Source organism: Halococcus thailandensis JCM 13552 (assembly GCF_000336715.1).
Classification (GTDB): Archaea; Halobacteriota; Halobacteria; order Halobacteriales; family Halococcaceae; genus Halococcus; species Halococcus thailandensis.
The window spans coordinates 1-51,204 of sequence record NZ_AOMF01000150.1; the positions used below are offsets into that span (position 1 = coordinate 1).

57 protein-coding genes are annotated in these 51,204 nt (G+C 65.7%); 22 read left to right on the forward strand and 35 right to left on the reverse strand.

Translation table 11 applies throughout. The features are described from left to right. Positions 1–126: 126 nt before the first annotated feature. Positions 127–480, reverse strand: a complete 354-nt coding sequence (locus C451_RS08700; protein ID WP_152420452.1) for a hypothetical protein — start codon at positions 478–480, stop codon at positions 127–129. Between the two features lie 117 nt (positions 481–597). On the opposite strand from C451_RS08700, the gene C451_RS08705 reads away from it, so the two are divergent. Both C451_RS08705 and C451_RS08710 read left to right on the forward strand, forming a co-directional pair. Beyond that, complete coding sequence (locus C451_RS08705; RefSeq protein ID WP_007739783.1) at positions 598–990, forward strand: DUF5611 family protein; 393 nt, start codon at positions 598–600, stop codon at positions 988–990. Positions 991–1,392: 402 nt separating this feature from the next. Then, on the forward strand, positions 1,393–2,076 hold the full coding sequence (locus tag C451_RS08710) for a hypothetical protein (protein WP_241431222.1): 684 nt from the start codon (positions 1,393–1,395) through the stop codon (positions 2,074–2,076). An 87-nt stretch (positions 2,077–2,163) separates the two neighbouring features. On the opposite strand, the gene C451_RS08715 is transcribed toward C451_RS08710, so the two are convergent. Continuing rightward, positions 2,164–2,529: a cell division protein SepF gene (locus C451_RS08715; RefSeq protein ID WP_007739788.1), complete on the reverse strand. Its 366-nt coding sequence runs from the start codon at positions 2,527–2,529 to the stop codon at positions 2,164–2,166. Positions 2,530–2,593: 64 nt separating this feature from the next. On the opposite strand from C451_RS08715, the gene rimI reads away from it, so the two are divergent. Further along, positions 2,594–3,091, forward strand: a complete 498-nt coding sequence (gene rimI / locus C451_RS08720; RefSeq protein WP_007739790.1) for a ribosomal protein S18-alanine N-acetyltransferase — start codon at positions 2,594–2,596, stop codon at positions 3,089–3,091. 98 nt (positions 3,092–3,189) lie between these two features. On the opposite strand, the gene C451_RS08725 is transcribed toward rimI, so the two are convergent. The 6 genes from C451_RS08725 to trpC all read right to left on the reverse strand — a co-directional run bounded on the left by C451_RS08725 (position 3,190) and on the right by trpC (position 9,516). Further along, positions 3,190–4,239: a S8 family peptidase gene (locus C451_RS08725; RefSeq protein WP_007739793.1), complete on the reverse strand. Its 1,050-nt coding sequence runs from the start codon at positions 4,237–4,239 to the stop codon at positions 3,190–3,192. 98 nt (positions 4,240–4,337) lie between these two features. Then, positions 4,338–5,525, reverse strand: coding sequence for a 3-dehydroquinate synthase II (locus C451_RS08730; RefSeq protein ID WP_007739794.1), 1,188 nt, complete (start codon positions 5,523–5,525; stop codon positions 4,338–4,340). Between the two features lie 364 nt (positions 5,526–5,889). After that, positions 5,890–6,684 carry a 2-amino-3,7-dideoxy-D-threo-hept-6-ulosonate synthase gene (locus C451_RS08735; protein ID WP_007739798.1) on the reverse strand — a complete coding sequence of 265 codons (795 nt, stop codon included), beginning with the start codon at positions 6,682–6,684 and terminating at the stop codon, positions 5,890–5,892. 23 nt (positions 6,685–6,707) lie between these two features. After that, positions 6,708–7,520, reverse strand: coding sequence for a tryptophan synthase subunit alpha (gene trpA / locus C451_RS08740; protein ID WP_007739800.1), 813 nt, complete (start codon positions 7,518–7,520; stop codon positions 6,708–6,710). Next, positions 7,517–8,761 (reverse strand): tryptophan synthase subunit beta, encoded by a 1,245-nt coding sequence (gene trpB, locus C451_RS08745; protein WP_007739802.1) that lies wholly within the window; start codon positions 8,759–8,761, stop codon positions 7,517–7,519. Before trpB ends, trpA begins: the two co-directional genes overlap by 4 nt. Beyond that, positions 8,758–9,516 (reverse strand): indole-3-glycerol phosphate synthase, encoded by a 759-nt coding sequence (gene trpC, locus C451_RS08750; protein WP_007739804.1) that lies wholly within the window; start codon positions 9,514–9,516, stop codon positions 8,758–8,760. The genes trpB and trpC overlap by 4 nt, the downstream gene beginning before the upstream one ends. Before the next feature lie 94 nt (positions 9,517–9,610). Between trpC and C451_RS08755 the strand changes: the two genes are divergently transcribed. Then, on the forward strand, positions 9,611–10,072 hold the full coding sequence (locus C451_RS08755) for an MGMT family protein (protein WP_007739806.1): 462 nt from the start codon (positions 9,611–9,613) through the stop codon (positions 10,070–10,072). Between the two features lie 320 nt (positions 10,073–10,392). Here C451_RS08755 and C451_RS08760 read toward each other — a convergent pair whose 3' ends face one another. The 6 genes from C451_RS08760 to htpX all read right to left on the reverse strand — a co-directional run bounded on the left by C451_RS08760 (position 10,393) and on the right by htpX (position 15,775). After that, positions 10,393–11,445 (reverse strand): aldo/keto reductase, encoded by a 1,053-nt coding sequence (locus tag C451_RS08760; RefSeq protein ID WP_007739808.1) that lies wholly within the window; start codon positions 11,443–11,445, stop codon positions 10,393–10,395. A 394-nt stretch (positions 11,446–11,839) separates the two neighbouring features. Continuing rightward, positions 11,840–12,874: a DNA repair and recombination protein RadA gene (gene radA / locus C451_RS08765; protein ID WP_007739811.1), complete on the reverse strand. Its 1,035-nt coding sequence runs from the start codon at positions 12,872–12,874 to the stop codon at positions 11,840–11,842. Positions 12,875–12,948: 74 nt separating this feature from the next. Then, positions 12,949–13,548 (reverse strand): PspA-associated protein PspAB, encoded by a 600-nt coding sequence (gene pspAB / locus C451_RS08770; protein WP_007739812.1) that lies wholly within the window; start codon positions 13,546–13,548, stop codon positions 12,949–12,951. A gap of 238 nt (positions 13,549–13,786) precedes the next feature. Next, on the reverse strand, positions 13,787–14,404 hold the full coding sequence (locus C451_RS08775) for a tetratricopeptide repeat protein (RefSeq protein WP_007739814.1): 618 nt from the start codon (positions 14,402–14,404) through the stop codon (positions 13,787–13,789). A gap of 76 nt (positions 14,405–14,480) precedes the next feature. Continuing rightward, positions 14,481–14,861 (reverse strand): SHOCT domain-containing protein, encoded by a 381-nt coding sequence (locus tag C451_RS08780; RefSeq protein ID WP_007739815.1) that lies wholly within the window; start codon positions 14,859–14,861, stop codon positions 14,481–14,483. Between the two features lie 41 nt (positions 14,862–14,902). Continuing rightward, on the reverse strand, positions 14,903–15,775 hold the full coding sequence (gene htpX, locus C451_RS08785; protein WP_007739816.1) for a zinc metalloprotease HtpX: 873 nt from the start codon (positions 15,773–15,775) through the stop codon (positions 14,903–14,905). 145 nt (positions 15,776–15,920) lie between these two features. Here htpX and C451_RS08790 point away from each other — a divergent pair, with 145 nt between their 5' ends. Together C451_RS08790 and C451_RS08795 are read left to right on the forward strand one after the other, a co-directional pair. Further along, a complete protein-coding gene (locus tag C451_RS08790; protein ID WP_007739817.1) occupies positions 15,921–17,018 on the forward strand; it encodes a 60S ribosomal export protein NMD3 in 1,098 nt (365 codons plus the stop codon). 154 nt (positions 17,019–17,172) lie between these two features. Next, positions 17,173–18,843, forward strand: coding sequence for a Na+/H+ antiporter NhaC family protein (locus tag C451_RS08795; RefSeq protein ID WP_007739818.1), 1,671 nt, complete (start codon positions 17,173–17,175; stop codon positions 18,841–18,843). Between the two features lie 27 nt (positions 18,844–18,870). Here C451_RS08795 and C451_RS08800 read toward each other — a convergent pair whose 3' ends face one another. The 3 genes from C451_RS08800 to C451_RS08810 form a co-directional block, all read right to left on the reverse strand. Then, positions 18,871–20,178, reverse strand: a complete 1,308-nt coding sequence (locus tag C451_RS08800) for a dicarboxylate/amino acid:cation symporter (RefSeq protein WP_007739820.1) — start codon at positions 20,176–20,178, stop codon at positions 18,871–18,873. A 120-nt stretch (positions 20,179–20,298) separates the two neighbouring features. Next, positions 20,299–22,056 carry a helicase C-terminal domain-containing protein gene (locus C451_RS08805; protein ID WP_007739822.1) on the reverse strand — a complete coding sequence of 586 codons (1,758 nt, stop codon included), beginning with the start codon at positions 22,054–22,056 and terminating at the stop codon, positions 20,299–20,301. Positions 22,057–22,126: 70 nt separating this feature from the next. Continuing rightward, positions 22,127–22,336 carry a DUF7561 family protein gene (locus C451_RS08810; RefSeq protein WP_007739824.1) on the reverse strand — a complete coding sequence of 70 codons (210 nt, stop codon included), beginning with the start codon at positions 22,334–22,336 and terminating at the stop codon, positions 22,127–22,129. A gap of 334 nt (positions 22,337–22,670) precedes the next feature. Between C451_RS08810 and C451_RS08815 the strand changes: the two genes are divergently transcribed. Together C451_RS08815 and C451_RS08820 are read left to right on the forward strand one after the other, a co-directional pair. Beyond that, entirely contained in the window at positions 22,671–23,597 is a 927-nt protein-coding gene (locus C451_RS08815) for an NAD(P)H-binding protein (RefSeq protein WP_007739825.1), read from the forward strand. Beyond that, a complete protein-coding gene (locus tag C451_RS08820) occupies positions 23,597–24,322 on the forward strand; it encodes a DUF7530 family protein (protein ID WP_007739826.1) in 726 nt (241 codons plus the stop codon). Before C451_RS08815 ends, C451_RS08820 begins: the two co-directional genes overlap by 1 nt. On the opposite strand, the gene C451_RS22765 is transcribed toward C451_RS08820, so the two are convergent. Further along, positions 24,309–24,482: a DUF5786 family protein gene (locus C451_RS22765; protein ID WP_241431223.1), complete on the reverse strand. Its 174-nt coding sequence runs from the start codon at positions 24,480–24,482 to the stop codon at positions 24,309–24,311. The two genes, C451_RS08820 and C451_RS22765, sit on opposite strands and share 14 nt — an antisense overlap. Before the next feature lie 121 nt (positions 24,483–24,603). Between C451_RS22765 and C451_RS08825 the strand changes: the two genes are divergently transcribed. Further along, positions 24,604–25,602, forward strand: coding sequence for a DUF5784 family protein (locus tag C451_RS08825; protein WP_007739828.1), 999 nt, complete (start codon positions 24,604–24,606; stop codon positions 25,600–25,602). A gap of 19 nt (positions 25,603–25,621) precedes the next feature. On the opposite strand, the gene C451_RS08830 is transcribed toward C451_RS08825, so the two are convergent. Further along, on the reverse strand, positions 25,622–25,909 hold the full coding sequence (locus C451_RS08830; RefSeq protein WP_007739829.1) for a DUF5789 family protein: 288 nt from the start codon (positions 25,907–25,909) through the stop codon (positions 25,622–25,624). 122 nt (positions 25,910–26,031) lie between these two features. On the opposite strand from C451_RS08830, the gene C451_RS08835 reads away from it, so the two are divergent. Both C451_RS08835 and C451_RS22895 read left to right on the forward strand, forming a co-directional pair. Further along, positions 26,032–26,844: a PHP domain-containing protein gene (locus C451_RS08835; RefSeq protein WP_007739831.1), complete on the forward strand. Its 813-nt coding sequence runs from the start codon at positions 26,032–26,034 to the stop codon at positions 26,842–26,844. 78 nt (positions 26,845–26,922) lie between these two features. Then, positions 26,923–27,090, forward strand: a complete 168-nt coding sequence (locus C451_RS22895) for a DUF6757 family protein (protein WP_004054369.1) — start codon at positions 26,923–26,925, stop codon at positions 27,088–27,090. Between the two features lie 3 nt (positions 27,091–27,093). Here C451_RS22895 and C451_RS08840 read toward each other — a convergent pair whose 3' ends face one another. Continuing rightward, on the reverse strand, positions 27,094–27,720 hold the full coding sequence (locus C451_RS08840; RefSeq protein WP_007739834.1) for a hypothetical protein: 627 nt from the start codon (positions 27,718–27,720) through the stop codon (positions 27,094–27,096). 183 nt (positions 27,721–27,903) lie between these two features. Here C451_RS08840 and C451_RS08845 point away from each other — a divergent pair, with 183 nt between their 5' ends. Genes C451_RS08845 through C451_RS08855 form a run of 3 tightly spaced genes read left to right on the forward strand, consistent with a single transcriptional unit; the run spans position 27,904 to position 29,103 of the window. Next, positions 27,904–28,392, forward strand: a complete 489-nt coding sequence (locus C451_RS08845; protein ID WP_007739836.1) for a cupin domain-containing protein — start codon at positions 27,904–27,906, stop codon at positions 28,390–28,392. A 58-nt stretch (positions 28,393–28,450) separates the two neighbouring features. Further along, a complete protein-coding gene (locus tag C451_RS08850; RefSeq protein WP_007739838.1) occupies positions 28,451–28,687 on the forward strand; it encodes a hypothetical protein in 237 nt (78 codons plus the stop codon). 47 nt (positions 28,688–28,734) lie between these two features. Beyond that, positions 28,735–29,103: a DCC1-like thiol-disulfide oxidoreductase family protein gene (locus C451_RS08855; RefSeq protein WP_007739840.1), complete on the forward strand. Its 369-nt coding sequence runs from the start codon at positions 28,735–28,737 to the stop codon at positions 29,101–29,103. Positions 29,104–29,133: 30 nt separating this feature from the next. Here C451_RS08855 and C451_RS08860 read toward each other — a convergent pair whose 3' ends face one another. After that, positions 29,134–30,090, reverse strand: a complete 957-nt coding sequence (locus C451_RS08860; protein ID WP_007739845.1) for a nucleoside hydrolase — start codon at positions 30,088–30,090, stop codon at positions 29,134–29,136. Positions 30,091–30,127: 37 nt separating this feature from the next. Beyond that, the gene (locus C451_RS08865) at positions 30,128–31,303 is read right to left on the reverse strand and encodes an acyl-CoA dehydrogenase family protein (protein ID WP_007739847.1); all 1,176 of its coding nucleotides are present in this window, start codon (positions 31,301–31,303) and stop codon (positions 30,128–30,130) included. Positions 31,304–31,388: 85 nt separating this feature from the next. Between C451_RS08865 and C451_RS08870 the strand changes: the two genes are divergently transcribed. Further along, positions 31,389–32,000 carry an SCP2 sterol-binding domain-containing protein gene (locus tag C451_RS08870; RefSeq protein WP_007739848.1) on the forward strand — a complete coding sequence of 204 codons (612 nt, stop codon included), beginning with the start codon at positions 31,389–31,391 and terminating at the stop codon, positions 31,998–32,000. 7 nt (positions 32,001–32,007) lie between these two features. On the opposite strand, the gene C451_RS08875 is transcribed toward C451_RS08870, so the two are convergent. The 6 genes from C451_RS08875 to C451_RS08900 all read right to left on the reverse strand — a co-directional run bounded on the left by C451_RS08875 (position 32,008) and on the right by C451_RS08900 (position 37,002). Further along, positions 32,008–32,685: a type 1 glutamine amidotransferase gene (locus tag C451_RS08875; protein ID WP_007739849.1), complete on the reverse strand. Its 678-nt coding sequence runs from the start codon at positions 32,683–32,685 to the stop codon at positions 32,008–32,010. 101 nt (positions 32,686–32,786) lie between these two features. After that, entirely contained in the window at positions 32,787–33,944 is a 1,158-nt protein-coding gene (locus C451_RS08880; protein WP_007739850.1) for a glutamate-cysteine ligase family protein, read from the reverse strand. A gap of 103 nt (positions 33,945–34,047) precedes the next feature. Beyond that, the gene (gene phaC / locus C451_RS08885) at positions 34,048–35,445 is read right to left on the reverse strand and encodes a class III poly(R)-hydroxyalkanoic acid synthase subunit PhaC (protein WP_007739851.1); all 1,398 of its coding nucleotides are present in this window, start codon (positions 35,443–35,445) and stop codon (positions 34,048–34,050) included. Continuing rightward, positions 35,446–35,988 (reverse strand): poly(R)-hydroxyalkanoic acid synthase subunit PhaE, encoded by a 543-nt coding sequence (locus tag C451_RS08890; protein ID WP_007739853.1) that lies wholly within the window; start codon positions 35,986–35,988, stop codon positions 35,446–35,448. A 40-nt stretch (positions 35,989–36,028) separates the two neighbouring features. Beyond that, positions 36,029–36,697: a hypothetical protein gene (locus C451_RS08895; RefSeq protein WP_007739854.1), complete on the reverse strand. Its 669-nt coding sequence runs from the start codon at positions 36,695–36,697 to the stop codon at positions 36,029–36,031. Continuing rightward, positions 36,694–37,002: an AbrB/MazE/SpoVT family DNA-binding domain-containing protein gene (locus C451_RS08900; protein WP_007739855.1), complete on the reverse strand. Its 309-nt coding sequence runs from the start codon at positions 37,000–37,002 to the stop codon at positions 36,694–36,696. Before C451_RS08900 ends, C451_RS08895 begins: the two co-directional genes overlap by 4 nt. 220 nt (positions 37,003–37,222) lie before the next feature. On the opposite strand from C451_RS08900, the gene C451_RS08905 reads away from it, so the two are divergent. Further along, positions 37,223–37,798: a MaoC family dehydratase gene (locus C451_RS08905; RefSeq protein ID WP_007739856.1), complete on the forward strand. Its 576-nt coding sequence runs from the start codon at positions 37,223–37,225 to the stop codon at positions 37,796–37,798. Here C451_RS08905 and C451_RS08910 read toward each other — a convergent pair. Beyond that, positions 37,795–38,640: an alpha/beta fold hydrolase gene (locus C451_RS08910; RefSeq protein WP_007739857.1), complete on the reverse strand. Its 846-nt coding sequence runs from the start codon at positions 38,638–38,640 to the stop codon at positions 37,795–37,797. The two genes, C451_RS08905 and C451_RS08910, sit on opposite strands and share 4 nt — an antisense overlap. 174 nt (positions 38,641–38,814) lie before the next feature. On the opposite strand from C451_RS08910, the gene C451_RS08915 reads away from it, so the two are divergent. Then, positions 38,815–39,147, forward strand: coding sequence for a DMT family transporter (locus tag C451_RS08915; protein ID WP_007739866.1), 333 nt, complete (start codon positions 38,815–38,817; stop codon positions 39,145–39,147). Between the two features lie 77 nt (positions 39,148–39,224). Here C451_RS08915 and cgi121 read toward each other — a convergent pair whose 3' ends face one another. Further along, the gene (gene cgi121, locus C451_RS08920) at positions 39,225–39,722 is read right to left on the reverse strand and encodes a KEOPS complex subunit Cgi121 (RefSeq protein WP_007739867.1); all 498 of its coding nucleotides are present in this window, start codon (positions 39,720–39,722) and stop codon (positions 39,225–39,227) included. A 25-nt stretch (positions 39,723–39,747) separates the two neighbouring features. Further along, positions 39,748–41,979, reverse strand: a complete 2,232-nt coding sequence (locus C451_RS08925) for an ATP-dependent DNA helicase (protein ID WP_007739869.1) — start codon at positions 41,977–41,979, stop codon at positions 39,748–39,750. 81 nt (positions 41,980–42,060) lie between these two features. On the opposite strand from C451_RS08925, the gene C451_RS08930 reads away from it, so the two are divergent. Beyond that, positions 42,061–42,303 (forward strand): ferredoxin, encoded by a 243-nt coding sequence (locus C451_RS08930; protein WP_007739871.1) that lies wholly within the window; start codon positions 42,061–42,063, stop codon positions 42,301–42,303. Here C451_RS08930 and C451_RS08935 read toward each other — a convergent pair whose 3' ends face one another. Continuing rightward, entirely contained in the window at positions 42,304–42,807 is a 504-nt protein-coding gene (locus C451_RS08935) for an FxLYD domain-containing protein (protein WP_007739873.1), read from the reverse strand. Next, a complete protein-coding gene (locus C451_RS08940) occupies positions 42,804–43,823 on the reverse strand; it encodes a hypothetical protein (RefSeq protein ID WP_007739874.1) in 1,020 nt (339 codons plus the stop codon). The genes C451_RS08935 and C451_RS08940 overlap by 4 nt, the downstream gene beginning before the upstream one ends. A gap of 85 nt (positions 43,824–43,908) precedes the next feature. Here C451_RS08940 and C451_RS08945 point away from each other — a divergent pair, with 85 nt between their 5' ends. Beyond that, positions 43,909–44,232, forward strand: a complete 324-nt coding sequence (locus C451_RS08945; RefSeq protein ID WP_007739875.1) for a nuclear transport factor 2 family protein — start codon at positions 43,909–43,911, stop codon at positions 44,230–44,232. Here C451_RS08945 and serS read toward each other — a convergent pair whose 3' ends face one another. Beyond that, positions 44,233–45,612: a serine--tRNA ligase gene (gene serS / locus C451_RS08950; protein ID WP_007739876.1), complete on the reverse strand. Its 1,380-nt coding sequence runs from the start codon at positions 45,610–45,612 to the stop codon at positions 44,233–44,235. It abuts the gene before it with no gap. 80 nt (positions 45,613–45,692) lie between these two features. Here serS and C451_RS08955 point away from each other — a divergent pair, with 80 nt between their 5' ends. From C451_RS08955 to C451_RS08965, 3 genes are all read left to right on the forward strand, one after another. Next, positions 45,693–46,595 carry an MBL fold metallo-hydrolase gene (locus C451_RS08955; protein WP_007739877.1) on the forward strand — a complete coding sequence of 301 codons (903 nt, stop codon included), beginning with the start codon at positions 45,693–45,695 and terminating at the stop codon, positions 46,593–46,595. 397 nt (positions 46,596–46,992) lie between these two features. Further along, a complete protein-coding gene (gene xsc, locus C451_RS08960) occupies positions 46,993–48,780 on the forward strand; it encodes a sulfoacetaldehyde acetyltransferase (RefSeq protein ID WP_007739878.1) in 1,788 nt (595 codons plus the stop codon). Between the two features lie 41 nt (positions 48,781–48,821). Beyond that, positions 48,822–49,886, forward strand: coding sequence for a phosphotransacetylase (locus tag C451_RS08965; RefSeq protein ID WP_007739879.1), 1,065 nt, complete (start codon positions 48,822–48,824; stop codon positions 49,884–49,886). A 488-nt stretch (positions 49,887–50,374) separates the two neighbouring features. On the opposite strand, the gene C451_RS08975 is transcribed toward C451_RS08965, so the two are convergent. Next, positions 50,375–51,181: an APC family permease gene (locus C451_RS08975; RefSeq protein WP_007739881.1), complete on the reverse strand. Its 807-nt coding sequence runs from the start codon at positions 51,179–51,181 to the stop codon at positions 50,375–50,377. Positions 51,182–51,204 lie beyond the last annotated feature (23 nt).

The following is a 51,204-nucleotide window of genomic DNA, read 5'->3' on the forward strand; positions in this document are numbered from 1 at the left end:
GAGATGTGTATAAGAGACAGAACCCACAGCGAACGACGAGCCCGTAGCGAGCCGCGAACCCACAGCGAACGACGAGTCCACGTCGGTCGAACCGCTCGGAGCTGCCGACATCGGATCGGAGACGAGTCACTCGTCCGAGATAATCGAGTCGGTAACGTCGTCCGAAGCCGACGACGATCGGGCTGTCGAGGACGAGTCAACGGAGTCGGTCGCCATCGATCGCATCGGCCACGACCGCAAGCCACAGCGTCCGACGCGTGCGCCCGGCGAGTGGCCGACCGACCCCGACGAGGGTGGAGCGACGGCCGACGATACCGACGACGCCGGCTCGCTCGCCGACGGTGGTGCGGCCGTCGCCAGCTGGCCCGAGACGGACGGGCCCGAGGCGGTTGCCGACGACGAAGCCGAAACGACGACCCGTGGAAAGCGCCAGAGCCGCCGACCGGGCGATACGCTTTCGTGTGGTTCGTGTCGATTCACCAGACTCGTCGCCGATTCGCCGCTACGAGCGGGCGACATCTGTCCCGACTGCGGCAGCGGCTATCTGGCGTGGGAGACGCGAAAGGGGTAAATTCACCCCTCGCAAAGCTGGCGTCCATGCGTGAGTACAAGATGCGCCGCGGCGAGCACCTGGAGGAGCGAATTCCCGACATGGAAACGACCGTCGAGGAGTATTTCGGCCCGCCGACAGCGACCGAGGAGTACCAGGGGAGTGATCTCTACGTCGTCGAAGAGCCCGAGAACGCGGTCTTCGAGCGTATCGTCGCCGGCACGGTCGAGTACGGCTCGAAGAAGGACACACTCGCCGTCCATTTCGAGGAACGATCCGCCGAGGAGGTCATCGCCGAGGGCAACGCCGACGCCGCCGCGGACGCGGTGGACGCGAAAAACGACTTCCTGCTCGAAGCGACCGGGCGGGACGCGAAAAGTCGCCGCGAATCGATGAAACGCACCGTCGAGGACGACGCGGAAACGCCCGACAACGTCTGAGGCCGTCTCGAAGGGATTGCGTTCGTACAGCGTTATTACTGTGGGCAACGAGTGGTATCCATGCTGACGACGCCGATGCGACGAACGGTCGTCGCTTCATTGATCGTGTTACTCGTGCTCTCCGCCGGCTGTTCACAGCTCACTGACGATCCAAACGCACAGGAAACGACCAGTACGGTGCTGGAAGGGACGGCGACGCCCGATTCGTCCGGTGTGACCACGACGGAGACCGCGACTGCTACAGCTAGTCCGACGACTGTTGCAACTGAGACGGCGACGAAAACACCGACGCCAACGGAGGCATCAACACCAACGCAGACCAAGACGGCCACTCAGACGACGACATTGACCGACACGCCCACTGCGACCCCGACGCAGACGGATCGGTCGAGACCTGACGACATGTACAATCTGACGATCGTCGCAGCCAACGGTGGCGAGTCACATTATCGGGTGTACGTCGATCAGGTCAGAATGGAACTCGGTCCCGAAGCCGACAGGGAGAACGCCAAATACCCCGATGCCATATACAACGACGATCCGTACTACATTCAAGGCTACGTCGGTGATGGTGGAGTCGATAGCTACCACACGGGGAGATACAGTGGATACTCCCCCGACGAAATCCCGCATTATTCCTTCAGGAACAACGGGAACGCGACGTTGCAGGTCTACGTTAACGGCAACCAAACACGGACCGTTGCTCCCGGCGAGGGGGTCGAAGAGGATTTCGGCCCGTCGGCACCGCCAAAGGGTAACAACACGATTACCGTCGAAGCCGCCGACGATGGTGCATCGAACTATGGACTTTGGTCGAAGAACGAGTCGTACAATCCCATTTACGTGGAGTACGGGGCTAACCCGTATCAAACGGCGAAACACCCGGATTTCTCGAATAGATATCCAGACGACGAAATCCCCAGTGCCGCTGGATTCGTCGCCGACGGCGGTGCCGATTCGTACTCGTCCGACCACAGGCTCACAAAGGTGACGAACAACGGAACAGCGACGTTGAAGATCTACCAGAACGACGAGTTGTGGGCGACCCTCCAGCCGGGTGAGGTGGTGTCCAAAGGAGACCAGTAGGTCGAATCGACCGATCGGTGCACCGGTTGCTGCGCGATTCGTGCTATCGAAAAGACGATTCGTTTCGATCCGACGGCGAAAGTCGGCCTATTCACCGAGTTTCGTCCGGCTGATGCCGACCGAGGCGGGCGTGATGATGAGCTGATCGTCGGCTTTCTGGACGATGTCGCCCCCGACCTCGCGGGTGATCTCCTGGAGGTCCTGCGTGATGCGCTCCATCGTACGGTCGGTCGCGGTGTGGCGAGTGATATCCGCGATCACGATATCGCCGTCGTAGATGGCGTTTTTGATGTCGATGACGTCGCGCTGACCCTCGATGTGCGCGATATGTATCTTCGTCGAAGCCTCCTCGACGCCACCCTCGATGTCGTCGATATCGAGGGGAACGTACTCGCCGCCAGCCTGGCGCTGCCGGGTACCGCCACCCCCGAGAATGTCGTCCATCAGTCCCATGCCCCCACGCGGATCGGATTCGGTATATCTCTTACGACCCCTCGAAACCGGCCGGAGTGTTCTTATGACACGTCACCGTACCGATCGTGTGACGACCGTCGAGCCCACCCGGACCCGCGAGGCCGTCCGTGCCGACCTGCTCGCGGTGTTTCGCATCGAGAAGGCCTCGTTCGCCCAGCCGTGGCCCTACCGTGCGTTCGAGCGCTTTCTCGGAATTCCGGGCTTTCTCGTCGCCGACGTCGACGACGGCGGCGAGACGGGCGCGATCGCCGGCTACGTCGTCGCCGATAGCGAGCGCCAGCGCGGCGGGCCTGTCGGCCACGTCAAGGACATCGCGGTCGATCCCAGCTATCGCGGGCGAGGGATCGGCGCGACGCTGCTCGAACGCGCCCTCGACGCGATGTACCGCCAGCAGGTCGGACGGGTGAAGCTCGAAGTCCGCGAGAGCAACGAGCCCGCACTCGCGCTCTACCGACAGTACGGCTTCGTCCACCGCAGCACCGCGACGGGCTACTACGCCGACGGCGAGGACGCGCTCGTACTCGTCCGCGAGTTCGACTGACTCTACTGTCGGAGGGACGTATTCCATCAGCCGCCTTCACAAACGTCGGGACGGAAGCGAGTCGATCTGTGCGATGATCGTGTATCCCTCCGACAGTATCACTCCCCGTTCACCGTTGCCGCGTAGTCGGCCAATCCCGCTCCGTCGCGCGGCTGATTCGGGATGTCTCGCGCTGCGGCCTCGAACTCGCGCATGATCGGTTCCGGCGTCGCTTCCGGATCGACGGTCAGATATTTTGCGACCATGCCGGCGACTTCCGGGGCCGAAAACGACGTTCCCGAGGCCTTGATCCACGGCCCGTCAAGCTCCGTGCCCATCGCCGTGCCGGACGCCTGCGCGAGGCGGTTGTCCTTGCCGATGGCCGCGACGTCGGGGTTGTCGCGGTCGGGGTTGTACGAGGAGAACTCCGCGATCGCCCCGTCTTCGGTGCAGGCCGCGATCGAGAAGGCACGCTCGGCGGTCGCCGGACTGCCCGATTTCTCCCCGGAGTTGCCGGCCGACACGACGTCCCTGATGCCCTTCTCGACGAGTTCGTCGTGCGTTCGGTTGATGGCGTGCGAGGTCTCGCTCGATCCCCACGACATGTTGACGACGTCGTACTCCTCGACGTTGGTGTGAAGCCACTCGTAGGCGCGCATGATGACGTTGTTTCTCGTCTGGCCCTCCTCACCGAAGATCCGTAGCGCGACGAGCGATGCGTGGGGGGCAAGACGGGTAATCTGCCCCAGCACGGCCGTCCCGTGTCCGACCGCATCACCCTCGCCCGATCCCGTGACGTCGACCTGTTCGATGCTGTTGCCCTCGAAGACCGGATGCTCGGGATCGATCCCCGAATCCATGGCCACGACCGTCAACCCCTCGCCGGTGGCGTCATCGTCGGGCACGTCGTGGAGGTCGCGCACGTCCTCGATCGTCGCCACTGCTGCGGGATCCTCGCTGACGGCGGCGGGTTCGAGATGCGGCTCGACGGTCATGTTCGGTTCGAGATCGAGCACGCGGTCGTCGTCGGCGATCGTCGGTTCGTGATCGGCCTCGCACTCGATGTAGGCCGCCCCGCTCGTCCCGAAATCGTACGTCTCGACGACGTTGCACTCCATCTCGCGGAGGAACTCGGCCGCCTCACGCGTGAAGACGATGCGATCGTTCATGCTACCACACCACGTACGGTACGCTGATCCTTAACAATTCAACCCGAATCGGGCGAAAAATCGCCCGCGTCGACGCGCAGACTGTGACTCCGGCTGACTTACTTCTCGACGATGCGCTCGTCGACCGCCTCCCCGAAGTGTCTGGCCGTCGATTCGTAGTAGACGCGCACCTCGTCACCGGGTTCCAGCTCCGTCACCGCACGCGGGCCCTCGCGGGTGGCGACCTTGATCGTCTCCGCGTTCTGGAGCAGCGTCTCGATCCGGTCACCCGTGGGCTCGCCGCCCTCCGCGTCGTCGATGTCGCTGCCGACGACGGCTTCGATGCGGAACATCGGCCGGCGCTCGATCTTCGCCCGCCCGACGAGCGCCTCGCGCGCGTGGCCCTCGGTGTCGACGATCTGGATCTCGTCGCCGCTGCCGAGCTCCGAGAGGTACTTCGTCCCGCCGCCGGGCGTGCGCGCGTAGGCGTGGACGGCCCCGGCGTTCACCCGGAACGGCCGTGAGGCCACGTAGGGCGACTCGGCGGTCTCGGCGTGGACGAAGAACAGGCCCCGACTCATCGAGCCGACGAGCATCCCCTCGTCGCCCTCCATCAGCGATCCCGTATCGACGCAGACCCGATCGGCCGAGCCGACCTGCTCGACGGCAGTGATCTCGGCCCACTGGAGATCGAGCGTCTCGCGCTCGGCCGCGTCGCGGATCTCGACGGTCTCGCGGATCTCGTCGGGATCGTCGCTGTCGAGCAACACACCGTCGGCACCCGTCTCGAGCGTCTCGAAGGCGGTCTTGGCCTCGGCCGCGCTCTCGACGCCCGCGACGAGTTCGGTCTCGTCACCGATGCGCGCGATGAGGTTCTCCAGAGGAATGATCGTCCAGTCCTCGCCGACGACGATCGTGTGCTCGGCCGCGTCGGCGGCCTGTTCGGCGAACGCTTCGTAATCGTCGTCGAGAATGTGGACGTAGGCCCCGTCAGCTTCGTCACGGCGCAGCGTCGAGAGATCGGCCGATCCCGAGAGATCGGGCGGGAGGTCGACCGAGCCGTCGCCCTCGCTGTCCTTGCCGACGACGGTCGCGTCCGGTGCGTCGCCGGTGTCGATGACGTCGACGCCGTTGCCGTCGCCGAAGGCCGCGACCGAGACCGCGCCGAGCTCGCGCACGCGCGAGACGTCGCTCTCGTCACAGAGCACCCAGTCGACGCCGGCCTCGAGACCGGCGGTGATGCGCCGCTTGCGACTCTCCCAATCGCCAACCGAGCCGTCCGCTTTGAGCCAGACCGTCCGTGTCATGTCGTGGCGGTCGAAGCGGGCAGGCTTGAACGTGGCGAAAGCGGTCGCTGTGAGCAAAAATCACGTTCGTTGCGCAGCATCGCCGCTCCACGCAAGCAGTGTCACGAAACGGGGCCAACGGGGGACGACGGCGGACCAATACTGAACGATGCGGGTGATGCCACGCAACGGCCGCTCGTCATCCCGACGTGGGCGGAGCAGTGATCGGCTCCACGTTAACTAAACGTTTCGTTAGGACATAAACCTTCTGCTGGCATAATATGGGTTCGACGTGAGGAGCCGATAGGTTACCCTGAAGTATGACGTTCTTTTCTTTTATATTCCTAAGGAATGAAATCGGTTCGGAAGAAAACTCGCTCCGTCGCTACGCCTCGACAGCCAATCCGGCGCGATCGAGCGCTTCCTCGGTCGGGAGATCGTCGTGGACGACGCCGGAGACCGCGCGCGCCATCGCCTCGGGGTCGTCGTGCTGGAAGACGGTCCGCCCCATCGAGACGCCGGCCGCGCCGGCGTCCATCGCGCCGCGGACGGCTTCGAGTGAAGCGCGATCGCCGGCCGGGTCGCCGCCGGCGATGAGCACCGGCAGGCGGGTCGCACCGGTCACTCGCTCGAAGCTCTCGGCATCGCCCGAGTAGCCCGTCTTGATGAGATCGGCACCGAGCTCCTCGCCGAGTCTGGCGGCGTGAGCGAGACGTTCGGGATCGGCCTCGTCGACGCCCGGCCCGCGTGCGTAAGTCATCGCGAGCACGGGAACGCCGAACTCGGCGGCGCGTTCGGTGACGTCCGCGAGATCCTCGATCTGGTTCGGCTCGGTCTCGCTGCCGACGTTGAGATGGAGCGAGACGGCATCCGCGCCCGCCCGGATCGCGCTTTCGACGGTGCCCGTGCGCCGTTTGTCGTTCGTGTCCGGGCCGTCGGCCGTCGAGCCGTTGAGGTGGACGATGTAGCCCGCGCCGTTGCTGTTGGGATGGACCCGCGGCGCGATGCCCTTCTGTGTGAGTATCGAATCCGCACCGCCGCGTGTCACCGCGTCGATCGTCGTTTCGATGTCCGCGAGCCCCGCGACCGCGCCGAGTGTGAGCCCGTGATCCATCGGTACCACGAGGTAGCGGCCGTCGGTTCCGATGCGATCGAGTCGTGCGTGCGTACCGGCGTGCATACTGACAGTCGGTGCCACGGTGGTTATGTTCGTTCCGGTCGCGGTGCGACCCCCGCCACCGCGCCCTCCTTCAGTTCGCGCGCCGTCGCCTCCAGCTCGTCGGCGGCGTCCGTTCCTCTCTCGGCGATGATATCGACGAAGACGCTGCCGGCGACGACGCCCTCCGCGCCGGCGGCGACGATCTCGCGGGCGTGTTCGCCGTTCGAGACGCCGAAGCCGACGGCACGCGGGACATCCGCTTCCGCAAGTCGCGCGAGCGAGTCGTGGGTCTGATCGCTCACGTCCGCGCGCGCACCGGTCGTCCCGAGGCGAGCCTGGACGTAGACGAACCCCGAAACACGCTCCAGCACGCGGTCGAGTCGGTCGCCGCGCGTCGTCGGCGCGACGATGAAGACCAGATCGAGCCCGTGTGCGTCACAGGCGGCTTTCAGCGCGTCGCTTTCCTCGACGGGGAGGTCGGGCACGATGAGCCCAGAGAGGCCCGCCTCGGCGGCAGCCTCGACGAACGGCTCGACACCTCTCTCCTGTCCGTACTGGTAGATGAGGTTGAAGTAGGTCATGCAGACGAGGGGAACGTCCACGTCGAGGCCCCTCACGAGATCGAGGAACCGGTCGGGCGTCATGCCGGCGTCGAGCGCGCGCTGGATCGCGTTCTGGATCGTCGGTCCGTCGGCGATCGGTTCCGAGAACGGGAGGCCGAGTTCGACGACGTCGGCACCGCCAGCGGCGAGCGCGCGCACCTGTGCGGCGGTCGCATCGGGGGTCGGATCGCCGGCGGTGATGTAGGGGACGAGCGCCGCGTCGGTGTCCTCGAAGGCCGCACGAATCGAACTCACTCGAACACCCCCATCGACGGTGCGCCTTCGATATCGCGCTTTTCGGTCTCCTCGACGACGCTTTCGAGGTCCTTGTCGCCCCGGCCCGAGACGTTGACCACGACCTTCTCGCCGAGCTCCGCGCCGTCTTCGAGGTACGCGAGCGCGTGGGAGGTTTCGAGCGCCGGGATGATCCCCTCGGTCCGCGAGAGGCGATGGAACGCGGAGAGCGCGGCGTCGTCGTCGACCGAGACCGCTCGCACGCGATCGTCGTCGACGAGATCGGCGAGCTCCGGGCCGACCCCCGCGTAGTCGAGGCCCGCGCTCACGCTATGGGATTCGAGGATCTGGCCGTCCGAGTTCTGAAGCAGTTTCGTGCGCGCGCCGTGGAGGACGCCCTCCTCGCCGATCGACAGCGACGCCGAGTTGGGTGCGAGATCTTCCTCTTCGTCGATTTTCAGTCCGCTACCGCCGGCCTCGACGGCGACGAGCGAGACGGCATCGTCGTCGACGAACGCGTCGAACGCACCCATCGTGTTCGAGCCGCCGCCGGCACACGCGACGACGCTATTCGGGAGGCATCCCAGTTTCTCCTCCATCTGCCGTCTGGCTTCCGTACCGATGACGGACTGAAAATCACGGACCATCGTCGGGAACGGGTGCGGCCCGACGACCGAGCCGATGACGTAGTGGGTGTCCTCGACCGTGGTCGCCCACTCGCGCATCGCCTCGTTGGTGGCCTCCTTCAGCGTACCGCTGCCCGTGCTCACCGGGTTGAGCTCTGCGCCGTTCAGCCGCATGCGGAAGACGTTCGGGCGCTGGCGGTTGATGTCGCGCTCGCCCATGAACACCTCACAGTCCATATCGAGATGGGCGGAAGCCATCGCGGTCGCCGTTCCATGTTGCCCTGCACCGGTCTCGGCGATGATCCGCTCCTTGCCCATGTACTTCGCCAGCAGCACCTGCCCGAGCGCGTTGTTCAGTTTGTGCGCACCCCCGTGCAGGAGGTCCTCGCGCTTGAGATAGACGTCGAACCCGTATCGCGAACTCAGCGTCTCGGCGTGCTGGAGCGGCGTCGGCCGCCCACCGAAGTCGCGGAGCCGCGCCCGGAACTCGTCCATGAACCCGTCCTCGTTGTTCAGGACGTATCGACGATAGGCGTCGTCGAGTTCGGAAATCGCGGGCATCAGTGCCTCGGGGACGTACTGGCCGCCGTACTCGCCGAATTTTCCCGGTCTCTCGCCCGCGTCGACGTCGCTCATCGCTCCGCCCCCACGAGCCGTGCGGTGTTCGCCGCGACGTCACCGTCCATGAGCGCGCTGCCGACGAGCAGCCCGTCCGCCCCGGCACGGCGCATCCGCGCGGCATCTTCCTCGCTGGCGATGCCGCTCTCGGCGACGAGCGTTACGTCCTCGGATACGTGGGGTGCGAGCTCCTCGAACGTCGAGAGATCCACATCGAGGCGTGCGAGATCGCGGTTGTTGATGCCGACGATCTCCGCTCCGGCCGCGAGCGCGTCGTCGAGTTCCGCGCGGCTGTGGACCTCGACGAGCGGCTGGAACCCGCGCTCGCGCGCCGCCGCGACGAGCCCCGCGAGGTCGTCGACGAACCGCGCGATCAGGAGGACTGCGTCGGCCTCGACGACGTCCAGCTGTTCCTCACGGCGAATGAAATCCTTCCGGAGAACGGGCACCGAAACGCGCTCACGCACCCGTCGGAGAGCGTCGGGCGACCCGTCGAAGTGGTCTGGTTCGGTGAGAACGGAGATCGACGCCACACCGCCGTCGACCAGCGCTTCGGCGAGCGCCACCGGATCGTCCTCACGTCGTCCGTCGGTCGTCGGGCTCGTGGGCTTGATCTCGCCGATGATCGGCACTCGACCGTCCGCCTCGGCTGCCGCGAGCGCCGCGGGCAACGATCGTGCGGCGACCGACAACCGCCGGTCGCCACCGCCGCGCTCGTCGGCAGCGGCCAGTATCGACTCGATTGCGGGAGCGACCCCCTCGCTGGCGTTCATTGTTGTACATCAAGGCACGTATTTGTACATAAGGCTTGCGTCACGCGTCGCTCGCGGACAGAATGTTGAAGGTCGACACGGTGCAATACCTGACATGAGCGAGGCAGCCGGCATCTACACGCGTGAATCCGACTACCTCGACCGCTGCGTGCAGGTCGGCGTCGCCGGCGATCGCGTGCTCTCGGTGAGTTTCCCGGCGAGCCTCGCGGCCGACGCCGACCCCGACCACCCGCTGCTCGACAGACTGTTCGAGTATCTGGCTGGTGCACCCGACGAGTTCGACGATATCGAGCTCGCACTCACCGTTCCGACCGACCAGCGCGCGGTGCTCGACGCCGTTCGAGAACTCGCCTACGGCGACCAGACCACCGTCGAACAGCTCGCACGGCGCATCCCCACGCTCGACGCGGATGCGGACGACGACCGCGACAGCGTCCGCACCGCCCTCGACGAAAACCCCATCCCGATCATCATCCCCGACCACCGCGTGCGCGACGGCCCGAGCGCCGCTCCGCCGAAGGTCGAGCAGAAGCTCCGCTCGCTCGAAGGGCTCTGAGACCCACTTTTTTACTCGTCGGGTTCGCGCGAAGCGCGAACCACTCTCTGCTCGCGGGCCGAAGGCCCGCTCGCACGGTATGGGGACCTCCGGTCCCTCACTACTCGCAAAACCTGGACTAAAAAGGTCCGCTCACTCGGCCTTCGGCCTCGTTCGCGGTGAACCGCGCTCACATTCGTTCGCGCGGATGCGACGCTTTCCGCAGCCACAACGACACCGCAGAAGCCCTCGCATCCCTCCGGGATGCTCGCCCTTCATCCACCAGGACCACAAACCGCACCGCCGCCGCAGCAACAGTCAGTGAAAACGGAAATGCAAATTTAGTCGCCAGCGTACGTCGCGCCGACCGCTTCGAGATCGGATCCATCGACCGACGAGCGGAACCCGGCCATCCCGTCGTCGCGCTCGATATCGTAGTCACGGGCGTGGAGATCGGCGACGCGGTCGAGTTCCTCGTCCGAGAGCGCGGGCGTGTCGGGTGCGGCGGCCCACTCGTCGACGTCGTCGGTCGTCCGGAAGGTCGGCGTGACCGAGGCGACCTCGTCGTGGGCGAGTAGCCACTGGATCGCGGCCTGCCCCATCGTCCGCTCGCCGTCACGTTCGAGGAAGCGCAGTTTCTCGACCTTCTCCCAGCCGGTGTCGTACCACTCGTCGGGGCGGAATCCGCGGTGGTCGCCCTCGCCGAGTTCGGTCTCGGGTCTGACCTGCTCGTTCAAGAGTCCGGACGAGTGCGGGACGCGCGCGAGGATACTCGTCGACGCGTCGAGATCGTCGATGGTCTCCATGAAATGAGTCCCTGGTGTCTGCTCGAAGACGTTGAACACCACTTGAAGCGCATCGAACTCGTTGGCGATCGCCGCGTCACCTTCGGCGAGCCAGCCGATCGAGGGGCCGAGCGCCCAGCCGACCGCGTCGACTTTGCCCGATTCGCGCAGTTCGTCGAGAGTTTCCAGAATCCCCTCGTCCACTTCGTCGACGTCGGCGTTGTGGAGCTGGAGCAGATCGAGGTGGTCCATGTCGAGCCTGTCGAGGCTCTTGTCGACCGCCTCGTGGATGTACTCCGGCGTCATCTCCTTCGGGATCTCGCCGTGACCGGCCTGTGGGTTGTTGTAGAAATCGTAGCCCACCTTGCTGGCGATGGTGACCTCGTCGCGGCGACCTCCGAGCGCCTCGCCGATGAGTTCCTCGCTGCGCCCGTGGCCGTAGACGTCGCCGGTGTCGAAGAAGGTGACACCCTGATCGAGCGCGTGCTGGACCAGATCGATGCTCTCCGCTTCGCCGCGGTCGCCCCACCAGTCGGTGCCGACGACCCACGCGCCGAACCCGACCGTCGATACCTCGACCCCCGAATCACCGAGTTCGCGGTGCTCCATGTATCGACGTTCGGTTCGGCCACACTTAGCGAATGTGGTCGGCGGCTGCCGCGGTGGTGACGCAGCAGCAGCGCTGTGCGGTCCCTGGCGTCTCGGTGAGCGACGCGAGCCGAGGCTCAGGAGAGCTTCGCTCTCCTGGCGGATGAAGGGCGAGGCGCTCCGGCACGAGCAGAGCGAGTGCCGCGACCGAAGGGAGCGCGCCGAGGGCTTCTGCAGCCGGTGCTGTGGCGGTCGTGGTTGCGGAAGCGGTGCGGGGAGTGTCAGCATCCGCGCGAACGGAATGAGCGCGGTTCGCCGCGAGCGCCGCAGGCGCGAGCGGACGTTTTTCATGAACGTTTTTGCAAGCGGAGGTCAAGCGAGCGCAGCGAGCGCGACCTCCCGCAGTAAAAAGGTTCTATTCGGGCTTCAGTCCCTCTTCCTCGACGCGCATCACGGCTTCGCCGTCGGCGAGGTTGGGCGCGTCCACGAGGCGGACGATGCGTTTGGTCCCCTTGGACTTGCGGAGATACATCCGGAAGGTCGATTTGTGGCCGAGGATGTTGCCACCGATCGGTTGAGTCGGATCGCCGAAGTAGGAGTCGGGGTTCGAGGCGACCTGATTCGTGACGACCGTGGCGGCGTTGAAGAGGTTGCCGACCTTGTCGATATCGTGGAGGTGTTTGTTGAGCTTCTGCTGGCGCTGGGCGAGTTCGCCACGACCGACGTACTCGGCGCGGAAGTGCGCGGTGAGCGAATCGATACAGACCAGCCGGACGGGCCACTCGGAGTCCTCGTGCTCGCTCGCGATGTCCTGGGCCTTCTGGGCGAGCAGGATCTGGTGGTTGGAGTTGAACGCCTTGGCGACGTGGATGTTGTCGAGAATCGAGTCGATGAGTTCGTCCATCGCCTCCTCGCTTTCGGGACTACCCTCGATCTCGCGCTGGTCCATCGCGGCGGCGAGCGCGTCGTCGGCCAGTCCGCGCACCATCTCGGCGATGCGCTCGGGGCGGAACGTGTCCTCGCTGTCGATGAAGATCGCGCTCCCTTCGAGCCCGCCGTATTCGTTGGGAAGCTGGACGTTGACCGCGAGCTGGTGAGTGACCTGGGATTTGCCCGCGCCGAACTCGCCGTAGACCTCGGTGATCGACTGGGTTTCGACGCCGCCGCCGAGCAGATCGTCGACCTCGTCGACCTGCCACGAGAGCTTGCCGATCTCGTTGCGGTGTTCGAGGACGTCAGCGCCGGTCTCGAACCCGCCGATGTCTGCTGCGTCGCGCGCGGCGTTGATGATGTCAGCGGCCGTGCTTTCGCCGATGTCGGCGGTGTTCGAGAGCTCGCCCGGGCTCGCCACCGCGATACCCTGATAGGAGTCGAACCCCGATTCGGTGAGCTTGTCCGCGGTCGCGGGACCGACGCCCGGCAGGCTCTCTAGATCTTCGGTTGCTGCCATACGACCGGGTTGTGCGGCTTCGGTGATAAAGCCTCGTTAACAGCTCGGCGAAAGTGAAGCGATGGGTACGTCGCTCACTCCCAGGGGTGGGTTCCGGTGTCGGGCCAGAGCGGATACCAGTACTCCTTGTCGCCCTCCACGTCGAGTTCGCCGTCAAGGACTGATTCGAGCTTGAACTCCACGGACGAGTCGCGCTCGTTGCCCGGGCGTGGCGCGAACGGGTAGTACGCCCCACGACGGAACGAGTAGACCCAGTAGACCGGGCCGTCCTTCTCGAAGCCGAAGAGCGCTGCGAGCAGTCGCGAGCCGTAGCCGCGCTCGATGAGCGTGTCGGCGGCGAAGTGGACACTCGTCACGAGATCCTCGAAGTCCGAGTCTTCGAGCACGACCCACTCGTAGCCGTGCGAGTCGTCGACGAATCGGGCTTCGGTTCCCGTCTCGACCTCGCCCGCATCCAGGATCGCCTCGACTTCCTCGACCGTGTCGGCGAAATCCGTGCTGTCGACGCCCGAAAAGCAGAGCGCAGCCACACTCGCCGGCTCGAAGCCGAGATCGGCTTCCATCGTGAGGTGAGCCGTGCTCATCCCGAAGAGGTCCTCGGGGTCCGCATCGCGCGTCGCGTCGGCCTCCGCGCTCATCCCGAGCGCCGATCGCAATCCGTCGAGAAGTCCCATGCGCACGATCCGTGCGCCAGCGGTAAAAGTCGAAGTGATACGACACCCAATATGGAGTGATCGGCGCGCGCTCGCGCTCGTGTGCGAACGAAGTGAGCACCGAGCGCGGATCGGCGTGCGAGGGATGAGTGAACGGAGTGAGCGAATCGGTTGAGGGAGGCATGTGGGCTGTTGCGGTTCTCACAGGAGTTAGCATGGAGACGGTTTCAAGAGAGACATCGGCAATACTCCACGGTTCTCAGTCCCTCATTTTCATTCGGAGACGGTCTTTGCGGCCCTCAAACCCGCCCTTTGTACCGTCAGTTGTTCCGATTTCAAGTGCTTGATCACAGATATCGAGAGCAGCCTCGTGATTTCCTTGCTTCTGGTAGATAATGGCGAGTCGCTTGAATGAAGGGATCCGTGGAACGTCACCAAACTCGTCAACGAACTCATCGGCGATTGCGATGTCTTTTCGGCAGTATTCGATACAGTTCTCGATCGCATTCTCCCAGTCGTCGCGTTGTTTGTAATAGAGGTCAATGAGTGTGGTGTAGGTGAAATGGGTGCTCGTCGCGGATCCGTCTTCAAATTCGAGTGCCGATAGCAAAACCATCTCTGCAAACACGTAATCGTTCTCGCTTATCGCGGTAGATCCGACTCCTTTGAGGTATTCTTGAGCCGTTTGCGAGGTTGCAGTGACGTTCCGCCCTAACGAATTGGACTCACCACCTGTCCCAAACCGTGTACTGTGCTGATGGAGTTTCTGGCGCTGTTCGGTTGATAAATCCAAATACCAGTCTCGTAGATCGAGAGCTGCTATCAAATCGGGAACGGTCTGCTCGGACCCGAACAGTTCCGTTATTCTGTCGAACATAGCGAACGAACACTATCCATCAAAATAAATCCCGGTCTAAAACTCCGCCAATCACATACTCGAGAAACGATATCAGTCAAGCCGTTTCGAGTTCGCGCTCCCCATTGTCGCCAGCCAGTTCGTCGACATCCAGCAGCAGTTTCACGCGCCGTTCGAACTCTGCTTCCGAGAGTTCGCCGCGTGCATAGCGTTCCTTCAACACCGCCAGCGCATCGCGATCACGCGTTGATTCCTCGGTATCGGTTTCGTCGTCGCCGAGTTCCTCGTTGTGTACGGTCGCCCACGCGATATAGGCGAAAAACCCGAGGAAGATCACGACGAGCCCAGCGACCAGCGGGGCCGTCGACGCGAGCGTCGTGAGGAGTTCGAGTGCCTGTATCGCAGCCCCGAACCCGAAGATGACGGCCAAAATCCCGCTCGCGCTGTGCGGGTCGAACCAGTCGGCAAGGCTCCCCATACGATCAGTTCACGAGACTGTGGAAAAAGCGTTTCGCCGATTCAGGCAGTTTCGAGGTCGCGCTCCATGTCGCGGAGGCGCTCGATGCGGTTCTCGGTCGAGGGATGCGTCGAGAGCAGTTTACCGATCGCACCGGCGCTGACCGGGATGATGAAGAAGGCGTTCATGTCGGCCTGATTTCGCATGTCGTCGGACGGCACCTTGTCCATCCGACCGTCGATCTTCATCAGCGCGGAGGCGAGCGCCGCGGGTTTGCCGGTGATGATCGCGCCACCCCTGTCGGCGGCGAACTCCCGGTAACGCGAGAGCACGCGCACGAGCAGGAACGACACCACGCCGACGACCATCGAGACGAGAACGGCGACCATCACGGGTGCGCCGCCCTCGTCGCTGTCGCCGCTGAACAGCCAGCCCCAGCGGACGATCATGAACGCGAGCGTCGAGAGGAACGTCGCGATCGTCATCACCATCACGTCGCGGTTCTTGACGTGCGAGAGCTCGTGGGCCAGCACGCCCTCCAGCTCCTCGCGGTCGAGCGTGTTCATGATCCCCGTCGTGACGCAGACGGTCGCGTTCGACGGCGAGCGACCGGTCGCGAACGCATTCGGCGTTCGCGTGTCGGAGACCGCGACGGTGGGTTTGGGGAGGTCGGCCTGCTGGGCGAGCCGGCCGATGGTGGCGTGGAGTTCGGGATATTCCTGTTCGGAGACCTCGTGGGCACCCATGCTCCGGAGGGCGAGCTTGTCGCTGAAGAAGAACTGTCCACCCATGAACAGCGCCATGATCCCCACGGTCCCGACGAGCCCGATGTCGGAGTACGCGAGCACGCCGAGGAAGACGGCGTACAGCGCGAGCAACAGGACCATCGTCAGTCCCATTCGGGCCCGAAGACCCCAATCAGTCTTCCATTCCATGAACTAGAAGTAAGCGCTCGATTCATAAGATTCCGTCGTTCTCGACCGGGAATCGCGACAGTGGCCGGACCCGTATCGCCACGAAAAGACGACGGAACGAACGCGTGACACGGCGCTTAACCGCCGCGAGGCGCTACGACGATCAATGAGCCACTCACGTCAGTTCTGTCCTCGCTGTGGCGATCCCGTCGAGATCGAGCGCGAGAACGGCGAACGGACGCCGCTCTGTGCGAGCTGTTACTTCGACGAGTTCGAACTCGTCGACGCACCCGACCGCATCGAGGTGCTCGTCTGTGCGACCTGCGGGGCCGTCAGGCGCGGCAACCGCTGGGTCGACGTCGGCGCGCGCGACTACACCGAGGTCGCGATCGACGAAGTCACCGAAGCCATCAGCGTGCACGTCGCCGCCGACGAGTTCTCCTGGCAGGTCGATCCCGAACAGGTCGACGAGAACACCGTCCGGATGCACTGCTATCTCTCGGCGATCGTCCGCGGCGAGTCGGTCGAGGAGGACGTTACGGTCCCCGTCAAGATCTCGCGGGGCACCTGCACGCGCTGTGGGCGCATCGCCGGCGACTACTACGCGAGCACCGTCCAGATCCGAGCGCGCGGGCGCACGCCGACCGACCAGGAGACCCAGCGCGCGCTCGATATCGTCACCGACTACGTCGCCGAGCGCGAGGCCGACGGCGATCGCGACGCGTTCATCACCGAGATCGACGAGACGAGCGACGGCGCGAACGTCAAGCTCTCGGCGACCAAACTCGGCCAGGGCGTCGCCGAACGCATCGTCCGCCGGTTCGGCGGCGAGATGGACGAATCGGCGACGCTCGTCACCGAGGACGAGGACGGCGACGAAGTCTATCGCGTCACCTACGCCGTCCATCTGCCGGAGTTCACGCCCGGCGACGTCATCGACGTCGATGACGACGACGGCCCGGTGCTGGTCGAGAGCGTCCGCGGCAATCTGAAGGGCGTCCGCGTGACGACGGGCGACCACTACGAGGCCGCCTTCGAGGACGGGATCGCACCCGAAGCGACGCGTCTCGGCCGGCGCGCGGACGCCGAGGAGACGACGCTCGTCGCCGTCGAGGACGAGCGGGCCGTCCAGGTGTTGGACCCGGAGACCTACGCGGCAGAGACGATCCCGCGGCCGTCGTATCTCGATCCCGACGCCGACACCGTCCCGGTGCTCAAGAGTCGTGCGGGGCTGCACGTGCTGCCGGCGGCCGAAACCGACTAATCGTCCGGACCACTGGTCGACTCATGAACCGCCAGCAGCTGTTCGCCATCCTGTTCGTCCTCATGATGGTCGGCTCGTCGTTCACGTACGTGGTCTCGCTCGTCTGAGCAGTTCGACCGGACGCTCTTTTGTACCCTGTCCCTGAAGGTGGGGCATGCCGCTCGAACCCATCGCGGCCGGCCCGTGGGCGCTGGTACCGGCGCTGCTGGCCATCTCGCTGGCGTGGTACGTCCGGGACGCGCTCATCGGCTTGTTCGTCGGGATCGCCGGCGGCGCGGTCGTCTACGGGCTCTTTCGCCCCGAAGTCGTCGGCGTGCCGGCCGGGCTCGACGGGCCACTGGGAACGCTCCTCGGCGGCCTGCTCGGCATCACGGTGATCCCCGAACTCGTCGCCACGTCGCCGCTGTTCGCCGATCCCTGGTACGTGAAGAACGTGCTGCTCGCCCTCTTCGCGATCGGCGGGCTGATGGGGCTGATGATCCGCGCCGGGGCGATCCGCGGCGTGCTGGAGGCGCTCGCCAGCCGCGTCGAATCACCCGCCGACGCGGAGAAAGCCTCCTTCCTCGCGGGGATCATCATCCACATCGACGACTACTTCAACTGCTTAGTTGTGGGCTCGATGATGCGCCCGCTGACCGACGAACACGACGTCTCGCGGGCGAAACTCGCCTACTACGTCGATAGCGCCGGCAGCCCGGCTGCCCGCCTCGCTTTCTACTCGACCTGGGGCGTCGCGCTCGTCGGGTTCATCGGAGCCGGCATCACCGCCGCCGCGAAACAGAACGTCCTCCCCGCGGGGATGTCGGGCTACGTCACACAGACCGGCGACGGCCTCCAGGCGGCCACCGATGCGGTCTGGCCGCTGTTTTTCAACACGCTCGGATTCGCCTTCTACTCGTGGGTCGCGCTCGTCGTCGCCGCGCTGGTCGCCTGGCAGGTGCTTCCCAATATCTTCGGGATGGGCGAGGAGGAAGAACGCGCCCGCAACGGCGGTGGCGTCGTGGGTCCCGACGACGATCCCCTGGTCTCCGACGAGATGGCGAACTACGAGATGTACGAGGGCGCGACCCCCGACTGGCGCAACTTCGCCATCCCCGTGCTCACCATCGTCGGCATCGGCCTGCTGGCGATGTTCTGGCGCTCCTCGCCCGTGCTGAACGCACCGCGGATGACGTCGGTGCTCTCGGCGTTCGGCTACGAGCTGCTCGTCCCCGCGGGCGGCCCGTGGTCGCTCAACATCGGCGAGATCCGACTCGGCCTCGCGTCGATGATGGGGCTGCTCGTCGGCTTCGTCCTGTTCAGAGTCCGCGGCGACATCCCCTCGAACGGCGACGCGACCGACGCGATGATCAACGGGTTCAAGGGGATCTTCCTCGCGGCCGCGATCCTCACGCTCGCGATCACCATCCAGAACACCGTCTCGACGCTCGGAATCTCCTCGTTCGTCACCGACTGGTTCCAGGGCGTTCCCGTGGGACTCATCCCGGTGCTCGTCTTCGCCGTGACGGCGTTCGTCAGTTTCTCCGACGGGAGTTCCTGGGCGACCTACGGTATCATGTTCCCGATCGTCATCCCCGTGGCGTTCACCACCGGCGCGAACCTCCCGCTCGCGCTCGGCGCGGTGCTCTCGGGCGGGATCTTCGGCGATCACTGCTCGCCGATCTCCGATACCACAGTATTATCCTCGTCGACCAGCGGCGCGGATCACATGGTCCACGTCAGAACACAGATCCCCTACGCGCTCATCTGTGCGACGATCGCCGGCACGCTCTTCCTCGTGCTCGGCTTCCTCGTTCCGGGGGGTTTCTCGCTCATCCCGTACTGATCGGGTCGCCGCCCGCGATCCAGTCGTTCAGTCGTCCTGTGGCGTTCCCGCCGGCTCGCTACTGTCCGACCAGACGCTCGCAGTCCGGTCGATACCGTTGGAGACGTGCGCGACGAGCGTCGTCACGGCCAGATCGCCGGTAACGTTGTTCATCGTCCGGAGGCGATCGAGCAGCGGATCGACGCCGGCGACCATCCCGACCACCTCCAGCGGGAGCCCCAACTGCGTGAGCACGAGCGTCAGCATGATGAGCCCACTGCCCGGCACGCCAGCGGTCCCGATGCTCGCGAGCAGCGCGGTGACGACGACGGTGAACTGTTCGCCGAGCGTGAGCGCCTGGCCGACGAGGTTCGCCGCGAAGATGGCGGCCACACCCTGATACATCGCGGTGCCGTCCATGTTGATCGTCGCTCCCAGCGGCAGCGAGAAGCTGTAGATCTCCTCGTCGATACCGAAGTTCTCGTCGGCGTTGCTCATCGTTACTGGTAATGTTCCGCTCGACGAGCGAATGCTGAGCGCCGTCACCATCGCCTCGCGCGCCCCGCGGAGGAACGCGATCGGCGATTCCCCGAGGATGCCGCGCTGGATCACGAGGAGATAGGTGAGTCCGATGTGGACGCCGACGGCGAGCGCGAGCGCACCGATGAGTTTCGCGTACGGGACGATGGCGTCGATACCCGCCGTCCCGAAGGTGGCGGCCATCAGCGCGAACACGCCGATGATACCGAACTCCATGACACCCCAGACGATCTTGAACATCGCCTCCGCGCCTGCCTCGACGACGTCGAAGATCGTCTCGACGCCGCGGTGGACGGCGGTGTCGGCGTCGAACTCCTCCTGAAGAAGTGCGAGCGCGATGCCGAAGACGAGCGTGAAGAAGATCACCGGCAGGATGTCGCCCTCAGCCATCGCGCCGAGCGGGTTCGTCGGCACGATCCCCAAGAGTACCTCGCCGATGTTCGGGGCCTGTTTCGTCTGGACGTCCGTGCTGACGACGTCGAGGCCGATGCCGGGATCGACGAGGTTGCCGATAGCGAGCCCGATCACGATCGCGATCGCGGTCGTTACGATGTAACAGAGCACTGTGACGCCGCCGATCCGGCCGAGCGTCGACGGCGTGAGCCGCCGTGCGCCCATCAACAGCGTGAAGAAGACGATCGGAACGATGATCATCTTGAGCAGACGGACGAACAGATCGCCGATCGGCTGGAGCGCCGTCAGGGGTTCGCCGCCGATCAGCCCCGCCAGCGAGCCGAGAACGAACGCCACGCCGATACGGTAGACGATCGGTATCGAGCGATAGCGTGACCAGAGAGACGATGCCGAGGATGACATACACTGTCGTCCATGCGAGATAGCGATGAACGTTTCGGACGATCATCGTACCGAAGCACGCTACCATCGGCCAATCGAAGTCGGGTGAACGACCGGCTCACGACACGAATTCCTTCGGCTTCAGTCCGTGCCCCAGACGTCCGCGAGCGGGTGATCGTCCGGGTTCGATCGGCTGCTCCGCCGTCCGGTCTGTCGTCCCGATTGGTTTGACCCACCACTACCGCCGCTGGAATCGGCGCTGCCGGCGTTCGCCGCATCCGGATCGAACGCCGGCAGCTCCGGACTGCTCATCCGATCGACCTGAGCGGCGAACCAGTCGGGCATCGCACCACGCGAGCGCCCGAACAGATCGAGCAGGCTCGAATCGGCGAGATACGTTCGCCCGAAGTCGTCGGGCGAGCGCACGACGCGGCCACAGGCCTGGATGACGGTCTTGAGCGCCGTCCGGTAGTACCAGCCCCACTGGCCGTCTTCGAGCCGGCGGGCGACGCGCGAATCGCGCGTGTTCGGATAGGGGGCCTTGCAGAGCACCTGCCAGCGCGCGCGATCGCCGGCCAGATCGAGCGCCTCCTCCATCTTCACCGAAACGAACAGTTCGGGATCGTCGGTCGCGAGCCACGAACTCAGCTGTGCGTCCCTGTCGTCGCTATCGTGCGTCCTGATGCGCCCGTCGACCCCGAACTCCCGGAGTCGGTCGGCGAGACGCTCGGCGATCGCGTAGGAGTGGGCGTGGACGATCCCCTTCTCGTCGTCGTGTTTCGCCAGTAGTCGAACGAGCAGTCGGGCGACCTCCGGGATCGTGTCGTCGCGATGCTCGTAGGTCATCTTCCCCTGGGTCACGTCGTACAGCGGGCGGTTCTCGACCGGAAAGGTGTGTGAGATGTCCACCAGCGCGGTCTTTGCGGGATCGAGACCCACACCGCGGCAGAACCCTTCCTTGTCGAGAATCGTCGCCGAGAGCAAGACGAATGTGTTGCCACGCTCCCAGACGGTGTGGTTGAGATATCGCTCCGGCGCGAGCGGTTTGATCGTCACTGGGCTCCCCTCGCCCGCGCTGTCGACGACCCACGTGCTCGCGCTCGCCGGATCGCGGTAGTCGGAGACGAACCACTTCAGATTCGAGATGAGCTCCTGCAGGCGATCGCGCTCGGTGACTTCGGCGATCGAGAGCTCCTCGGCCCCCACGAGGGTATCCTTCCGGCGCGTGCAAACGTCGACGAGTCGGTCGGCAAAGCGTGCGGCCGCCTCCGGACCGTCGATCTCGGGGACCGTGATCTCGTCCCAGACGGGTACCGTGGAGGGGCGGAGGTCGATCGTCGCGTACATCTCGGCCCACTCGGCGAGCCCGTGGGCCTCGTCGATCACGACGACGTCGCGCCGGCCGAAGGACTCGGAGCCGGCGGTCTGCATGAAGTAAGCGAGCGTCATCGCCGCGATCGAGCGGTTCGAGGCGATAGCGCGATCGGAGAAATACGGACAGCGATGGCGGATCGAGCAGTCGAAGCCGCTCTCGCGGGCGCACGGCGCGCGATCGACCGGGGTGTCGGTCTCACCGGGCAGGAGACAGCTGTAGTTGCGCTTGCCACGGATCACCTGGAGATCCGACAAGAGAGGATCGGCGGCGACGTCGTCGAGCTGGGAGACCTGCGGGGTGGTGTAGTACGCGCCGATGGCGTCCTGGGGGTCGGCCTCGTCGGGCTGGCGCGCACAGCCGGCGATGGCACGAGCGAGCAGCGATTTCCCGGAGCCGGTCGGCGCGCGCACGAGCACCACGTCGTTGTCCGACTCGAGCGCCTCACCGATCTTTCCGAGCGCTCGCTGCTGGGTGCCGCGATAGGAAGGAGCGGGAAACTCGGCGGTGAGGCGCGCGGGGTCCACACGAAGGGAACTACTGTGCGGCACGTAAATCCTCCGAGCGACGTAGATGAACCAGCCGCCATGAAACGCACTACGCCCGCTCGTCGAGGGCGGCAACGTCGGCCGCCCGTGGATTCTCGGGTAGTTCGTCGATGCAGTCGTAGCAGAGGAAATGCTCCGAATCGTCGGTAAACTCGAGCGTGAGACCGCCGCTCTCGTCGCCGCCGAACGTCCAGAGATTGGCGACGCCGCCAGCGATCTGCACCGACCGCCCACAGCCGTCACACGGCTCGGTGGCCATGATTCTGATCGGGTGTGGACGCGGATAGCACTTTCTCAACGATGATGGCTTGAGGAGACCGAACTCGATGATCCGGTTGCCAATTGTGACCGCCCGCACAGCGCGACTACTGACGACAATGAGGGACCGCAACCGCCCCGCACAGCCCACATACCTCCCCAGCCGATTCGCTCGCTGCGTTCGCTTCGCTCACGTCGCTCGCTCATCCCTCGCACGAGTCGCGCACCTTCGGTGCGCTCCCGCGCGCCACCGCAATCGATGGTGGATCGAGAGGTTTCCGACCAGCCGCTACCGCCGAGCGTGAACTTATGGCCCGTCCGCTCCTCGCGTCCACATGCGCGTTCTGGTCACCGGTGCGACGGGTTTCGTCGGCAGTCGGCTCGTGCCCGCGCTCCTCGCGGCGGGTCACGAGGTGGTCGTGCTCACCCGCGACGCTGACGGCTACGACGGGCCGGCCGCGGACGTCCGCGAGGGTGACATCCTCGATCCGGGGAGCTTCGAGGGTGCTCTCGACGGCTGTGAAGCAGCCTACTATCTCATCCACTCGATGGACTCGGGCACTGGTTTCGCCGCGCGCGATCGGAAGGCAGCACACAACTTCCAGCGCGCGGCGAGCGAGGCGGGTGTCTCTCGAGTGCTCTATCTCGGTGGGCTCGGCGAGACGCGTGAGCGACTCTCGGAACATCTCCAGTCGCGCCGCGAGGTCGAGACGATCCTCGAAAAGGGATCGTTCGATCTCACGACGCTTCGGGCGGCGATCATCATCGGCGACGGCTCGTCGAGTTTCGCGATGGTCGAGCAGCTCGTCCACCGCCTGCCGGTGATGGTCACGCCGACCTGGGTGCGCACCGAGTGCCAGCCGATCGCCATCGCCGACGTCGTGAGCTATCTCGTCGGCGTGCTCGACGTTCCTGAAACCGCCGCCGACACCTACGAGATCGGCGGCCCCGAGGTGCTCAGCTACCAGGAACTGCTCCGGCGCACGGCCGCGATCGCGGGGCGATCGCTCCACATCGTCCCGGTGCCGGTGCTCTCGCCACAGCTCTCGGCCTACTGGGTCGATCTCGTCACCAGCGTCCCGAGATCGGTCGCCCACCCGCTGATTTTGGGGCTGAAAAACCGCGTCGTCGTCACCGACACGCGCATCGAAGAACTGGTCCCGATCGAGCGCACGGAGTTCGAGACGGCCGTCGAGCGGGCGCTCGGCGTCGCAGCCGAGCCCGCACCCGAACGCCCCGCCGAACGCGCGCGGGCGAACTGATGAGCGGCCCCGAGTTCGGCGAGACGTGGACCTACGAGAGTATCGTCGGCGCGCTCCCCGGCATCGAGGTCTCGACGACGCTCGCGCTCGCCATCCAGCTCGGCGTCTTCGAGGTGGGCGTGATCGTGCTCGCCTGGTACTACGACCTCTGGAACGTCGCGCTCGCGGGGAGCGCCGCCGTCTTCGTCGCCGGCATCGGTTCGATCGAGATGGTCCGCGTCGCCCGGCGCATCCGCAGCGTCGAGATGCCGACCGCCTATCGCCGACTACTGTTCGGCTCGAACATGGAGGTCGTGCTGGCGGTACTCGCCTTCAGCGCGATGCTCACCTACCTGTTCGTGCCCAATCCCGCGAGCGGCCGCGCGCCGTTTCTCGATCGCCTGCTCGGGCCGAACCCACCGGTCCTGGTCGTCTACTTCCTGCTCATGGTGCTCTGGGACGTCTGCTATCGCATCGGCACGGGCTGGTGGGCGACGGTGACGGCCGTCTGGCGCTCCTACCGCTATGTCTTCGACGACGAGACTGCACGAACGCTACTGCAGGCCGACGTCGAGACGATCGCGTTCGGCCTGCTCCAGCTCCTGCTCGTCCCGTTCGTGCTCGACTATCCCGTGCTCCTCGCCGTGTTGCTCGCACACGTCTCGGCGGTCGTCGTGGTGACAGGCGTCTCGATGTGGTTGCTGTGGCACAACGGGGAGGGCGATGCGGGCGCTACCGCGATTTGATCTCGCGGAACTGCGCGAGGAGATCCTCGGTATCGTCCGCAACGTCGTACTCGACGGTTCCCTCGTAATCGCTGCGCTCGTCGTCGCTACTCGCATCGACCGCACTGGCTTTCTCCTCGCGGCGCTGGTGTTCGGCCGCGTCATAGGCACCCATTGACATAGTGATACACTGTGTCGTTGTTCACTCACGACCATGAATGTATCGGTGGTGAGGATCCCGACAGATCGACACCGACCGGCACGATCGACACGGGTAAACGCCCGGCCCGCCTCGAAGGATCGTGGCCGGACCGCTCCGTTTCCGTCGTTCCCACGACCACTGGGATCTCGCTCGTCTCCGTCGTGACCTCTACGAACCGCTCGATGCATCGATCGGCGCACGACTCACGACCCCCTGGTTCAAGCCGCCGCGTGGCTACACTGGTCGCCGACTCGAGATGGACAACGGCGACCGCGCGCTCTTCGTCTGGAACGACGACGCCTTCTGGCTCGGCAACACCCAGACCCCGGAAGCGCTCTGGCGCACCGAGAAGTACGATTTCACGGAGGTTCCCTACCCCGTGTCGCGCTGGGCACAGCGCGAACTGCTCGCCGAACTGGAGCTGCAGGACCCGTGGCTCGCCCGGTACGAACACCTCTCGTGGTTCTTCCTCCCGGTGTTCTTCTCGAAGGACGGCCGCGAGAGTACGCGCACCTTCTTCGCCGATCACGCCGCGGGCTTTCCCGACGCCGACCGCGACGCGGCGCTCGGCTTCTACGAACGGTTCCTCTCGACGGGGGTGCTCGACGACTATCGCTACACAATGGCTTCAAAACTCGGCACCAGCGAGCGCCTCGATCGAACCCGCATGAGCGCGACGATGGCCGAGTTCAACGCCGCGAAACTGCTCGCCGACGCCGGCTACGCCGTCCGTCCGGAGATCGAGCTGGACTCGGGCTACGCACTCGATTTCCGGGCGACGAGAGATGGCGAGAGCACGCTCGTCGAGGTCACGCGACCGAGCCGTCCAACCGGTCGGGCGGCCGACACGCCGACGGCGGCCGCCCGCGAGACGGCGCTCTCGAAGACCGATGGCCAGCTCGCCGCCCATCCCGGGACGGTGCTGTTCGTCGACTGTAGCTCCTTTCGTGACGACGAATGGGCCGCCCTCACGGGCGAGCGATCGGGCGTCGGCTACCGTCCGGCGGTCGTCTTCCGCGCACGGCCGGACGGCTCCATCACGGGCTATTGCGACGGCGAAATGGCACTCGATCTCACTGCGGCCGGCATCGATCCGTAACGACGCGCAACCGCACGCCTCACAGCGAGACCGGTTCGTGGCCCTCGACGCCGAGCGCCGTCGGATCGCGGTCGGAGTAGTTCTTGCGACCGATCGCTCCCTCGCCGATCGCGCTGTAGGTGGTGAGTCGTGCCTCTTCGGCGGACTCGAAGGTCATCGGCTCCACGCGGGAGAGCGCGTCGCCGAAGGTCTCCGCCCCGTTCGGCAGCGGGATCTCGAGATCGCCGTGGGCCGTGATGAGCTCGTCCGTCGTGATCGGGTAGCTGTGCGCATCGAGTCGCTCGTCCACGTCCGCCATGAACTGCATGATAGATCGGGATAGACGAACCTTCATAAACGTTGTCTGGAGATTCTCCCCGTGACCTAGTAGATCATCTAGGAGTGGGGTCGCCCAGAACGGACTTATTCGCGGCCCGTCTCCATCGGCCAATGCCGGTTGCCGACCTCCACGTCCACACGACGAACTCGGACGGCCGGATGGCGCTCGCCGACGTCCCCGATGCGGCCCGGACGGCCGACGTCGGCGTGGTCGCCATCACCGACCACGAACGCCTCCATCCGGATCTGGAAACGCCGATCGACGATCTCGACGGCACGACGGCGATCCACGGCATCGAACTCCGTGTCGAGACCGAAAGCGGCCAGGTCGACCTGCTGGGCTACGGTGTGACGCCGACCACGGAGCTCCGAAGAGAGCTCGATCGGCTCCAGGACGACCGCATCGAGCGCGGGCGAGCGATCATCGACTGCGTCGAGGAGCGCCTCGACTGCGATCTCGCGCTCGAACCGACCGAAGGGATCGGTCGCCCACACATCGCCCGTGCCATCGCCCGCAGCGACGCCGACTACGACTACGAGGGCGCGTTCGCGGAGGTCATCGGCAACGACTGTCCCTGTTTCGTCGCGCGCGATCTCCCGACGTTCGAGCGCGGCGCGGCGCTGCTCGCCGACGCCTGTGGCGTGGTCTCGCTCGCACACCCGCTTCGCTACGGCGATCCGGCGGCCGCACTCGCGCTCGCGGCGTCCGATCACGTCGACGCCATCGAACGCTACTACGACTACGACCGACCGGTCGACGTCGCGCCCGTCACGCGCGCGATCGAACGGCACGGACTGCTCGAAACTGGCGGTAGCGACGCCCACGACAACGTTCTGGGTCGAGCCGGCCTCGATGGGGACGAGTACGACGCGTTCCGCGAACGGCTGGCCGCGTCGCTCCCCGAAGGTGTGCCGCGACCGTGAGCCGGCTATCGCAAGCAAAGGACGGCGCGCGGGCGGGATAGCGGAGGGTTCAATGCCCGTCGCTTCCAAACCCGTCTGATGCAGTGTCACTACTGCGACCGCGAGGCAGACGTCGCCGTCGAGAAGGACGCCCTGAAGGTCGGCCTCTGCCGCGAACACCTCCGCGAACGCCTGAGCGAACTCGCCGACGACGACGCCCTCGCCGGCCTGCAGGACGAGCTCGACATCGACCGCTCGGACCGTTGATTCTCATGCGCCCGGATTTCGCACCGCAAACAGCATCGCGTGAGCCACGTCGATGTCCTGTGGATCGGTGATACCGTCGTCGAGCCGCCCGCGCGCCCGGAACGCGTAGATACCGGGGCCGACGTCGCCGAGGCGGAGCGGGCCGTCGCCGGGCGATTCGTCGGGACTCTCCCCGCCGATCCCGACCGTCCAGGTGTACGACTCGCCCGAGCGGAGCGCGACCGGGTTGGCTTCGTCGGCGCTCGATCCGTTCGTAGGTGCGACGAGTCGCCAGCCCTCGTCGGTGAGCCGTGTCACGAGACCGCCCGAGATCACGTAGAAGGCCGCCCCGGAGCCGACGCGCTCGATCGTGAACTCGATCAGATCGGGCGGCGGATGCGCCTCGCGTTTAGAGGTCGTGTAGTTGATCGCCTTCGGCCCGTCGTCGTCTTCCCGATAGCAGATCGTGCGTTTCACCGCGTCGAAGTCGAAGTTCTGGAACTTCGGGCAGTCGTACTGGCCGAGCGGTTTGGTGGGTTCGACGGGTTTCGGCGGCTCCTCCTCGTCGAGACCCAGCGTCGAGCGCACGCCGCCGAGGCAGCCGGTCGTCGTGACCGCCGCGAGCGTGACGAGTGCGTCCCGACGTCGCATACCTGCCCTCTGGCGACCGGCTGCATAACCCCTCGGCCGGGCATACGCGGGTGCATATACGAGAGGAGAGGGAGAGGGAGGGAAGGCGGGAGGAGGAGGAAACGAAGGGGTGAATAGAGACGAGAAGAGGAGAGTGGCGGATCGGGACAGCGACTATCAGTGCCGGCCACCACGACCTGCTCGATGCCCATCAACGAATCCGACGTCGACTGGAGCACGATCGGCCCCGACGACACCGGATTCCGTCGGAAACAGCTCGGCGCAGCCGCCGGCGGTGACGATATCGGCTGTAGCCTCTACGAACTGCCGGCCGGCGAGCGGGCGTGGCCCTACCACTACCACACGAGAAACGAGGAGGCGCTGTACGTGCTCTCCGGAACTGCCACACTGCGCCTCGACGACGAGGAAGAGGAGCTCGCGGCGGGAACGTACGTCGCCCTTCCCACCGGTGCGGAGCACGCCCATCGCGTCGTCAACGACGGCGACGAGCCCGTGCGATATCTCGTGATCTCGACGATGGACGAACCGGACGTCGTCGGCTATCCCGACGCGGACGCGCTCGGAATCTACGCCGGCACGCCACCCGGTGGCGACGAGGACGAGCGCGTGCTCTCGGGGTTCTTCCACGAGGACGACGATATCGACTTCTGGGACGAGATCGCCGACGACTGACCTTGCACTCGACGGCAGAAACGATAGCCCGTCACACGTCCTCTCTGTATCCGCGATGATGGATACCAACGACATCGACCCGGGAACGGACGTCTACGACGTCAACGGCGAGGAAGTCGGCACCGTCGCCGACGTCGAGAACGACACGGCGTACGTCGATCTCGACCCGGGACTGACCGACGAAGTGAAGGCGAGCCTCGGCTTCGGCGACACCGACGACGACACCTACGCGCTGCGCGACGAGATGGTCGACACCGTCGACGACGACGGCGTCCATCTCCAAGGCACACACTGAGCCGACGAACCGACGGTATTTTTCGCGCGCCCGCATCAAACAGCAGTATGTCCGAACAGCCGCGACTCGTCTACGACGACGACTGTGGGTTCTGTACGTGGTGTGCCGACTGGGCCGTCAGAAACGGCGACTTCGAACCAGTCGGGTTTGCCGAACTCACGCCCGACGAGCAGCACCGCCTGCCCGACGAGTACGAGGACTGCGTCCACCTCATCGCCGACGAGACGGTCTACTCCTGTGGGAAAGCCACCGAGGAAGTCCTGCTGCGCATGGGCAAACTCCCGACCGAACCGTTCACGTTCCTGAACGGGTTCGCCGACTACGAGCGGCTCCGCGAGGACGCCTACCGGTTCGTCGCCGACCACCGCGATCAGTTGGGGAAGGTCGTGAGCGCCGACGCGCCGATACGGCGCTAACCGGGCTAGGTCGGAACGAACGATTTTCCGTCAGAGCGAGCGCTCGGGATCGCCGTGGTGGAGCATGTCGCTCGCGATGCGCTCGAACAGATCGGCGTCGATCTCTCGGACGACCCGGGTTCGGGGCTCGCCGTCCGTGATACCATTGACGTCGACGAGGCTGTAGCCGCGCGTCATCCCCTCGCGCTCGTCGACGTCCACGTACAGCGTCTCGGCGTCGGTGACGAGTTCGGGGTGGAGCATGCAGGCGGCGGTGAGCAGGTCGGGCTGGGTCGCGCTCGGTTCGCCGGTTCGCTCGCGATTCATCTCGCGGGCCCGTTTCGAGATCTCGGCGAAGAAGTCGGCGTACGGCGTATCGCCGTCGTCGAGACGCGCGAGGGTGTCGGCGTCGAAGGTTCCGTCGCGAACGCAGAGCCCCCAGTCGACGAGCGTGACGTCACACTCGCGCAGGACGACCTTCGCCGCGTCGGGATCGACCCAGAAGTTGAACTCGGCGGCGGGCGTGTCGTTGCCGAACGTGCCGACCGCCCCACCCATCACCCAGATCTCGTCGGCGAGCTCGTCGAGGTCGGGTTCACGCTGGAGCGCGAGCGCGACGTTGGTGAGCGGGCCGATACAGACGAGCGTCACCTCGCCCGGCGACTCGCGCAGGGTCTCGACGATCGTATCGACGGCATGGCCGTCGGCCGACGGAATATCGGTGTCGGCGACGAGATCACCGCCGAGACCGGCCTCGCCGTGGACGTGGGTCGCGTGTTCGATCCCCTTGACGAGCGGTGTGCGCGCACCCTCGTAGACCGGGACGTCGTCGGCAGCGTCCGCGAGTTCTAGAGTGTGTTTGGCGTTCTCGACTTCGTGCTCGAACGGGACGTTGCCCGCGACGATCGTCAGCGCTTCGAGGTCGATCGAGTCGGCCAGCGCCGCGAGCAGGACGGCCTGCGTGTCGTCGCCGGCGGTGTCGGTGTCGAGCAAGACACGGCGGGTCATGGATCGCAAATGAATGGGGGCCCCTTAACGGTTGACCCTACTCGAACGCCGAAAACCCGGTGAGATCCTGGCCGAGGATCAACGAGTGGATGTCGTGGGTGCCCTCGTAGGTGTAGACGGTCTCCATGTTGGCGAGATGGCGCATCGGGGAGTAGTCGGTGGTGATCCCGTTGCCGCCGAGCATCTCGCGGGCCACGCGGGCCTGGTCGCGCGCCATGCTGACGTTGTTGTACTTCGCCATCGAGACCTGCTGGGGCCTGAGGTCGCCGCGCTCCTTGAGATCGGCCAGCCGATGGGAGAGCAGCTGTGCGGTCGTGATTGCGGTGGCCATCTCGGCGAGTTTGCCCTGCTGGAGCTGGAAGCTCGCGATCGGCGTGTCGAACTGCTCGCGGTCGGTCGCGTAGTCGCGGGCCGTCTCGAAACAGTCGCGCGCCGCACCGGCCGCACCCCAGGTGATACCGTATCTGGCCTGCGTGAGACACGAGAGGGGGCCTTTCATCCCTTCGACACCCGGCAGCACCGCCGATTCGGGCACCCGGACGTTCGACAGCCCGATCTCGCCCGTAACCGAAGCACGCATCGAGAGCTTCTCGTCGATCTCGTTCGTGCTCACGCCCTCCTTGTCCGTCTCGACCAGAAAACCCCGCACGGGCGACCCCTCGGCCGACGTGTCGCGCGCCCAGACGACGGCGACGTCGGCGATCGGCGAGTTCGTGATCCAGGTCTTCGAGCCCGAGAGAACGTACTCGTCGCCTGCGTGCCCGCTGGCACGCTCGGCGCGGGTTTCCATCCCCGCGGGGTTCGAGCCGTGTTCGGGTTCGGTCAACCCGAAACAGCCGATCTTCTCGCCGTTCGCGAGATCGGGCAGCCACCGTTCCTTCTGTTCCTCGGAGCCGAAGGCGTGGATGGGGTACATCACCAATGCGCCCTGGACGCTCGCCATCGAGCGAATGCCCGAGTCGCCCGCTTCGAGCTCCTGCATCAGGAGTCCGTAGGCCGTCTCGGAGACTCCAGGGAGGCCGTATCCTTCCAGATTCGGCGCGTAGAATCCCAGCTCGCCCATCTCGGTGATGAGCTCCTCGGGGAAGGTGCCGTTCTCGAAGTGCGACCCGATGTCGGGAGCGACGTTCTCGTCGACGAACTCCCGGGCCGTATCGCGGATCATCCGCTCCTCCTGACCGAGATCGGCTTCCAACCCCACGTAGTCGAGCATGGAAGACCTACACGGCAGACCCTGATAAATTCCCCCGTATCCGACGCGCAACCGTTTTGCCCGCCTCCGTGTTCCGACGAAACGAATGGCGCTCTATCCGACCGAGCAATGGCTGGCGGCGTACAAGGATCGGCTCGACGACAGCGAGGCACTCGACGAGGCGGGGGCCGGCTGGGGCGTCGATTTCAACGGTGACATCTACTTCGTCATCACCGACGTTCCCGTCGCGGAGACGACGCTCGGCGATCTCCCCGACGAGGCGATGGCCGGCCTCCCCGACGAGTTGCGCGACCAACTCGCGGACATCCCGCTCGACACGGCGAACGAACTGATCGACGAGGAAGTCAGGGCGGAACTCCCGGAGAAGAGCCGTGATCTCCTGCGACAGCTCGACGAACACATCGTCGACGGCACCGTCTACGCGTTCATCGGGCTGAAGGACGGCGGCTGTGAGGAGGTCGCGGTCGTCGAGGATCCCGCCGAGCGCGACGTCGGATTCAGGCTGCGCGGCACACACGAAACCTGGTCGGCGCTCGTCGATGGCGATCGCGAGCCGATCCCGTCGGCGATGAGCGGTGATCTGGAGGTCGAAGGTGACATGGGGAAAATCCTCCAGTACTCCGACGCGACCGCGCTGCTCGGCGAGATCGCGGCGGAGGTCGAGACGACCCACCTGTTCGGGCGCGCCGATCAGTAACGATCCGTTACGCGACGCGACTCTCGGGTCGGTCGACCCCGCGAACGTAGTCGGTGAAGTTCTCGAACAGCGACTTCGCCTCGCAGGCCGCCGCGTAGTTCTCTTCGGTGATCCCGTCGAGGACGCGCTCGATGCGCTCGTCAGGGAGTTCCTTGCCCCGCGTGACGGTCCGTGCGGTTGCCATGTCGTACTCGGGGTGGAACTGCACGCCGAAGGCGTTCCCGGCGCGGAAGCCGTGGATGCCGTAGTCGTTCTCGGCGGTTCGCTCGGCACCGGGCGGGAGCTCAGTCACGACATCGGAGTGAGTCGTGAAGGCCATCACCGTGTCGTCGAACAGCAGTCCGTCGCCCTCGACCTCGCGATAGCCGATCTCGTACTCGCCCATGTCCTCGACCGTTCCGCCGAGCGCCTCGGCGAGCACCTGGTGGCCGAAACAGACGCCGAGAAGGGGGAGTTCGCGGTCGGTGGCCTCGTCGACCCACTCGACCAGCGCGTCGATCCAGGGCTCGTCCCAGTAGACCGACGCGCGCGAACCGGTGACGACCGCGGCGTCGAAGGCGAACGTTTCGGGGAGCTCCTCGCGGACGGCGAACTCGACGAGATCGGCGTCGAGTTCGCGGCGGAAGTTTCGGACCGTGGAGGGCTCCTGTGAGGCGTTGAGAAGCGCGATCCGGGGCCGCTGCATTCTATAAAAACCATGGAACTCTCGACTATTGTACGTTGTGATTCGATGGCTTCGGCCGCTGCAACGGACCGAGAACAGGCGACGCGGACGAGTCGCGATCGTTACAGGAGATCCCGGAACTCACCGTGAACCGTTCCGGTCGCGATGGCCCCCGAGACACCCCTCGCGTCCGAGAAGGGGCGCTGGCGTGCGCTCACCCCATCCAGGAGCGTCCGCACGTCCTCCTCGAGTCGGTCGGCGTATTCGAGCCGGAGCCGCCTCGCGTCGGCCTCCGAGATGCGCGCGTGACTGCCGATCTCCGCCGCGATCGGGCGGTAGTTCCGCGGATCGATCGACAGCCGTTCGAGATACGACCACACCGCTCGCGAGGCGAGCCCGTCCGTCATCGCCGCCGTCGTGAGCCGCGTGAGATCCTCGAACGGCGGCACGCGGATGCGGTGTGAACCGACCCCCGGCTCGCCAATCTCGACCGGCTTCGTCCCAGTCTGGGCCACGAGCCGCGCGACGTCGTCGGTCAGCGTGGCGATCTGCGAAGGCAGTGCCGTGTCGGGCGTCCGCCACTCGACGGTCGGGAAATCCCGTCGCACACGGATCGGCGACGCGATGACGTCGTCGGATCGGAAGTGGGTCGCGAACTCACTGGCCGTGACGCCCCGATCGAGCGCGATCGCACGGAACGACTCGTAGGCGGCGTCGAGATGCTCGTCCCACGCGCCAGCGTCGCTCGTGTACTCCCAGAGGTCGCGAAACCGGACGAACTCCGGGCCACACAGCGTCCGATAGGCGTGCGGGCGCGAGGCTGACAGACCGCCCTCACCGACGTAGTACGGCGACGAGCTCACGAGTGCGAGCGCGGGATCGAGCGCCGTAAGGAGGTTCACCTGGCGCATGACGTTGCCGGCATCGAAGTGGATATGCGTTCCAGCACACTGTGTCGCGGGCGTCAGTCCGTCGCCGTAGATCCGTTCGAGGAGTCGCCCGCGATCGCTCACGATCGGCGAGATACCCTCGGCGAGCGGCGTTCCGAGCGGGACGAGGCGTAACCCCTCTGTGTCGGCCGCGGCGAGCACCGTCCGGAGCGTCGACTGCAGCGTCTCGCGGAGTTCGCGCTCGCTCGCGACCGGCGGCGTCTTGACCTCGATCATCGCGGCGACGAACTCGGGTTCGACGCACTCGTGTGCCGTGACCAGTTCGCGCCCGTCGCGGAGCGCGCCCGTTTCGTCGACTACCCAGTATTCGCATTCTACGCCGACTTTCATGATAACTCACCCCCACCCCCGCACGGCAGGGCAGTACACTCCTCAACGATACGGACGCGTTTATAGTTGTCTATATTATGAAAATTTTCTTATATGGTTGGAGCTACTCGGAGAGCTGCGAGAGCCACTCCTCGGCACGGCTCTCGGGGATCTCGGCGGCGTCGGCCACCGTCCCGGCGTCGGCGGCCGCCAGATCGGTGGTCGTCTCGATCCCCGCCTCGCGCAGTCGGTCGGCGTAGGTCGCCCCGATGCCCGAGACGCTCTCGACGTCGTCGGCGCTCTCGGAGCCGTCGGTCGTTTCGTCGGTGTCGTCGTGGGTACTGGTCGGCTCCTGCGTATCGACCGCCTCGTCGGCCGCGGCGCTCGCGTCGTCGATCTCGATTTCTTCGGCGTCGTCGAGCTGCGAGCGCTCCTCGTACCACTCGCAGACCTCGGGCCAGACGTTCTCGTGGGAGCTGCCCGAGACCGAGAGACCGATATGACCCGTCGAATATTCGATGACCTCGGTGTCGTCGCTGCCGATCACGTCGTTGAACGGGATGCTCGTCTCCGAGGGGATCAGGTGATCGTACTCGCCGGTGATCTGGAGAACGGGCATGTCGATGTTCCCGATGTCCACGTGCTGATCACCCAGGGAGAGCTCGTTGTTGTAGAGCTTGTTCTCCTGGTAGATCTCCGTGACGAACTGGGCGAACGTGTCGCCGGCGACGTCGATCCCCTCCGAGAGCCAGCGCTCCATCCGCCCGAAGTTCTCGATGAAGTCGTCGTTTTCGAGGTTGTCGTAGAGGCGGACGTACTTCGAGACGTAGTTGGAGACGGGATCCATCAGCGCGAACCCCACGTCGAGCATCTCCGCTGGCGCGTTGCCGTAGGCGTCTTTGAGTTCGTCCGGATCGAAGTACTGGTCGTCACCCCAGAGTTCGAGCACGCCACCCGTGTCGTCGAAGCAGAGCCCCGCAGCCATCAGACCGAGGTTCCGCACCTTCTCGGGGTTGAGTGCGGCGTACATCGCCGACATCGTCCCGCCCATGCAGTAGCCGAGGACGTTGATCGCGTCCTGACCCGACTGCTCGCGCACGACGTCGACGCAGTTGTCGATGTAGCGGGTCACGTAGTCCTCGAGCGTGAGATGCTGATCGAGCCGTGAGGGCTCGTTCCAGTCGATCATGTAGACGTCGAAGCCCGCCTCCAGCAGCCGCCGGATCACCGACCGATCGGGCTGGAGATCGAGGATGAACGGTTTGTTGATCAGCGCGTAGATGACCAGGATCGGAACGTCGTGCTGTTCGTCCGTCCGTGGTTCGTAGTGCAGCAGTTCGAGCTTGTTCTCGGTGTAGACGACCTCGCTGTCGGTCTGGCCGACCTCGACGGAAGCCATCTGTGCGAGCTGTTCGGGGGCGATCTCGGTCTTCTCGATCGCGTCGGCGGCGGCCTCGAAGCTCTGGCGCTGGGCGTCGAGGCTCAGCGAGAACGGGTCGAAGGCCGAAGGGCGCTCGCTCATCTACTCCTCCAGCAGCCGGTCGAGTTTCTGTGAGACCTCGTGCTGGCGGCGTTCGAGCTCGATCAGCCGCTCGGCCACCTCGTCGACGTCGTCACGGGTGGCGAAGCCGAGGCTTTCGAGGGTGTCCTGGCTCATCTCGTCGACTTCCTGCTGGAGCTCCAGCATGTCGCCGACCAGTTCGCCCGTGCCGGCGGCGAAGGCCGTCGTCCCCATCACCTCGGAGAACGCCTCGTTGGCGCTCTGGAGCCAGATGTCGCGGAACTCGCTCACCGCGACGTCCTCGCCCTCGGCGGCGTCGGCGATGCGCGAGTTCATCCGTTCGGCGGCCTCGAGCCAGACCTCGTAGGCACGGCCGTAGCCCGCCATTCCGTCCTCGACGGTGTCGGAATCGGGCGTCGAGTCCTCGAACGCGCCCATCCACGACTCCATGAACGCGGCCTGGGCCTCCATGTTCTGCTCGAACGATTCGGCGACCGCGTCGTTCATGTCGTTCATCATCGTCGTCCAGCGCTCCTGAACCTCCTCGGGATCGGTGTCGCTCATACTGCTCATTGGTGTGGTTGTCTGAAAAATCTATGTCCGCTCAGGCCGAGACCTGCGTCTCGAACTGCTCGGCCTGCGCTTCGAGCTGTTCCTGGAACTGCTCGACCTGTGACTGGAGCTGCTCCTGAAACTCCGAGGCCTGCTCCAGCTGGCGATCGGACTGGGCCTCGAACTGCTCCTGGATGTCGGCCATGCGCTCGACCTGCTCGTCGAGCTGGCTGCCGAAGCGCTCGGCGAACTCCTCGTTGCGCGTCGCGGCCTGCTCGACCAGTTCGACCGTCCCCTCCTGGAGCTGTTCGTGTGCCGCGAACAGTTCGTCGACGCCCTCGTCCATCGCCGCGACCGACTCCTCGGTGAGTTCGTCGTGACCGTCGAGCGCCTCCTCGACGGACGCTTCGAGCTGGTCGAAGCTCTCGGCGTGGAGCTCCTTCAGCCGGTCGAACCCCTCGTCGGCGTTGTCGCGGAACGCACGGACGTTCGTGCCGGCGGGCGTCGCGGTCTCCATCGCCTCGAAGTAGCTCTCGGCAGCGGTTTCGGCGGCTTCGACGCCCTGACGCTGGAACGTCTCCTGGCTCTCGATGCTCGAGAGCAGCATCTCGCCGGCGTTTCGCTGGAGATCGAACCCCTGCTCGACGGCCCGCTGGCTCTGCTCCAGAACTGTGCGCTGCATCGCGAACGTCGCTTCGATCGGTGTGGTGTACTGGTTCATGAATCCTCCCTGTTTCGCTTGACCGGGACGACGACCGTCTGGACGATATCCCCCTCCTCGATGTCGAGCGCCTCGCGCTCGGCGTCGGGGATCGAGATGCGCCCGCCGCTCTGGACGCGCGTCTTGAACGTCGCCGTCCCCATGCTCGTGGCGGCGATCTCCGACAGACTGCTCGGCCCCGACCCGCCGACGTTCATCAGCTGCTTGGCGAACTCCGTCTGCTGCTCGACGGCCTGTTCGCTCGCCTCTTGGAACTGCTGTGCCCACAGCGCCGGCGGCCACGTCGCGTCGTCTTCGTCGGTCATCGCTCGCTCTCCCGTAGCTCCCCTGAGTGGATAAGCGTTGCGCCGAATGCCATTGAAACCCATCGAGTGGCAGAGAGCGGTTCGAGAATCGGTGGTCGAAAGCTGTCTTCACGAGCGCTTTCGCCGAAATCCACCGAATCGACGCTCGAAGCGTACAAAAAGCACCTGCATGGGAGTCGGAATCGCTTATGTACGTCGGTCCCGTAGCCCGGACAGCCCCATGAGTTCAGAATCGAGCCCCTCCACGCTGACCGACGCGTGGGTTCGCAACTCAACGTACTTCCTCGACAGCGTCCTCGCAGCCAACCGCGCCACGCTCGCCGCCTTCGGCGTCGACACCGACGGGGACGTCGATGCCGGCGAAGAGCGACCGGAGTGGACCGTCGAACTCACCGAGGAGCGCCGCGACGCGCTCGCGGTCGGCGACAAGGTCACGTTCTCGAAACGGCTCACCGACGACGACGTGCGCGCGTTCGCAGCGGCCAGCGGCGACACGAACCCACTCCACCTCGACGACGAGTACGCCGAAAGCACGATGTTCGGCGAGCGCATCGTCCACGGCACGCTCGTCTCCGGCCTCATCAGCGCCGCGCTCGCGCGCCTGCCCGGGCTCGTCATCTATCTCTCCCAGGACGAGGAGTTCCACAACCCGGTCGCCATCGGCGATCGCGTGACCGCCGAGTGCGAGATCGTCGAGGACCTCGGCGAGAGCCGCTACCGGCTCCGGACCACGGTGACGAGCGGCGACGAGACGGCCATCGACGGCGAGGCGGTCGTCATGCTCGACGAACCCTAGAGGAAGTCGCCGACGACGCGATCGAACTTCTCGGAGCGCTCCCGCGGCGGCCAGTGGCCACACCGCTCGAACGGGACGAACTCGCCGTTCGGGATGCGTTCGGCGGCCCGCTCGGACCACGCGATCGGGAAGATCGGGTCCTCGCGCCCGTGGATCAACAGCGTCGGCACGTCCAGTTCGTCGAGGCGATCGAGATAGCACGTTCGCAGGCCACAGGCGCGGAACTCGTCGCGTTGCCACGCCGCGAGCGCGCTGGCTGCCGATGGCTCGACCGCCCGCTCGACGTCGGCGACGAACTCCGCGGAGGGAGTGACCGTCAACCCGGCGAGACTGCTCGCGACCAGCGCCGGATTCGCCAGGCCAGCGCCCAGCCAGCCGTCGATCCCCGGCGTGTTGAGCAGCGCCGCCCCGCCGGGTCGCCACGCTGCGTCACGGCCCAGTCCATAGCTATCGGCGAGGACGAGCCGCTCGATCCGTTCCTGGTGATCGAGCGCGTGCCCGAGCGCGACCGCCCCACCCATCGAGATCCCGACCAGGCTCGCGCGCTCGATATCGAGCGCGTCGAACAGTCCGGCGAGCACGGCGCGATAGGACTCCATCGTGTACTCGCTGGCCCCGTCGCTCTCGCCGTGGCCCGGGAAATCGGGCGCGATCACGCGGTGGTCTTCGGCGAGCGTCGGGAGCGTGTGCTTCCACGAGACGCTCGCTGCGTCGAGACCGATGCCGTGGAGCAGGATTACACACTCTCCCTCGCCGGCCGCGAGATACCGGATCCCGACCGATTCGTCGCCGACGTCGATCTCGATTCGCTTCGACTCCACGCCGACCAGCCCCTCGTTCATACCTACCTCTCGGACGAGCGAGGGTATGAGCGTTCGCACCAATCACGATACACACCCACATGATACGCTATCGGGTCACGCCGCGGGGGAACGGGATCGTTTTGGAAAGTGTCGCACCGATTGATCTCACACTTTTTCGATCGAACTATACACACGGTGGCTTCAGATACACTGATGAACCCCTACGTACTGCTTGCCGCGGCGATCGTCTCCGAGGTCATCGGAACGACTGCGCTGCAATACGCCGACGGGTTCTCGAACCTCCTCCCGACCGGCGTGCTGATCGCTGGCTATCTGACGTCGTTCTACCTCCTCAGCCTGATCCTGGATCAGTTGCCGATCGGACCGGTGTACGCGACCTGGTCGGCGGTCGCGATCGTTCTCATCACGGTCATCGGAACGCTGTTCCTCGACCAACGGATCGATCCGGCCGGGGCGATCGGGATCGCACTCATCATCGGGGGCGTCTATCTGCTCAACGTCGTTTCCGACGTCTCCGTCCACTGAATCGACTCTTTCGGCGTCTCAGTAGCAGGATGTTCTCGCGACGGTGCGGGGGAGAAGAGCGCCTCGCGCCGTAACGATCACTTCTCGACGTCGAGCAATGCGACTCGCTCGTGGACGAGATCAGCGAGAGCCGCGTCCGTCGCCGCGAGTTCCCGCTTGCTGATGTCGAAAAACTCGCGGACGCGCTGCTCGTCGAAATCACCGAGAGTGTCCGCGGCGTCGAGCAGCGGTTCGATCTCGTCCGCCGCTGCTCGTTCGTCGCCACCTTCCTCGGCCGTGACGAGCACGACGACCGGCTGGTCGCCCTCGCCCACACCGAGTTCGAGCGCCTGCTGTATCTGACGGCGACCGGCGGTGTAGAGGAGGATCTCGACCGCGCGCTCGCGTGCGATCGCCTCGCCGCGCTCGCGCGCTCGATCGGCGAGCGAGAGTGCACGGTCGAGATGGGTTCGTGAAACGATATAGCGCGCGTCGAACGCCTGTACCGTACAGTCGTGTTCGTCACCGATCGTGCCGAGCCGGGCGACGAACTCGTCGACGTCCTCGATCGTCGCCCGCCCTTCGACGAGTTCCATCAGAGTCGCCTCCGGGTGCCGACCATCAGAACTCACCGAGGCTCGACTGGTCGTTCTCGTCCGACTCGTCGCCGACGACCGCGACCGATCCCGCCGGTTCGACCCCGTCCATCGAGGGATCGCTCCGCCCGACGTTCTCCAGGACGTTCTCGGCGGTCTTCGTCCGTCCACGTAGTGCACCCAGCACCACCGATTTCTCGGCGTTTCTGAGGTCGGCACGGGTTTCGATTCCGGTCTCGAACAGCCGACGGGCGCGCTTGCGACCGACGCCGCGCACGCCCGCGAGATCGATGAGCTCCGTACGGATGCCGTGGGCGACGCGCGTTCTGGCCTCCCTGACTGCCGGTGCCCACTCCAGTCCGAGTTCGCCCGCGAGGCGCTCGGCGGCCGACAGCAGCCACTCGGCGGTGTCGACTTTCCCGCGGAGATCGCCCGGGCCGATGCCGTAACGATCGGTGATCGTACTCTCGTCGAGTTCGCTCGCCCAGTCGTCGAGCATGCTGGCGGTCTTGAGCGCCGAGAGCCAGTCGTCCCAGCGCTCCTCGAACTCGCTCGGCACGCTGCCCAAGAATTCGGTCTCGTGCTCGTGGGCAATCATGGTGTATTCCTCGCGATCGCCCGAGCGCAGGTAGAGCTCGTACATGTCGGGCGTGCGGCTCACGAGGTGGAAGAGTCCGAGGGCGGTCGGGCGCTCGTCGGCGCTCTCGAGACCGTCGACGATCTCGGCGGCGCTCATCGGGTCGAGATAGAGCCGCGAGACGGTGTGACCGAGCGAGGTCGCCGTCAGATCGTCGCCGTCGCGTTCGAGGAAATCGTTGGCGACGAGATAGTCGAGCATCGAGTCCATGACGCGTTCGAGACGACCGCCCTCGTCGGTCTGGGTCGCGTAGAGCGTCCGATCGAGAAATTCGAGCAGTCCCGAGCGCGAGCCGGCGAACCCGGAGGCGACGGTGGCGAGCAGATGGGTGCGGAGGGCGGGTTCGGCGGCGAGTTTCGAGCGGACGGGTTCCGGTTCGGTCCAGATATAGCGGTCGAACAGTTCGTCGAGTTCGTCGTGGCTCTTTGCGAGCAGCAGCGACTCGCCGTAGGGGTCGAGGCCCGGCCGGCCCGCCCGCCCACACATCTGGTGGACTTCGAGAACGGAGAGCGGCTCCATCCCGCCGGCCTCGCCCGAGTAGCGCCGCCAGTCGCGGACGACGACCCGGCGACTCGGCGTGTTGACGCCGGCCGCGAGCGTCGGCGTCGCCGACACCACCTTGAGCAGGCGATCGCGAAAGGCCTCCTCGACGAGTTCGCGGTGATCCGAGGCGAGCCCGGCGTGGTGGAACGCCGCCCCCTCCTCCACCGCGTCGGCCAGATCGGCACTCGTCTCGGTGTCGCTCACGTCGCGGATCTCGGCGGCGATATCGGCGAGTCGGTCGCGCTCGTCGGCCGTGAGCGCCCCCTCGACCGTGCTCGTGAGCCGACGGGCCTCGGCCTCGGCGTTGCGCCGTGAGTTGACGAACACGAGCGTCGATCCCTCGTCGGCGAGCGTGTCGCGCACGATGGCGGCAGTCGGCTTCTCGCCGTCCCTGACACCGAGTTCGTGCTGTTCACCGTCTTCCAGATGGATCGCCTGGCCGAAGTGGACGCCCTTCTTGAGATCGATCGGTCGCCAGGTCGAGTCGACGAGTTCGGCGTCGAGCCAGTCGGCGAGGATCTCGGGGTTGCCGATCGTCGCCGAGAGCGCGACGGTCTGCAGGCCGGGATTTCGCTGGCGGAGTTTCGCGAGCGTGACCTCCAGCGTGGGACCGCGATGACCGTCGTCGACGAGATGGACCTCGTCGGCGACCACACAGCTCAACTGATCGATCCAGGGTGCGTCGTTGCGGACGAGTGAATCGACCTTCTCGCTGGTCGCGACGATGATGTCACAGGTCGCGAGCCACTCGCCGTCCGAATCGTAGTTGCCGGTGGAGACGCCGACGGTGAGGCCGTACTGCTCGAAGGTCTCGAACTCGGCGCGTTTCTCGCCGGCGAGCGCGCGCAGCGGGACGATGTAGAGCGCTTTGCCGCCGCGGGCGACGCTTGCGGTCATGGCGAGTTCGGCGATCAGTGTCTTTCCCGACGCCGTGGGGACGCTCGCGACCAGACTCTCGCCCTCGGTAACGCCCGCTTCGACGGCCTCCGCCTGAGGCGGGTAGAGCTCCTCGATCCCCTCCCCGCCCAGATGCTCGGGCAGCCACTCCGGGACCGCCGACAGCTCCGAGACGTTCATTACCCCTTTCTGTGTGCCGCTCACCGTTTAAACCGTCGGAGTAGCCGTCAGCCATATGGTCGCGCCGGGGGAAGCGAGCGCATGCGAGTCGAATTCGATCGCGAGACCTGTATCGGTATGTTCCAGTGCGTCGCCGAGTGGGAGGGGTTCGAGCGCGACGAGGACGCCGGCAAGGCGATCCTGGTCGATGGCGAGGAAGAAGAGCCCGAAAAATTCGTCCGCGAGGTGCCCGAGGATGCCGAGCTGGACGCGAAGTTCGCCGCCCGTGTCTGTCCCGTCGACGCCATCACGATCCACGAGGACGGCGAGCAGATCGTCCCGTAATCAGGCGAGCGAGCCGAGCACGGCGATCTCGTACGAGCCGACGTCGTCCGGTTTTTCGAGCACGATGACGTCGAAACTCCAAGTCGCGCCGGCCGCGAGGTCGTGCGTGCTGTCGAGATAGCGCCCGAGCTGCTCGCCGTCGTCGTTGTAGACACGCGTGCGGACCTCGACCAGCTCGACGCGCTGCTGGCTGGTGTTCTCGACGGTGCCCTGGATCACGACGCCGCGGTAGTCGTCCTTGACGTCGAGTTCGTGGCTTCGGAGGGCGAGCACGTCGAGCGGGACGGCGTAGTCGCTGCCGACACGCTCGGCACGTGCCGCGGCGGCAGCTGCCGCGCTGGCGTTCGATTCGTTGGCCGCGGACGGATCGACCGTTCGGCCGGCGTCGTAGTCGGCGGTGTCGGGCCGGTCGCTACAGCCGGCGAGAGCGGCGGGAACGCCCGCGCCGACGAGCGCGAGAAAGCGGCGGCGGGTCGGGCGTGCGTGGGCGCCGGAATCACTCATCGGTCGTCCTCCATTTCGAGATTGAGCGAGCGCTGCGAATCGCGGAGGACGAACGGGCCGATGGCGAGCGTTCGCTGGGCGATCGTTCCGAGACGGATGATGTAGGCCACGAGCACGAAAAACGGGGCCGAGGCGACCGCGGCGGCCGCGCTGACGACGAAGACGACGTTCTCGATGCCGAGCGTCGAGCCGATAACCGAGTTCGGGTTCAAATAGAGCAGTCCCGCGATCGAGACGGCGAGGGCCGGCACGCCGGTGTACAGGATGTCACGCGAGAGGTCGACCAGCTCCCGCCGGAAGTAGAGCGTCTTGAAGTGTTCGCGCGCCGGGCCGAACAGGAAGAGCACGTCGAGTAGCTCCTCGAAGGCCTCGTGTTCGGTCTCGTCGAGCGAGTCGGCGTAGGCCGACCTGACCCGCCGCGTCGCGTAGATGTTCCAGGAGTAATCGTAGTTCAAAACGGTGCCGATGACGTCGAAATCGCCGAAATCGGCGTCTGAGAGTCGATCGCCGATCGTGGCCGCGTGCTCGCCCATGCGCTCGGTGAGATCGGTCACGCCCTCGCGCACGGCGTCGTCCTCGTTGTCGGCGACCGCCGCTTCGAGCGACGACGCGCGATCCTCGCTCAGTTGCATGAACGTCCGCATGAACGAGGCGGGGTCGGCCGGTGCGACCGAGCCGGTGAACGACTCGATGTCCTGACGGAAATCGACCGCACCGGCCATCCGGTCGCGCTGCTCGCCGAGCGGGCCGAGCTCGCGCGAGAGGACGAGCTGATTGAGCGTGACGACGAGCGTGATCCCGGTGACCAGCGACATGACGAACGACTGGAACAGCCGCTCGACGTGCGTTCCCTGCCGGATCAGCGTGCGCAACGGGATCGTGTTGACCGCGCCGACGGCGAGGAGCGCGACGAACAGCCCGCCGGTCAGCAGCGCGGCGACGACGGCGCGGTTGGCGGTGAGCAACAGCCACGAGCGCAGCCGGCCATCGTCGCCATCCGGGCCGGAATCACTCATATCCACGGGAGTCACGTGGCCGACAAAAGCTCTCGGGCTGCACATGAGCCGGCAGGCTCTTTCCGGTCGCCGCCGCAACGAGCCCATGAGCGCCCGCACCGTCCGGTCGTACTACCGCTCGATCGACGAGAAGCGCTACGACGAGCTCGAGGAACTCCTCGCGCCCGACTTCGTCCACGAGCGCCCCGACCGGACGTTCGAAGGCCAGGAGACGTTCGTCGCGTTCATGCGCGACGACCGTCCGCGAACCGAGACGAGCCACGAGCTCGATAGACTCTACGACGACGGCGACGAGATCGCCGCCCGCGGCCGCCTGCTCGACGAAGACGGCGATCGCCTGTTCGGGTTCGTCGACGTCCACACGATCGACGACGGGGCGATCGCGCGCATCGAGACCTACACCGACTGACTATTCCTTGCGGCCCGCGCCGACCGCGCTCTCGCCAACCGGCTCGTGGCCCTCGATGCGCTCCTGGCCGCCCATGTACGGTCGGAGCGGTTCCGGGATTTCGACGGTGCCGTCCGGGTTCTGGTAGTATTCGAGGATGGCGACCATCACGCGCCCGATGGCGGTGCCCGAGGCGTTCAGCGTGTGGAGATAGTCGGCCGACTCGTGGCGCTCGGGACGGTATCTGAGCCCGGCCCGGCGGGCCTGGAACGCCTCGAAGTTCGAAGCCGAGGAGACTTCGAGCCAGCGACCGCCCGCCTCGGGACCCTCTTCCATGTCGTCACCGGGAGCCCAGACCTCCAGGTCGTAGGTCCGCGCCGAGGCGAAGGTGAGATCGCCGGTACAGAGATCGAGCACGCGATAGGGAAGGTCGAGTCGGCGGAGCGTCTCCTCGGCCTCGGCGAGCAACCCCTCTAGACGCTCGTCGCTCTCCTCGGGCCGGACGAAGTTCACGAGTTCGACCTTGTTGAACTGGTGGACCCGGACGATCCCGCGGGTCTCGGTGCCGTGTTCGCCTGCCTCGCGCCGGAAGTTCGGCGTGTAGGCCTGGTGTTTGATCGGGAGATCGTCGTCGAGCAGGATCTCCTCGCGATACATGTTCGTCACCGGCACTTCGGCGGTGGGACAGAGCCAGAGATCGTCGTCGTCGTAGGCCTCGTGTTCGCTCCCGCCGACCCGGTAGGCGTCGTCGGCGAACTTCGGTAACTGACCCGTGCCGGTCATCGATCTGCTCGTGACCGGCACCGGCGGGAAGACGTCGACGTACTCCTGCTCGCGGTGCAGATCGAGCATGAACTGGATGAGCGCGTGTTCGAGCCGCGCGCCGTCGCCCTTGAGGAAGTAGAAGCCCGCACCCGTGGTCTTCGCGCCGCGCTCGAAGTCGAGGATCTCCATCTCCTCGCCCAGATCGTAGTGGGGCGTCACCTCGTCGGGCAGCTCGCGCAGGTCGTCGAACCCCTCGCGGCGGACCTCGACGTTGTCCGACTCGTCCGCGCCCTCGGGCACGCCCTCCTGGGGAACGTTCGGGATTTCGAGCAGCGCCTCGTTCAGTCGTGTTTCGAGATCGTCGGCGCGCTCTTCGATCTCGTCGATGTCCTCCTTGAGGTCTTGCGAGCGCGCGATGGCCTCCTCGGCTTCCTCGTCCTCGCCGGCCTGTTTGAGTTCGCCGATACGGTTCGAGACCTCGTTGCGCTCGTGACGGAGTTCGTCGCCGCGATTCTTCGCCTCGCGCCACCGGTCGTCGATGTCGAGCACGTGATCGAGATCCACGTCGGCCCCGCGGGCGTCGAGAGCCGCGCGCACCTCGTCGGTGTGCTCGCGGAGATACTGTCTGTCGAGCATTTCTCGGCGATTGCATGCCGTGTGACAAAATCCTATTGTTCGACGGGAGGTTTTTCACGGCGCTGGGCGTTTCCGGAGACATGGCAATCGGGGACGTGTTCACCGTCGATGGCTGTTCGGAGCTCCACTACGTCGATACCGGGATGTACGACACCGCGGAGTACGGCGCGGTCTACATCCTCGACGCCGACCGCCCCGCGCTGATCGACACCGGCATCGGCACCCGCTACGAGAACATCCTCGACGCGCTCGACGAGGTTGGCATCGCTCGGGATGAACTCTCGTACATCCTGCCGACCCACGCACATCTCGATCACGCTGGCGGGACGGGCTATCTCGCCGACGCCTGCCCGAACGCCACCGTCCTGACCCACGAGATCGGCGTTCCTCACCTGATCGATCCCGAGCGCCTCGTCGCGGGGACCAAGGCCGCCGTCGAGAGCCAGTGGGAGTATTACGCCGAGCCGAAACCCGTGCCCGAGGACCGCATCGAGGGGCTCTCGGACGGCGACGAGATCGACTGCGGGAACCACACGCTCGCCGTCCACCACGCGCCGGGCCACGCTCCGCACCAGGTGATGTTCCACGACCGCGAAAACGACGCCCTGTTCACCGGCGACGCGGCCGGCATCTGGATCCCAAGCATCGAGACGATCCGTCAGACGTCGCCGCCATCGAACTTCGATCTGGAGGCCTGTCTCGCCGACGTCGAAACGATCCGCGAGATCGATCCCGATGTCCTGTGTTTCGGCCACTTCGGCCCCCGGGAGTACGACGAAGCGCTGATGGACGAGTACGAACGGATTCTGGAGGAGTGGGTCGCGGACATCGAGAGCGCACGCGCCGAGTTGGGTGACGACGAGGCGGTCATCGAGCGGTTCGTCGAGCGCAGCGACATGGCCGAGGCGTGGTCCGAGCGGAAGGCCAGCGCCGAGGAGCGGCTGAACGTCCGCGGCGTGCTCGCGTATCTCGATCAGCAGTAGCGTCGCGACTGCGCCGAATCTTCTCTCCCCATCGCTCGAAGCGCCAAGACGAACCCATCGAAGCGACGACGGACGGCGCGAAAATAGCCACGTCGCGTGATTCGCGTGCGAGCGAACTACCCTGACAAATATTCGGTCTCATCTCGTTCTCCTCGCCTCACTTCCTCTCGTTTTCGAGTTCCGGATCATCGACGAGCGCCGACTCCGATCGGCGATCGATGGCCGTCGGTGGCGACGACCGAGCGGCTGAAATCGTCATGGCGGAAAATCAACTTCCTGCGGGAAGCGTGTTTCTCTATTCAATTTCGTTCGTGTTGTTGTAGTTTCATCCCACAAATCTGTTTGAGACGGAAGTTATAAGTCATTCCGTGGTATGGATCCAAGTGGGTCGAACGGAATGTCACGACAGCAAGCACCACCACCGACCGAGGACGCACCGCTCCACGAGGGTGAGACGATGTCGCCGAGCGAGGCGCTGCTCGAACAGTTCGTCGCCGAGGACGCCGACGTGATGTTCGGCATCGTCGGCTCGGCGTTCATGGACTTCCTCGACATCATGCCGCAGGCGGGGATCCGCTACCTGCCCGTGCGCCACGAACAGAACGCCGCCCACATGGCCGACGGCTACGCCGAAGCGCTCTGTGGCCGCGAACCGGGTATCTGCGTCGCCCAGAACGGTCCCGGCGTCACCAACATGGTCACCGGGATCAAGGCCGCCCAGCTCAACCACTCGCCGGTGATCATGCTCTCGCCGACGGCCACCACCGGTTCGATAGGAACTGATGGGTTCCAGGAGGCCGACACCATGTCGATCTTCGACGAGTGTGTCGACTGGCAGGGCCGTCTCGAGGACAACAGCCGCGTCGCCGAGTACGTGCGGACGGCCTACCGCGAATCGCTGACCGAGATGGGGCCCACCCAGATCGACTTCGCCCGCGACCAGCTCTACGGCGAGATCGAGACCGACGTGCTCCAGCCCAACCAGTACCGCCAGGAAAGCATCGGTGCGGCCGACGATTCGAAGGTGAGCGAGGCCGCGACTATGCTCTCGGAGGCCGACAACCCGGCGATCATCGCCGGCCTCGGCACGATCTACTCCGACGCGATCGACGAGGTCGCCGACCTCGCCGAGCGGCTGAACGCGCCGGTCGCCAATTCGTACCTCCACAACGACAGCTTCCCGATCAGCCATCCCCTCGCCGTGGGCGCGCTCGGCTACGGCGGCTCGAAGGCCGCGATGGAGACGCTCTCGGAGGCCGACTGCGTGCTCGCCGTCGGCAGCCGTCTCAGCGGCTTCGGCCTCCTCCCCCAGTACGGGATGGACTGGTTCCCCGAGGACGCCGACGTCATCCAGATCGACGCCGACGCTTCCCAGATCGGCCGCACCACGCGCGTCGAGTTGGGACTCGTGGGTGACGCCGCCGAAACCGTCCGGGGCCTCGCCGGCGATCTCGACGCGTCCGCCGGTGCGGACGAGGGGCGCGTCGACGAGATCGAACAGGCCTATGCCGACTGGAAGGACGAACTCGAAGAGATGTCCCAGTCGGATCAGATGCCGATCCACCCGCGGCGCGCACTCTGGGACGTCGCACAGGCGCTGCCCGAGAACACGATGGTGGCGACGGACATCGGCAACACCTGTTCGATGGCCAACGCCTACCTCGAGTTCGACAACCCAGGTAACTTCCTCGCCGCCGGTACCTACGGCAACTGCGGGTTCGCATACCCCGCGGCCATCGGCGCAAAGGTCGCCCGACCCGACGACCCCGCAGTGGCGCTCGTCGGCGACGGCGCGTGGGGCATGCAGTCGCTCAACGAAGTCATGACCGCCGTCCGTGAGGACATCCCGGCCGTGGCGGTCGTGTTCAACAACATGGAGTGGGGTGCCGAGAAGCAGAACCAGTACTGGTTCTACAACGACCGCTTCGTCGGCACCGACCTGCCGGAGAACCCCGACTTCGCCGAGATCGCCCGCGACATGGGCGCACACGGCACGCGGGTCAAAGACCCAGACAACATCCAGTCGACGATGACCGACGCGCTCCAGTCGGGCGAACCCGCCGTCGTCGAGATCATGACCGACGGGACGGAGCTACTCGAACCGTTCCGCCGCGACGCGCTCGACGATCCCGAGCGCGTCCTGGAGAAGTACCGCCAGCCCGGCGACGCCAACTACGAGGGCTGAGCCGGCGGCGGCCACCGACCGTCACCGCATTCGAACCACCGATGAGCCTTCTTTCACGACTTCGCGAACAAGCACGGACGGCGAGTCCGCGCATCGTTCTCCCCGAAGCCCACGACAGTCGCGTGCGTAAAGCAGCTATCAGGGCCGCACGCGATGGCATCGCCGAGCCGGTGCTGTTGGGTGTCGACGAGGGATCACGCGAACTATGTACCGAGCACGGCCTGCCGCAGGGCGCACTCACCGTTCTCGATCGGTCCGACGAACAGATTGAGGAGGACGTCGCCGCGTACGCCGCGCTGCGCGACGTGCCTGTTCCGGTTGCAAAGCGCGTGCTCGACGACGAATTGGTGCTCGGGGCGTGGCTCGCGCGCACCGGCGAGGCCGAGGGGCTGGTCGCGGGCGCGACCCATCCGACCGCCGAGGTGGTCGCGACGGCCAACGGGATCGTCGGTCTGGATCCGCTGGTCGACACTGCGTCGAGCTACTTCCTGATGGCGTTCGACGACCCGGCCATCGGCGAGAACGGCGCGCTGCTCTACGCCGACTGCGGGGTGAACATCGATCCCGACGACGAGCAGCTGGCGGATATCGCACTCGCGACCGCGACGACCGCCGAGGAGCTCCTCGGCTGGGAGCCACGGGTCGCCATGCTCTCGTTTTCGACGAAGGGGAGCGCGAGCCACGAGACCGTCGACGAGATCCGGCGGGCGACCGAGATCGCCCGCGAGCGGATGGACGGGCTCTGCATCGACGGCGAGCTCCAGAGCGACGCGGCGCTCGTCCCGAGTATTGCCGAGCGAAAGAACGGTGACGCAGGCGTCGTCAACGGCGACGCGAACGTGCTCGTCTTCCCGGATCTGAACGCGGGCAACATCGCCTACAAACTCACCGAGCGGCTCGCGGGTGCGACGGCGCTCGGCCCGGTGCTACAGGGTTACGCGCGACCGCTGAGCGATCTCTCGCGCGGTGCGAGCGCCGACGACGTCTACGACATCGTCACGATCACCGCCGCCCGCGCCGCAGCGAGCGAGGGGTTCGCCGACGGAACGATCCTCGAACGCGGGCAGTTGGCTCGACGCGAACAGGAACCGCCACGGCCCGAGTGATCGGCGGATCACCGTATCGATCATCGGGCAATTGTTTTTGCTAACGATCTCCATTCCACGGGAGTCCGTTCGACCGCACCGACAGCGGGATCGCTGCTCACGGTGATGGCGAACGTTCGTGGCGTCCGAACGGAGATCTCGGCTACTGACAGTATCGATCCGGACAGACCGCGTCACACTGCGCTCGCTGGTCTCTCGGACATCGTTGGTCCCGAAACGTCGCCGATGATGGCGTTCGTCGAGTGCGTAGGGATGCGACAGCTCTCGTATTATGATCGCCGACGTCGCTTCGGTTCTGCTCTCGATCACTCCTAGCTATCGGGCCCGTGGTACGACGACAGCGAGCGGAACAGGAATACCGTGTTTCTGACGAGTGGATTCTGTTTTGGAATCCTCTCCAAGAAAACCGTCATCGGTCGAAAGGGGGTGCTGACGGCCGCCGGTCGGAAGCGATGGGGCTGTCGGCAGCGCGGTCGAGAAGTGGTGTGCTACTGCTGTTCGGACACCGGCTTTCGGGTCTCCTCCACCGTGGTTTCGGTCGTCGTCCGCCGTGAGAGCGCGAACAGCACCGCGCCGAGGACGACCCAGGCGACGACGATCGCCCACTCGCGCGGCCAGAGCAGCGCCGAGGGCGCGCCGGGCATGTAGAGCCCGATGAAAAACAGCGTCACGATCATCCCGGCGATGCCGAAGGTGTAGCCACCGGGAAGCTTGAACGGGCGCTCCATCTCGGGTTCGTTGTAGCGCAGCGCGACGAACGACAGCGCGACGGTGAACCAGGCGAGCACGATCCCGAGCGAGCCGGCGTTGATGATCGAACTGACGAAGTTGCCGCCGAACCACGGCGCGGCCATCGAGAGCGCGCCGATGAGAACGATCGCGCGCGAGGGCGTGTTGTACTCGGGGTGGACCGTGGCGAGCGACTCCGGTAGGAGCCCCGAGTCGGCCATCGCGAAGACGATGCGGCTCGCGCCGATGACGAACGCGCTCCAGCTGGTGAGCAGCGCGCCGATGCCGACGATCGTCATCAGTTTGCCCGCCACGGTGCTGCCGAAGATCGCGCTCATCGCCGTCGCGGCGGGGACGAGGCTGTCGCCGAGCGCGCCCGCGGCGACGGCCCCGCCGGCCGCCCAGATGCTGACGATGTAGAACAGGCCGACCGTCGCGACGACGGCGAGCACCACCAGCGCGAGCGAGCGCGAGGACATGTCGGCCTCCTCGGCGGCCTGTGGCACGACGTCGAAGCCGACGAACAGCATCGGCACCTGGATGGCGACGGTCGTGACCCCGAGCACCGGCGCTGTCTCTTATACACATC

Excerpts from the sequence above, each read along its gene's own strand:
- C451_RS08775 (WP_007739814.1), bottom strand. The coding sequence starts at position 14,404 with ATGTTCGACAGAATAACGGAACTGTTCGGGTCCGAGCAGACCGTTCCC.
- C451_RS08895 (WP_007739854.1), bottom strand. The coding sequence starts at position 36,697 with ATGAACCAGTACACCACACCGATCGAAGCGACGTTCGCGATGCAGCGC.
- C451_RS08840 (WP_007739834.1), bottom strand. The coding sequence starts at position 27,720 with ATGCGACGTCGGGACGCACTCGTCACGCTCGCGGCGGTCACGACGACC.
- cgi121 (WP_007739867.1), bottom strand. The coding sequence starts at position 39,722 with ATGGAACTCGTCGAAGGGCGGGCGACGATCGAGGACGTCGACGAGTTC.
- C451_RS08945 (WP_007739875.1), top strand. The coding sequence starts at position 43,909 with ATGAGCGCCCGCACCGTCCGGTCGTACTACCGCTCGATCGACGAGAAG.
- C451_RS08855 (WP_007739840.1), top strand. The coding sequence starts at position 28,735 with ATGTCCGAACAGCCGCGACTCGTCTACGACGACGACTGTGGGTTCTGT.
- C451_RS08900 (WP_007739855.1), bottom strand. The coding sequence starts at position 37,002 with ATGACCGACGAAGACGACGCGACGTGGCCGCCGGCGCTGTGGGCACAG.
- C451_RS08940 (WP_007739874.1), bottom strand. The coding sequence starts at position 43,823 with ATGAGTGATTCCGGCCCGGATGGCGACGATGGCCGGCTGCGCTCGTGG.
- C451_RS08880 (WP_007739850.1), bottom strand. The coding sequence starts at position 33,944 with ATGAAAGTCGGCGTAGAATGCGAATACTGGGTAGTCGACGAAACGGGC.
- C451_RS08835 (WP_007739831.1), top strand. The coding sequence starts at position 26,032 with ATGCCGGTTGCCGACCTCCACGTCCACACGACGAACTCGGACGGCCGG.
- C451_RS08865 (WP_007739847.1), bottom strand. The coding sequence starts at position 31,303 with ATGCTCGACTACGTGGGGTTGGAAGCCGATCTCGGTCAGGAGGAGCGG.
- C451_RS22765 (WP_241431223.1), bottom strand. The coding sequence starts at position 24,482 with ATGTCAATGGGTGCCTATGACGCGGCCGAACACCAGCGCCGCGAGGAG.
- C451_RS08710 (WP_241431222.1), top strand. The coding sequence starts at position 1,393 with ATGTACAATCTGACGATCGTCGCAGCCAACGGTGGCGAGTCACATTAT.
- C451_RS08730 (WP_007739794.1), bottom strand. The coding sequence starts at position 5,525 with ATGACACGGACGGTCTGGCTCAAAGCGGACGGCTCGGTTGGCGATTGG.
- C451_RS08870 (WP_007739848.1), top strand. The coding sequence starts at position 31,389 with ATGGCGCTCTATCCGACCGAGCAATGGCTGGCGGCGTACAAGGATCGG.
- C451_RS08850 (WP_007739838.1), top strand. The coding sequence starts at position 28,451 with ATGGATACCAACGACATCGACCCGGGAACGGACGTCTACGACGTCAAC.
- C451_RS08725 (WP_007739793.1), bottom strand. The coding sequence starts at position 4,239 with ATGAACGATCGCATCGTCTTCACGCGTGAGGCGGCCGAGTTCCTCCGC.
- C451_RS08810 (WP_007739824.1), bottom strand. The coding sequence starts at position 22,336 with ATGGCCACCGAGCCGTGTGACGGCTGTGGGCGGTCGGTGCAGATCGCT.
- C451_RS08820 (WP_007739826.1), top strand. The coding sequence starts at position 23,597 with ATGAGCGGCCCCGAGTTCGGCGAGACGTGGACCTACGAGAGTATCGTC.
- C451_RS08905 (WP_007739856.1), top strand. The coding sequence starts at position 37,223 with ATGAGTTCAGAATCGAGCCCCTCCACGCTGACCGACGCGTGGGTTCGC.
- C451_RS08915 (WP_007739866.1), top strand. The coding sequence starts at position 38,815 with ATGAACCCCTACGTACTGCTTGCCGCGGCGATCGTCTCCGAGGTCATC.
- trpB (WP_007739802.1), bottom strand. The coding sequence starts at position 8,761 with ATGAGCGACGTCGACGCGGGCGAGAGACCGGGAAAATTCGGCGAGTAC.
- trpC (WP_007739804.1), bottom strand. The coding sequence starts at position 9,516 with ATGAACGCCAGCGAGGGGGTCGCTCCCGCAATCGAGTCGATACTGGCC.
- htpX (WP_007739816.1), bottom strand. The coding sequence starts at position 15,775 with ATGGAATGGAAGACTGATTGGGGTCTTCGGGCCCGAATGGGACTGACG.
- C451_RS08800 (WP_007739820.1), bottom strand. The coding sequence starts at position 20,178 with ATGTCATCCTCGGCATCGTCTCTCTGGTCACGCTATCGCTCGATACCG.
- C451_RS08910 (WP_007739857.1), bottom strand. The coding sequence starts at position 38,640 with ATGAACGAGGGGCTGGTCGGCGTGGAGTCGAAGCGAATCGAGATCGAC.
- phaC (WP_007739851.1), bottom strand. The coding sequence starts at position 35,445 with ATGAGCGAGCGCCCTTCGGCCTTCGACCCGTTCTCGCTGAGCCTCGAC.
- rimI (WP_007739790.1), top strand. The coding sequence starts at position 2,594 with ATGACACGTCACCGTACCGATCGTGTGACGACCGTCGAGCCCACCCGG.
- C451_RS08705 (WP_007739783.1), top strand. The coding sequence starts at position 598 with ATGCGTGAGTACAAGATGCGCCGCGGCGAGCACCTGGAGGAGCGAATT.
- C451_RS08760 (WP_007739808.1), bottom strand. The coding sequence starts at position 11,445 with ATGGAGCACCGCGAACTCGGTGATTCGGGGGTCGAGGTATCGACGGTC.
- C451_RS08925 (WP_007739869.1), bottom strand. The coding sequence starts at position 41,979 with ATGAACGTCTCGGAGCTGTCGGCGGTCCCGGAGTGGCTGCCCGAGCAT.
- C451_RS08875 (WP_007739849.1), bottom strand. The coding sequence starts at position 32,685 with ATGCAGCGGCCCCGGATCGCGCTTCTCAACGCCTCACAGGAGCCCTCC.
- C451_RS08930 (WP_007739871.1), top strand. The coding sequence starts at position 42,061 with ATGCGAGTCGAATTCGATCGCGAGACCTGTATCGGTATGTTCCAGTGC.
- C451_RS08830 (WP_007739829.1), bottom strand. The coding sequence starts at position 25,909 with ATGCAGTTCATGGCGGACGTGGACGAGCGACTCGATGCGCACAGCTAC.
- pspAB (WP_007739812.1), bottom strand. The coding sequence starts at position 13,548 with ATGGGACTTCTCGACGGATTGCGATCGGCGCTCGGGATGAGCGCGGAG.
- C451_RS08860 (WP_007739845.1), bottom strand. The coding sequence starts at position 30,090 with ATGACCCGCCGTGTCTTGCTCGACACCGACACCGCCGGCGACGACACG.
- C451_RS08935 (WP_007739873.1), bottom strand. The coding sequence starts at position 42,807 with ATGAGTGATTCCGGCGCCCACGCACGCCCGACCCGCCGCCGCTTTCTC.
- radA (WP_007739811.1), bottom strand. The coding sequence starts at position 12,874 with ATGGCAGCAACCGAAGATCTAGAGAGCCTGCCGGGCGTCGGTCCCGCG.
- C451_RS08795 (WP_007739818.1), top strand. The coding sequence starts at position 17,173 with ATGCCGCTCGAACCCATCGCGGCCGGCCCGTGGGCGCTGGTACCGGCG.
- C451_RS08965 (WP_007739879.1), top strand. The coding sequence starts at position 48,822 with ATGAGCCTTCTTTCACGACTTCGCGAACAAGCACGGACGGCGAGTCCG.
- C451_RS08790 (WP_007739817.1), top strand. The coding sequence starts at position 15,921 with ATGAGCCACTCACGTCAGTTCTGTCCTCGCTGTGGCGATCCCGTCGAG.
- C451_RS08890 (WP_007739853.1), bottom strand. The coding sequence starts at position 35,988 with ATGAGCGACACCGATCCCGAGGAGGTTCAGGAGCGCTGGACGACGATG.
- C451_RS08845 (WP_007739836.1), top strand. The coding sequence starts at position 27,904 with ATGCCCATCAACGAATCCGACGTCGACTGGAGCACGATCGGCCCCGAC.
- C451_RS22895 (WP_004054369.1), top strand. The coding sequence starts at position 26,923 with ATGCAGTGTCACTACTGCGACCGCGAGGCAGACGTCGCCGTCGAGAAG.
- xsc (WP_007739878.1), top strand. The coding sequence starts at position 46,993 with ATGTCACGACAGCAAGCACCACCACCGACCGAGGACGCACCGCTCCAC.
- serS (WP_007739876.1), bottom strand. The coding sequence starts at position 45,612 with ATGCTCGACAGACAGTATCTCCGCGAGCACACCGACGAGGTGCGCGCG.
- C451_RS08815 (WP_007739825.1), top strand. The coding sequence starts at position 22,671 with ATGCGCGTTCTGGTCACCGGTGCGACGGGTTTCGTCGGCAGTCGGCTC.
- C451_RS08955 (WP_007739877.1), top strand. The coding sequence starts at position 45,693 with ATGGCAATCGGGGACGTGTTCACCGTCGATGGCTGTTCGGAGCTCCAC.
- C451_RS08735 (WP_007739798.1), bottom strand. The coding sequence starts at position 6,684 with ATGCACGCCGGTACGCACGCACGACTCGATCGCATCGGAACCGACGGC.
- C451_RS08780 (WP_007739815.1), bottom strand. The coding sequence starts at position 14,861 with ATGGGGAGCCTTGCCGACTGGTTCGACCCGCACAGCGCGAGCGGGATT.
- C451_RS08715 (WP_007739788.1), bottom strand. The coding sequence starts at position 2,529 with ATGGGACTGATGGACGACATTCTCGGGGGTGGCGGTACCCGGCAGCGC.
- C451_RS08755 (WP_007739806.1), top strand. The coding sequence starts at position 9,611 with ATGAGCGAGGCAGCCGGCATCTACACGCGTGAATCCGACTACCTCGAC.